Source organism: Parvibaculum sp., from assembly GCF_030694575.1.
Lineage (GTDB): Bacteria > Pseudomonadota > Alphaproteobacteria > Parvibaculales > Parvibaculaceae > Parvibaculum.
The window spans coordinates 1-56,555 of sequence record NZ_JAUYUS010000013.1; the positions used below are offsets into that span (position 1 = coordinate 1).

Annotated in this window: 48 protein-coding genes and 1 riboswitch; of the genes, 27 read left to right on the top strand and 21 right to left on the bottom strand. The window is 64.5% G+C overall.

Annotation, left to right across the window (positions count from 1 at the left end; genetic code table 11):
• Window positions 1–140: 140 nt before the first annotated feature.
• Complete coding sequence (locus Q8S60_RS02000; RefSeq protein WP_305278535.1) at window positions 141–1,568, top strand: aldehyde dehydrogenase family protein; 1,428 nt, start codon at window positions 141–143, stop codon at window positions 1,566–1,568.
• A 1,551-nt stretch (window positions 1,569–3,119) separates the two neighbouring features.
• A complete protein-coding gene (locus tag Q8S60_RS02005; protein WP_305278534.1) occupies window positions 3,120–3,419 on the top strand; it encodes a DUF2834 domain-containing protein in 300 nt (99 codons plus the stop codon).
• 4 nt (window positions 3,420–3,423) lie between these two features.
• Here the strand turns inward: Q8S60_RS02005 and Q8S60_RS02010 are convergent, their stop codons facing one another.
• From Q8S60_RS02010 to ppk2, 5 genes are all read right to left on the bottom strand, one after another.
• A complete protein-coding gene (locus tag Q8S60_RS02010; RefSeq protein ID WP_305278533.1) occupies window positions 3,424–4,083 on the bottom strand; it encodes a hypothetical protein in 660 nt (219 codons plus the stop codon).
• 86 nt (window positions 4,084–4,169) lie between these two features.
• Window positions 4,170–5,492, bottom strand: a complete 1,323-nt coding sequence (locus Q8S60_RS02015) for an MFS transporter (RefSeq protein ID WP_305278532.1) — start codon at window positions 5,490–5,492, stop codon at window positions 4,170–4,172.
• A 237-nt stretch (window positions 5,493–5,729) separates the two neighbouring features.
• Window positions 5,730–6,569, bottom strand: a complete 840-nt coding sequence (locus tag Q8S60_RS02020; protein ID WP_305278531.1) for a 23S rRNA (adenine(2030)-N(6))-methyltransferase RlmJ — start codon at window positions 6,567–6,569, stop codon at window positions 5,730–5,732.
• On the bottom strand, window positions 6,566–7,897 hold the full coding sequence (locus Q8S60_RS02025) for a DUF4010 domain-containing protein (RefSeq protein ID WP_305278529.1): 1,332 nt from the start codon (window positions 7,895–7,897) through the stop codon (window positions 6,566–6,568). Before Q8S60_RS02025 ends, Q8S60_RS02020 begins: the two co-directional genes overlap by 4 nt.
• Before the next feature lie 7 nt (window positions 7,898–7,904).
• Window positions 7,905–8,699 carry a polyphosphate kinase 2 gene (gene ppk2 / locus Q8S60_RS02030; RefSeq protein WP_305278528.1) on the bottom strand — a complete coding sequence of 265 codons (795 nt, stop codon included), beginning with the start codon at window positions 8,697–8,699 and terminating at the stop codon, window positions 7,905–7,907.
• 159 nt (window positions 8,700–8,858) lie between these two features.
• Here ppk2 and Q8S60_RS02035 point away from each other — a divergent pair, with 159 nt between their 5' ends.
• Window positions 8,859–10,934, top strand: coding sequence for a TonB-dependent receptor (locus tag Q8S60_RS02035; RefSeq protein WP_305278527.1), 2,076 nt, complete (start codon window positions 8,859–8,861; stop codon window positions 10,932–10,934).
• Between the two features lie 84 nt (window positions 10,935–11,018).
• Here Q8S60_RS02035 and Q8S60_RS02040 read toward each other — a convergent pair whose 3' ends face one another.
• Window positions 11,019–11,699 (bottom strand): ChrR family anti-sigma-E factor, encoded by a 681-nt coding sequence (locus tag Q8S60_RS02040; RefSeq protein WP_305278525.1) that lies wholly within the window; start codon window positions 11,697–11,699, stop codon window positions 11,019–11,021.
• The gene (locus Q8S60_RS02045) at window positions 11,696–12,280 is read right to left on the bottom strand and encodes a sigma-70 family RNA polymerase sigma factor (RefSeq protein WP_305325770.1); all 585 of its coding nucleotides are present in this window, start codon (window positions 12,278–12,280) and stop codon (window positions 11,696–11,698) included. The genes Q8S60_RS02040 and Q8S60_RS02045 overlap by 4 nt, the downstream gene beginning before the upstream one ends.
• 266 nt (window positions 12,281–12,546) lie before the next feature.
• On the opposite strand from Q8S60_RS02045, the gene Q8S60_RS02050 reads away from it, so the two are divergent.
• The 7 genes from Q8S60_RS02050 to Q8S60_RS02080 all read left to right on the top strand — a co-directional run bounded on the left by Q8S60_RS02050 (window position 12,547) and on the right by Q8S60_RS02080 (window position 21,198).
• Complete coding sequence (locus Q8S60_RS02050) at window positions 12,547–13,959, top strand: NAD(P)/FAD-dependent oxidoreductase (RefSeq protein WP_305278522.1); 1,413 nt, start codon at window positions 12,547–12,549, stop codon at window positions 13,957–13,959.
• Window positions 13,956–14,768 (top strand): DUF1365 domain-containing protein, encoded by an 813-nt coding sequence (locus Q8S60_RS02055; RefSeq protein WP_305278519.1) that lies wholly within the window; start codon window positions 13,956–13,958, stop codon window positions 14,766–14,768. The genes Q8S60_RS02050 and Q8S60_RS02055 overlap by 4 nt, the downstream gene beginning before the upstream one ends.
• 91 nt (window positions 14,769–14,859) lie before the next feature.
• Complete coding sequence (locus Q8S60_RS02060; protein WP_305278580.1) at window positions 14,860–17,100, top strand: bifunctional diguanylate cyclase/phosphodiesterase; 2,241 nt, start codon at window positions 14,860–14,862, stop codon at window positions 17,098–17,100.
• A 148-nt stretch (window positions 17,101–17,248) separates the two neighbouring features.
• Window positions 17,249–18,442, top strand: a complete 1,194-nt coding sequence (locus Q8S60_RS02065) for an acyl-CoA dehydrogenase family protein (protein WP_305278517.1) — start codon at window positions 17,249–17,251, stop codon at window positions 18,440–18,442.
• An 11-nt stretch (window positions 18,443–18,453) separates the two neighbouring features.
• Entirely contained in the window at window positions 18,454–19,548 is a 1,095-nt protein-coding gene (locus Q8S60_RS02070; RefSeq protein WP_305278515.1) for an acyl-CoA dehydrogenase family protein, read from the top strand.
• 181 nt (window positions 19,549–19,729) lie between these two features.
• Window positions 19,730–20,020: a SemiSWEET family sugar transporter gene (locus Q8S60_RS02075; RefSeq protein WP_305278514.1), complete on the top strand. Its 291-nt coding sequence runs from the start codon at window positions 19,730–19,732 to the stop codon at window positions 20,018–20,020.
• Window positions 20,021–20,103: 83 nt separating this feature from the next.
• Window positions 20,104–21,198: a zinc-binding dehydrogenase gene (locus Q8S60_RS02080; protein ID WP_305278513.1), complete on the top strand. Its 1,095-nt coding sequence runs from the start codon at window positions 20,104–20,106 to the stop codon at window positions 21,196–21,198.
• A gap of 56 nt (window positions 21,199–21,254) precedes the next feature.
• Here Q8S60_RS02080 and Q8S60_RS02085 read toward each other — a convergent pair whose 3' ends face one another.
• From Q8S60_RS02085 to Q8S60_RS02110, 6 genes are all read right to left on the bottom strand, one after another.
• A complete protein-coding gene (locus Q8S60_RS02085; RefSeq protein WP_305668288.1) occupies window positions 21,255–21,857 on the bottom strand; it encodes a glutathione S-transferase N-terminal domain-containing protein in 603 nt (200 codons plus the stop codon).
• Window positions 21,858–21,870: 13 nt separating this feature from the next.
• The gene (locus Q8S60_RS02090) at window positions 21,871–22,350 is read right to left on the bottom strand and encodes a hypothetical protein (protein WP_305278510.1); all 480 of its coding nucleotides are present in this window, start codon (window positions 22,348–22,350) and stop codon (window positions 21,871–21,873) included.
• A gap of 3 nt (window positions 22,351–22,353) precedes the next feature.
• Complete coding sequence (locus tag Q8S60_RS02095) at window positions 22,354–22,854, bottom strand: phage holin family protein (RefSeq protein WP_305668289.1); 501 nt, start codon at window positions 22,852–22,854, stop codon at window positions 22,354–22,356.
• Between the two features lie 9 nt (window positions 22,855–22,863).
• A complete protein-coding gene (locus Q8S60_RS02100; RefSeq protein ID WP_305278507.1) occupies window positions 22,864–23,136 on the bottom strand; it encodes a hypothetical protein in 273 nt (90 codons plus the stop codon).
• Window positions 23,137–23,251: 115 nt separating this feature from the next.
• Window positions 23,252–24,700, bottom strand: a complete 1,449-nt coding sequence (locus tag Q8S60_RS02105) for a phospholipase D-like domain-containing protein (RefSeq protein WP_305278506.1) — start codon at window positions 24,698–24,700, stop codon at window positions 23,252–23,254.
• A gap of 43 nt (window positions 24,701–24,743) precedes the next feature.
• Complete coding sequence (locus Q8S60_RS02110) at window positions 24,744–26,834, bottom strand: TonB-dependent receptor (protein ID WP_305278505.1); 2,091 nt, start codon at window positions 26,832–26,834, stop codon at window positions 24,744–24,746.
• A gap of 208 nt (window positions 26,835–27,042) precedes the next feature.
• On the opposite strand from Q8S60_RS02110, the gene Q8S60_RS02115 reads away from it, so the two are divergent.
• A complete protein-coding gene (locus tag Q8S60_RS02115; RefSeq protein ID WP_305278503.1) occupies window positions 27,043–27,693 on the top strand; it encodes a cytochrome c oxidase assembly protein in 651 nt (216 codons plus the stop codon).
• 80 nt (window positions 27,694–27,773) lie between these two features.
• Window positions 27,774–28,517 carry a rhomboid family intramembrane serine protease gene (locus Q8S60_RS02120; RefSeq protein ID WP_305278501.1) on the top strand — a complete coding sequence of 248 codons (744 nt, stop codon included), beginning with the start codon at window positions 27,774–27,776 and terminating at the stop codon, window positions 28,515–28,517.
• Here Q8S60_RS02120 and Q8S60_RS02125 read toward each other — a convergent pair.
• Window positions 28,514–29,404: an aldose 1-epimerase gene (locus Q8S60_RS02125; RefSeq protein WP_305278500.1), complete on the bottom strand. Its 891-nt coding sequence runs from the start codon at window positions 29,402–29,404 to the stop codon at window positions 28,514–28,516. The genes Q8S60_RS02120 and Q8S60_RS02125 overlap by 4 nt on opposite strands.
• A gap of 148 nt (window positions 29,405–29,552) precedes the next feature.
• Window positions 29,553–29,676: riboswitch (guanidine-I (ykkC/yxkD leader) on the top strand.
• Window positions 29,677–29,768: 92 nt separating this feature from the next.
• Between Q8S60_RS02125 and Q8S60_RS02130 the strand changes: the two genes are divergently transcribed.
• From Q8S60_RS02130 to atzF, 7 genes are all read left to right on the top strand, one after another.
• The gene (locus tag Q8S60_RS02130) at window positions 29,769–30,851 is read left to right on the top strand and encodes a putative urea ABC transporter substrate-binding protein (RefSeq protein WP_305278499.1); all 1,083 of its coding nucleotides are present in this window, start codon (window positions 29,769–29,771) and stop codon (window positions 30,849–30,851) included.
• Between the two features lie 29 nt (window positions 30,852–30,880).
• Complete coding sequence (locus Q8S60_RS02135) at window positions 30,881–31,702, top strand: ABC transporter permease (protein ID WP_305278498.1); 822 nt, start codon at window positions 30,881–30,883, stop codon at window positions 31,700–31,702.
• The gene (locus tag Q8S60_RS02140; protein ID WP_305278497.1) at window positions 31,699–32,472 is read left to right on the top strand and encodes an ABC transporter ATP-binding protein; all 774 of its coding nucleotides are present in this window, start codon (window positions 31,699–31,701) and stop codon (window positions 32,470–32,472) included. The genes Q8S60_RS02135 and Q8S60_RS02140 overlap by 4 nt, the downstream gene beginning before the upstream one ends.
• Before the next feature lie 95 nt (window positions 32,473–32,567).
• Complete coding sequence (locus Q8S60_RS02145) at window positions 32,568–33,407, top strand: urea amidolyase associated protein UAAP1 (protein WP_305278495.1); 840 nt, start codon at window positions 32,568–32,570, stop codon at window positions 33,405–33,407.
• The gene (locus tag Q8S60_RS02150) at window positions 33,404–34,039 is read left to right on the top strand and encodes an urea amidolyase associated protein UAAP2 (RefSeq protein WP_305278493.1); all 636 of its coding nucleotides are present in this window, start codon (window positions 33,404–33,406) and stop codon (window positions 34,037–34,039) included. The genes Q8S60_RS02145 and Q8S60_RS02150 overlap by 4 nt, the downstream gene beginning before the upstream one ends.
• A gap of 79 nt (window positions 34,040–34,118) precedes the next feature.
• Window positions 34,119–37,739 (top strand): urea carboxylase, encoded by a 3,621-nt coding sequence (uca, locus tag Q8S60_RS02155; protein ID WP_305278491.1) that lies wholly within the window; start codon window positions 34,119–34,121, stop codon window positions 37,737–37,739.
• The gene (gene atzF / locus Q8S60_RS02160) at window positions 37,736–39,526 is read left to right on the top strand and encodes an allophanate hydrolase (protein ID WP_305278490.1); all 1,791 of its coding nucleotides are present in this window, start codon (window positions 37,736–37,738) and stop codon (window positions 39,524–39,526) included. Before uca ends, atzF begins: the two co-directional genes overlap by 4 nt.
• Here atzF and Q8S60_RS02165 read toward each other — a convergent pair.
• Window positions 39,523–40,152, bottom strand: a complete 630-nt coding sequence (locus tag Q8S60_RS02165) for an HAD-IIIA family hydrolase (RefSeq protein ID WP_305278488.1) — start codon at window positions 40,150–40,152, stop codon at window positions 39,523–39,525. The two genes, atzF and Q8S60_RS02165, sit on opposite strands and share 4 nt — an antisense overlap.
• A gap of 101 nt (window positions 40,153–40,253) precedes the next feature.
• On the opposite strand from Q8S60_RS02165, the gene rfaE1 reads away from it, so the two are divergent.
• Both rfaE1 and Q8S60_RS02175 read left to right on the top strand, forming a co-directional pair.
• Window positions 40,254–41,720 (top strand): D-glycero-beta-D-manno-heptose-7-phosphate kinase, encoded by a 1,467-nt coding sequence (gene rfaE1, locus Q8S60_RS02170; RefSeq protein ID WP_305278487.1) that lies wholly within the window; start codon window positions 40,254–40,256, stop codon window positions 41,718–41,720.
• Window positions 41,721–41,730: 10 nt separating this feature from the next.
• Window positions 41,731–42,564: a CPBP family intramembrane glutamic endopeptidase gene (locus Q8S60_RS02175; RefSeq protein WP_305278486.1), complete on the top strand. Its 834-nt coding sequence runs from the start codon at window positions 41,731–41,733 to the stop codon at window positions 42,562–42,564.
• On the opposite strand, the gene Q8S60_RS02180 is transcribed toward Q8S60_RS02175, so the two are convergent.
• The 5 genes from Q8S60_RS02180 to Q8S60_RS02200 all read right to left on the bottom strand — a co-directional run bounded on the left by Q8S60_RS02180 (window position 42,555) and on the right by Q8S60_RS02200 (window position 48,239).
• Window positions 42,555–43,133: a D-sedoheptulose 7-phosphate isomerase gene (locus Q8S60_RS02180; protein ID WP_305278484.1), complete on the bottom strand. Its 579-nt coding sequence runs from the start codon at window positions 43,131–43,133 to the stop codon at window positions 42,555–42,557. The genes Q8S60_RS02175 and Q8S60_RS02180 overlap by 10 nt on opposite strands.
• Before the next feature lie 44 nt (window positions 43,134–43,177).
• The gene (locus Q8S60_RS02185) at window positions 43,178–44,335 is read right to left on the bottom strand and encodes a site-2 protease family protein (protein ID WP_305278483.1); all 1,158 of its coding nucleotides are present in this window, start codon (window positions 44,333–44,335) and stop codon (window positions 43,178–43,180) included.
• Between the two features lie 178 nt (window positions 44,336–44,513).
• Complete coding sequence (locus Q8S60_RS02190) at window positions 44,514–45,701, bottom strand: DUF1501 domain-containing protein (protein WP_305278482.1); 1,188 nt, start codon at window positions 45,699–45,701, stop codon at window positions 44,514–44,516.
• Window positions 45,702–45,705: 4 nt separating this feature from the next.
• Window positions 45,706–47,112 carry a DUF1800 family protein gene (locus Q8S60_RS02195; RefSeq protein WP_305278480.1) on the bottom strand — a complete coding sequence of 469 codons (1,407 nt, stop codon included), beginning with the start codon at window positions 47,110–47,112 and terminating at the stop codon, window positions 45,706–45,708.
• Window positions 47,113–47,228: 116 nt separating this feature from the next.
• A complete protein-coding gene (locus Q8S60_RS02200) occupies window positions 47,229–48,239 on the bottom strand; it encodes an SIS domain-containing protein (RefSeq protein ID WP_370867311.1) in 1,011 nt (336 codons plus the stop codon).
• 236 nt (window positions 48,240–48,475) lie between these two features.
• Here Q8S60_RS02200 and Q8S60_RS02205 point away from each other — a divergent pair, with 236 nt between their 5' ends.
• From Q8S60_RS02205 to Q8S60_RS02230, 6 genes are all read left to right on the top strand, one after another.
• Window positions 48,476–49,279: a metallophosphoesterase family protein gene (locus Q8S60_RS02205; protein WP_305278478.1), complete on the top strand. Its 804-nt coding sequence runs from the start codon at window positions 48,476–48,478 to the stop codon at window positions 49,277–49,279.
• Between the two features lie 184 nt (window positions 49,280–49,463).
• The gene (locus Q8S60_RS02210; protein ID WP_305278477.1) at window positions 49,464–50,108 is read left to right on the top strand and encodes a polysaccharide biosynthesis/export family protein; all 645 of its coding nucleotides are present in this window, start codon (window positions 49,464–49,466) and stop codon (window positions 50,106–50,108) included.
• Window positions 50,109–50,422: 314 nt separating this feature from the next.
• Complete coding sequence (locus Q8S60_RS02215; RefSeq protein ID WP_305278476.1) at window positions 50,423–50,959, top strand: hypothetical protein; 537 nt, start codon at window positions 50,423–50,425, stop codon at window positions 50,957–50,959.
• A 94-nt stretch (window positions 50,960–51,053) separates the two neighbouring features.
• Window positions 51,054–52,325 carry an outer membrane beta-barrel protein gene (locus Q8S60_RS02220; protein ID WP_305278475.1) on the top strand — a complete coding sequence of 424 codons (1,272 nt, stop codon included), beginning with the start codon at window positions 51,054–51,056 and terminating at the stop codon, window positions 52,323–52,325.
• 160 nt (window positions 52,326–52,485) lie between these two features.
• Window positions 52,486–54,741, top strand: a complete 2,256-nt coding sequence (locus Q8S60_RS02225; protein WP_305278473.1) for a polysaccharide biosynthesis tyrosine autokinase — start codon at window positions 52,486–52,488, stop codon at window positions 54,739–54,741.
• Window positions 54,731–55,495, top strand: a complete 765-nt coding sequence (locus tag Q8S60_RS02230; RefSeq protein ID WP_305278471.1) for a hypothetical protein — start codon at window positions 54,731–54,733, stop codon at window positions 55,493–55,495. The genes Q8S60_RS02225 and Q8S60_RS02230 overlap by 11 nt, the downstream gene beginning before the upstream one ends.
• 43 nt (window positions 55,496–55,538) lie before the next feature.
• Here Q8S60_RS02230 and Q8S60_RS02235 read toward each other — a convergent pair.
• On the bottom strand, window positions 55,539–56,555 hold a 1,017-nt coding region (locus Q8S60_RS02235; RefSeq protein WP_305668290.1), incomplete at its 5' end, for an O-antigen ligase.

Genomic DNA, 56,555 nt, shown 5'->3' on the forward strand with positions numbered 1-56,555 from the left:
GTGCGAGGTTTCATCCCAACAAGAACACCCCTTACGGCAACGGCGCCGCGACCGGGGCCCGCCCGGAAAAGGGCCGGGTCCCCGCCTCGCGGAAGACGGCCCCGAGCCCGGCAAGGGACGGCATCACATGGAGGACGATCATGAAAGAATATCTGAAATTCTACATCAACGGCCAGTGGGTGGACCCCGTCGAGAAGAAGACGCTGGAGGTCATCAACCCGGCCAATGAAGAGCCCTTCGCGCTCATCAGCATGGGTTCGGCCAAGGACGTGGACAAGGCGGTGGCCGCCGCGAAGGCCGCCTTCCCGAAATTCTCCACGACGACCAAGCAGGAGCGCATCGAGCTTCTCCAGTCGATCATGGCGGTCTACCAGAAGCGCTATGCGGACATCGCCGCCGCGATCACCGAGGAAATGGGCGCGCCGCAGAAGCTTGCCCAGCATGCGCAGGCGGCCATGGGCATCGCGCATCTCAACACCAACCTCGAAATCCTGAAGAAATACGAATTCGAGGAAGACAAGGGCCCGACGCGCATCGTGCGCGAGCCGATCGGCGTCTGCGCGTTCATCACGCCCTGGAACTGGCCGATCAACCAGATCGCCTGCAAGGTGGCGCCCGCGCTCGCCGTCGGCTGCACCATGGTGCTGAAGCCTTCGGAGGTGGCGCCGATCAACGCCTATATCTTCGCCGAAGTGCTGCATGAAGCGGGCGTGCCGGCCGGTGTGTTCAACCTCGTCAATGGCGACGGGCCGGGCGTCGGCTCGCCGCTTTCGTCGCACCCCGATGTCGACATGGTGTCGTTCACGGGCTCGACGCGGGCGGGCATCCTCGTCTCCAAGGCGGCGGCGGACACCGTGAAGCGCGTCGCGCTCGAACTCGGCGGCAAGTCGGCCAACATCGTTCTGGAAGACGCCGACCTCAACAAGGCGGTGACGGGCTCGGTCTTCGGCATGATGTCGAACTCCGGCCAGAGCTGCAACGCGCCGTCGCGCATGCTGGTGCCCGCGTCCAAGCAGGACGAGGTCATCAAGATCGCGAAGGCGGCCGCCGAGGCCGTGAAGGCGGGCGACCCGAACGCGGAAGGCACGACCATCGGCCCCGTGGTTTCGGAAGTGCAGTTCAACAAGATCCAGGCGCTCATCCAGAAGGGCATCGAGGAAGGCGCGACGCTCGTCGCCGGCGGCCCGGGCCGCCCGGAAGGCGTCAACAAGGGCTATTACGTGCGCCCGACGATCTTCGCGAACGTCACCAACGACATGACCATCGCGCGCGAGGAAATCTTCGGGCCGGTGATGGCGATCCTGCCCTACAAGAACGAGGAAGAGGCGATCCAGATCGCCAACGACACGGTCTACGGGCTTTCGGGCTATGTGCAGGGCGAACCGGCACATGCGAAGAAGGTGGCGTCGCGGATGCGCACGGGCAACGTGCACCTCAACCTCGCCGGGCCCGACCTCAACGCACCGTTCGGCGGCTACAAGCAGTCGGGCAACGGCCGCGAATGGGGCGAGTTCGGCTTCGAGGAGTTCCTCGAGGTGAAGGCTGTGCTGGGGTATAACGCGGCTTGATGGCTGGCGTTATGCGCTGACGATATTCCCGGGTTTGTCCGGGTACGGAAAAGCCGGTCTCGGAAGGGGCCGGCTTTTTTTTGTTTTGATGCGCCATAACTCTTCGACCGCGCTGAGCGGCGAATCTACTAGCAGCGAATCCGCGAATTCATCGAAAGAAACCAATTGAGGATGTGCAGAATCATATTAGGTTTTCAAACAGGTTTTGGGCACCCTCGACCTCTCACCGAGTCAAACGCCCTCAATTCGGAAAACTGACGCTCCTTTCTTTTTCATGGGCGCGGAGTAATCGGTGGGCTGCGTTCAGAAAAGGAAGTCGAGCATGTTCTCACTTGCTATTCCTCTATCTGTGGAAGCAGTTAAAAGTATCAAGGCGTCGCTAACACGCTCAATGTCTGAAGTGAAGTCATCGCACCGTTGCGAGGCTATGGCTCGAGGGTTGGGTTTTAGGACGCATGCGTCTCTACGTGCTGGAGTGAAGAACGGTGTCTGCCCCCAAGCAATTGTCGATGGGGAAGCATTTGTTGCTTATTTGCGAGAACGCCGATTTTCAGATGCTACGGCGCCGAGCTTCTATATCGCCTGCGCTCAAGTGGCAGTTAGCTTCGCACTCGAGAAAGAGCCGATGCTCTGTTGGCATGGTATTGGCTTTGGAGAGTATCAGCGCAGGAGCGATGGCTCTTTAGAAAATATGAACGAGCGTCATGAGCGGTTCTACGGAGATCGAGCCAAGCTTTGCAGTCCCCACTACGTGCAACAATTTCTTCGTGCGCTCGTGGTTTTGACGAATGTAGAACGGTGCAAGAATATTACGAGCGTCTATGGAAGTTACAGGCTCAAGCATGTTGCGGAACGAGCGGTCAGCAACTACCCAACTGGTGAGAAGCTAGGACCCGATTACGTTTCAAACGGTGCATTCATTGCCGCTGCGATCCACGTCGGATTCAAGTGGCGGACTTCGACAAAGCCGAATGGCGAATATTACCCAAACGTGGGATTCAATATGTCAACACGGTCTCTGCGGTACTTGGAGAGTGGGAGCGGGATGAGGCGATGAAATTTGTTTGATCAAGTCGCCTAAGAAGAAGCCGGTCCTGAAAGGGACCGGCTTTTTTGTTTGGAAGTTTCAAAACCAAACCGTCATTGCCGGGCTTGACCCGGCAATCCAGAAGGCGCGCAGCGCGCGCCGTCTCTCTTCACAAGAATTTCTTGCGCAGCGGGACGCCGCCTGCGGCGGCTACTGGATGCCCCGGGTTGCCCTTCGCATGGCTCAGGGCGTTCGGGTCTCGAAAAGGTCCACCGGACCTTTTCGTTTGCTTGCGCAAACCGCCCCTCACCCCGGGCATGACGAGTTTGGGGGAAGGGTGCGCGCTGTCTTGATTGCTGTGGCAAGAGGCGCTGCGAGTGGGTCCCGGCTTTCGCCGGGATGACACTGAGGGGGAGGTGGGGTTTTTCGTGAAACCGCTGTCTTTCTTTCCTTACCTCCGACGTAATTGTCGCGCTGACCGGGGGGTGTGACGCTTCTTCTGAGACAACAGGAGGAGCTTTTTCATGCCGGGACGGTTGGTGGGGCTTGTGGCGGTCATTCTTGCCTTTGGGGCGCTGAGTTTCATGGCGTTGATGGAGGCGGGGTATCTCGGTGTTTTCCTCGGGCCGCTGCAGAGCTGGGCGGGGACGCAGGTGCTGGTCGATCTGGTGATCGTCTGTGTGCTGGCGATTATCTGGATGGCGCGCGACGCGAAGACGAGCGGGGTCAATCCCTGGCCGTTTGTGGCGGTGACGCTGGCGGCGGGGTCGTTCGGGATTTTGTTCTATCTCGTGGCGCGCGAAGTGAAGGCTCGGGCGGCGTGAAGACTCAGCGCAGCGTGGCGGGGTCGCAGGCCGCGACGAGGCCGCGTCCGTAGAAGGCGTCGCCGCCGCGGCCCTCGGCGGCGGCGCGCGATGCCATCAGCTCATGGGCGAGGCGGCATTGCGCGGCGGCGTCGGCGGCGAGGTCGGGCGGGAGCTGGTTCGATGCGACCGCATCGGCGAAGTCGATATAGCGAAGTGCGGTCGCCTTGAGCGCGCCGGAACCCGGATGGCCGGAAAACGCGCTCGCGGCAAGCGCCTGGCAGAGTTCGCCGTCCGCCGCGCAGACCCGGTCATAGGCGACCGCGTTCCAGTAGAGCGCCTCGCCCGTCTGGCGCATGGGCGGCAGCGTGCCCGCGCTGTAGGCCCTTGCGATGGCGCCGAAGACGAAGCCCGCGAACATCGGCTCGCTGTCGAGAAAGCGGTGGCCGAGTTCGAGGCCGGTGTCGAGATCCTCGAGGCCGGCGGTGCCGCCCGCCAGCGCCTTTTCCAGCCGGTTGAACCGATAGAGGTCGTTGACGCCGATGCGGCGGAACATCGCGTCCGAACGCGCGCCGATCACGCTGCCCGCCGCCTCGTCGATGAAGGTGGCCGAAGCGGGAGCGGACGCTGCGGCGAGCGCCCATGCACCGAGGATGGCAGCGGCGAGGAAAGGCAATCGGAGCATGACACGGTCTCGCGTGAGGCACCCGCCCGGAGCGGCGGCGCGGGCGATTATGAGCCGCGAAAGCTGAACAAAAGCTTGTCCGGGGCTCAGCCCTTGAGGCGGCGCTTGCGCGGTTCGTCGACGAAGACCATCAGGATGACGGCGCCGGTGAGGACGGCGATGGAGGTGACGAAGAGGGCGCTGAAGGAAAGATTGTGGGCGATGAGGCCGCCGAGGAGGGGGCCGGCCGCCTGCATCAGCGAGGTCGCCGTGTTGAGGACGGCGATGCGCATGGGGAGGTCGTCGCGGGCGCCGAATTCCACGATGATGTTCTGATTGCTGTTCTGGAAGCCGCCCTGGCCCGCGCCGAGGCCGGCGAAGACGAGGGCGAGGCCGAGGAGGTCGTGGGTGAAGAGGAGCGCGAGCGTCGACGCCGCCCAGAGGCCGACCGACGACATGAAGACGAGGCGGTTGCCGAAGCGGTCGGCGAGCGTGCCCCAGGCGAGATTCGCGCCCGTCTGCGCGAGCAGGAAGGCGGTGGAGAGCACCGCGAGATTGGTGCCGGAAAGGCCGATGCGCTCGCCCGAATAGAGAATGTAGAAGGGCACCGCCATGGTGCCGAGCGCGGCGAGGCCAGCGGCGAGGTAGAAGCGCGTCAGCGCCTTGTCGGCGCGGAGCATGGCCGGGATTTCACGGAGGCGGCCGCCGAGCGTGGCGCGGGCGCGGATGGTCGGCGGTTCGGGCTCGCGGACCAGCATCAGGAGCGAGAGGCCGATCGACGTCAGGATGAAGGCGACGAGGAAGGTCGTCGAATAGCCGTTGCCGAAGGCGTTGCCCTCGACGAGATATTTGCCGCCGAGATAGGAGACGCCCGCCGCCGTGAGGCCCGCCGTGAAATTGCGGAAGCCGGTGAGGCGGCCGCGGAGCCGCAGCGGGATCACCTTCGCCATGAGGGTGTTGAAGATCACCGCCTGCATGCCGTTGAAGAGGCCGAAGAGGCAGAGGAAGGCGATGGCCGTTATCAGCGCGAGGTTGTCCGGCAGGAAGAAGCCGCCAAGCGCGAGGCCGAGGACGCCGGCGCGCATGCCCCAGCCGATCAGGAGGCCCATCGGGAGGACGCGCTTCCTGTGCTCGATCAGCGTGGCGCCGAAAATGGAGGAGGCCGACGCGCCGATCCATTGCGCGGCGAGCGCGAGGCCGACGGCGAATTCGGAGCCGGACAGCAGGAAGATATAGGCGGGGACGAAGGTCGGCGCGTTGACGAGGCGGAAGCCGGTCTGGCCGAGCAGGCCGTGGGCGAGGTTGGCGACGTAGTTGCGGGGGAGGTTCCGCTCGATCTCGGCCTCGTAGGCGATTTCGGCGTCGGCGGCGCGGCGCGCGAGCTCGTCTTCGGTCAGCCGGTCGTCGGTTGGGGGTGTCTCCCGGTCCAAGCGCCTTGTCCCTGTTGTTATCTGACTGTTTGTCAGGCGTGGCGTCGGCGCCTTTATAGACTCGTTCGGCGGTTCGGGTCAGTGGGGATGTCGTCAAAGTTTCAAGGAGGGGTGTTCGGGGGTGAACCGGGCGCGCTTTCGGTTATGCGCCGAGATCCCTCGCTTACCCCTCCCCGAAAAATCCAGGATTTTTCGACCCTCCCACAGGGGGAGGGTGGGAAGGAAGGGCTGGAGGTTTTATTCCCGCAGCCATTCCTCGCGGGCGCGGGCGCCGGGGGCCTGGGCGAGGGTTTGGGCCAGCCAGTCCATCAGGGAGCGGGCGGTGGATTTGTCGCCGGGGGCCTTTTCGGTGAGGGCGAAGGGCGGGTTGACGATGACGAGGCCGCAGCCGGTCATGCGCGTGGGATCGGCGGCCCTGATGTGGAGTTCGAGGCAGAGGGTTTTCGCCGGGCCCTCTCCGGCGAGGCGTTCGAGGAAGGCGCCGGAGACGGAGGGGTCCTTCACGGGATACCAGATCATGAAGGTGCCGGTGGCGAAGCGCGATGCCGCCTCGTTGAGGGCGCCGACGAGGCGGTCGTATTCGTCGCGTTGCTCGAAGGGCGGGTCGATCAGCACGATGCCGCGGCGCTCCTTCGGCGGGAGCATGGATTTGAGGGCGGTGTAGCCGTCGATCATGTGCGTCTTCACGCGGGCGTCGCGGCGGAAGCGGGCGGCGAGGGCGGCGGCGTCTTCCGGGTGGAGTTCGCAGAAGGCGAGGCGGTCCTGCGGGCGTGTGAGCTTCGCGGCGAGGGCGGGCGAGCCCGGATAGATGCCGAGCGGCGAGGGCAGCGCGGCGAGGTAAGGCGCGAGGGCGGGATGGGGATCGGGCGCGGCGAGCACGCGGGCGATGCCTTCGCGGAACTCGCCGGTCTTCTGCGCCTCGATGCCGGTGAGGTCGGTTTCGCCGGTGCCGGCATGGGTGTCGAGCACGAAGAAGGGTTTGTCCTTCCGTTTCATGTAGTCGAGCACGAGGGCGAAGACGGCGTGTTTCATCACATCGGCGAAATTGCCGGCGTGATAGGCGTGACGGTAGTTCATAGGAGACCGAGCGTCAGGAGGATGGCAATGCCGCCGCCGGCGGCGAGGAGGAAGAGCGCGAGCGCGGGAACGAGCCCGGCGGCGCGGCCCGCGAAGACGATCATGTAGACGCCCTTCAGGATGTTGTTCGACGCGGCGGCGATGAGGATGGCGGCGACGCTTGCCTGAAGCGCGCCGGAGGACTGGGCGACGGAAAGGACCAGCGGATCGACATCGGTGACGCCGGCAAGCGCGGCGAGGACGAAGAGGCTTTCCTCGCCGAATTCGACGCGCGCCCAGCCGACGGCGAGCGAGAGCGCGATGAAGAGCAGCGCGAAGACGAGGGCGGTCTGGATTTCGAGCGGGTTCGAGGGCGGCAGGCTGTCGCCCTTGCCGGCGGCGGCGCCTTCACGGCCGCGCCAGAGAAGGATGGCGGCCATGACGAGGCCGAGCGCGAAGAGGGCGACGAGCGGGAGCATGAGCGCAAGCGCGAGATCGCGGTTGAAGATCGCGACGACGACGAGGATGCGCAGGAACATGACGGCGGTGGTGAGGACCAGGGCCGCATGGATGCGCGCCTGCGGGCCGGCGGCGCGGGCCTGGCGCGAGAGGACGACCGTGGTGGCGGTGGAGGAATAGAGGCCGCCAAGCCCGGCGGAATAAAGGAGGCCGCGGCGCGGCGCGAGATAGCGCTGCACCAGATAGCTCGCATAGGAGAGGGAACTGACGACGACGACGGCGAGCCAGACCTGATAGGGCGTGATTTCGGTGAGGTCCGTCATCGGCTCGTTCGGCACGAGGGGCAGGACGATGCCGATGACGATGAGAAATTTCGCCAGCGTGGCGAACTCGCTCGTGTCCAGGGTTTCGGCGAAGGCATGGAGCTTTTCGCGCGCGCCGGCGAGAAGCACGGCGGCGACGGCAATGGCGACGGACACCCAGAGAGGCTCCACGAGCGCGAGGGGACCGAGAAGGAAGGCGACGAGATTGCCGACCGGTGCCACGATGCTGCCGTCGAGGCGGACGCCCGGCTCTGCCGGCATGCGCGGCTCGGCGCGCTGCTGCTCCAGCACCTGCCAGTACCAGATCGCGAGCCAGAGGCCGAGAATGGCGAGGCCGCCCAGGAAGAGAAGCGCGCTTTCGGGCGCGAGCGCATAAAGCAGCGCGCCGGTGAGCGCGAGCAGCGGGAAGGTGCGCACGCCGCCCGGCGGCTTCATGCGTTCGTCGCCGAAATATTCCTCGAAGGCGAGCCCGAGAAAGAAGGAAAGGCCGAGCAGCGCGAGAAGACGCTCCGGCGCGAGCAGCGCGTCGGGCAAGGCGGCAAAAAGCTCGTCGGCGGTTTCCGGCATGTGCGTCTCAGGGTGCGAGAATATCCGCCTGAAGCAGGGCGGGCTCGAAGGGAATGACGACGCGGCTGTCCGGCGCGGGCTTTTCGGCGGGCTGGCCGCGATAGTCGACGCGGGCGAGCAGGTCGCGGATGAGATGAATGCGAGCGAGGCGCTTGTCGTCGGCGCGGACGACATTCCAGGGCGCGACGGAGGTGTGGGTGCGGAGAAGCATGGCGTCGCGGGCGCGGCTGTAGCCGGTCCAGTGTTTCACGGCGACGTTGTCGATGGGCGAAATCTTCCACTGTTTCAGCGGATCCGTGCGGCGGTCGGCGAGGCGCTTCTTCTGTTCGGGTTTCGAGATGTCGAGATAATATTTCAGGAGGACGGTTCCCGAGCCGACCAGCATGTCTTCGTATTGCGGCACGGAGACCATGAAGCGCTCATATTGCTCGTCGTCGCAGAAGCCCATCACCCGCTCGACGCCGGCGCGGTTGTACCAGCTCCGGTTGAAGATCACGAGTTCGCGCGCGGCGGGAAGATGCGCAGTGAAGCGCTGGAAATACCATTCGCTCCGTTCGCGGTCGGAGGGCGTGCCCAGCGCGACGACGCGCGTCTCGCGGGGACTGAGATGCTGGACGATGCGCTTGACGACGCCGTCCTTGCCGGCGGCGTCGCGGCCTTCGAGGATCACCAGCAGTTTGCGGTCGCGCGCGATGATGTCGCGCTGGAGTTTCACCAGTTCGACCTGAAGCTCGTAGAGCTCCTTCTTGTAGCGCTTGTCCGACAGCGCGGGCGGGTCTGCCGGTCTTTTGGTGCCGCTCATCTGACTGTTTTCCGAAAGGGACGATCGAGGGAGCCTAGACCCACGCTCCCGGCCCCGGAAGACCCTGTGTCGCCGCAGGCGCGCCAAAGGGGCTTGATCCCGGCGCGGGGAGCGGCTAGTGATATGTTATAATATATCATTTCAGTCAGGGGGCTCTTCATGTCATACCGGTCTTTCCGTGCGCCGGCTTTCGTCCGGCGGGGCATTTTCATCGGCGTGTCGCTGAGCGCACTTTGCGCCGCGCTGCCGGCAGGCGCCGAAGAGGCGGCGGACGAGAAGGAAGCGGTGCAACTGGTGCCGCTCTTCGTGACGGCATCGCCGCTGGCCGCGCCGCTCGACGAACTCGCCGTGCCGGTGACGGTCGTGACGCAGGACGAGGTGCTGACGTCGTCCGCCTCGACCATCGGCGCGCTGCTGAAGGACAAGCCCGGCATCACCGAAAGCTCTTTCGCGGCGGGCGCGAGCCGGCCGATCATTCGCGGCCTCGACAATACGCGCGTGCGCGTGCAGGAGAACGGCATCGGCGCGGGCGACGTGTCGGCGGTGAGCGAGGATCATGGCGTGCCGATCGATCCCCTGACGGCGAAGCGCGTGGAAGTGGTGCGCGGGCCGGCGACGCTGCGCTATGGCAGCGAGGCGATCGGCGGCGTGGTGAACGTGCTCAACGACCGCATTCCGACGATGCTGCCGGAAGGCGGCTTCGAGGGCGAGGCGTCGGTTTCCTACGACACGGTGAATGACGGGCGGCGCATCTATGGCGAGATGAATGCGGGCGAGGGGAATGTCGCTTTCCATCTCGACAGTTTCGCGCGCAAGACGGACGACTACCGTATTCCGGGGCCGGTGGACCGGCAGGTGAATACGTGGACGGAGACATCCGGCATCGCGGGCGGCGCCTCCGTCATTATCGACGAGGATGCGGTCAGCGGCTATGCGGGCGCGGCGGTCAGCTATTACGACAGCAATTACGGCATCCCGGCGGGCGATCCGCTTGACCCGATCCATATCGACATGCGGCAGACGAAAGTGCAGGCCGCGAGCGAACTCGAATTCAACGACGGGCCGTTCAGCAAGCTCGGGCTGACCGGCGGCTACAGCGACTATTCGCATGGCGAGATCGATAGCGTGGGGGATACGGGCTCGCGCTTCGACAACAAGGAATGGGAAGCGCGGGGCGAGTTGTCGCATCGCGCGGTGGGACCGCTCACGGGCGCCATCGGCATCCATGCGCGCGGGCGCAAGCTCGAAGCCGCAGGCGAGGGCGGCGAACTGATCGCGCCTTCGGATACGGACGCCATTGCCGGTTTCATTTTCGAGGAAATGCCGCTCGCGGGCGAGTGGCTGAAGCTGCAGGGATCGGGCCGGGCGGAACATGTGAACGTGACGGGCACCGCGCTCGATACGGTGAGTGCGCTCGAATTCGACAGCGAGCGGAGCTTCACGCCGCTCAGCTTCGCGGCGGGGCTCGTGGCGAATGCGGGCAATGGCTGGGTGTTCGGCTTCAACGCACAGCGCGTGGAGCGGGCGCCGGACGCGCTGGAGCTTTATTCCAAGGGACCGCACGAGGCGACGGAGACGTTCGAGATCGGCGATCCGACGCTCGGCAAGGAAACCGCGCGGACGCTGGAACTGACCGCGAAGCGCACAGGCGACGATTATTCGTTCGAGGCGGCGGTGTTCCATACCGAGTTCAGCGACTTCATCTACAAGCAGCTGACAGGCATCACCTGCGACGACGATTTCGCTTCCTGCGGCGCCGGAACGGAGCTCGACCAGGTGCTGTTCACGCAGGAGGACGCGACTTTCCGCGGGTTCGAAGCGGCGGGCCGCGTGACGCTCATGCGCTGGGGAACGGCGAAGGCCGGCCTCAGCGGACAATTCGACATGGTGCGCGCCGAACTCGACGCGGGCGGCAACGTGCCCCGCATTCCGCCGATGCGGGCGGGCGCGGGCGTCTTCTACGCGGATGAGCAATTGTCGGGCGAGTTCGGTTTCCTGCATGCCTTCGAGCAGGACCGGCTGTCGGCGAACGAGACGGAGACGGGAAGCTATACGAACCTCAAGGGCGAGGTGCGCTACCTGATGCCGTCGGCCTCGGGGAGCACGTCGCTCGAGCTTGCGCTGGTGGGCGAGAACTTGCTCGACGAGGACATCCGCAACCATGTTTCGTTCAAGAAGAACGATGTGCTGCAGCCGGGACGCAATGTCCGGGTGGTGCTGACGGCACGCTTCTGAAGCGCCGGCGGCGCTCGCTTCGGCGGGCGCCGCGGCTTGCCACATGAGGGGCGGTGCGTTGCGCGTTTTTCCTGCTTAGCCTACCTACAGGCCGATGAAGGGCTGGAGGGCGCGGGCGATCCAGCCGTCGAAGCGGGTCGGGCCTTCGGTGACGGCGAGGCAGATGCATTCTTCCTCCGTGCCGATCTGGAGGCTGTGCATCTCGGTGTCGTCGCTCTCCTCGACATCGCCGGCGGCGAAACGGCCATGTGGATCCTCGAAGCTGCCTTTCAGCACCAGCACGAGTTCGGTGCCGCTGTGGCCGTGCTTCGGGATTTTCACGCCGGGGCGGGCGCGGAGCATCCAGAGGCGCTGGTCGTTGGGGCCGCCGCGCCAGAGCTTCACCTTCTTCATGCCGGGGCCGAGGAAGCTCCAGTTCAGATCGTCGACGCCACGGCCGAGCCAGGCGCGCAAGGGCGGCGGAAGCGGGTCGGCGGATTTGCTTTCGACGCGAGGACGCGCGGCGATTTCCGCCTGCGCTTCATCGAGGAGGGCGAGCGTGCGCGCGAGCGCTTCGGGCGCCATGCGCTCCGGCGCGAGCGTGTCGAGGAGCGCGCCGCCGGCGGCTTCCGCCACGGCGAGGCGCGGCGCGGCATCGTCGAGAAAACTCAGGTGGCAAGCGACGAGCAGCGACTGGCCTTCGCTCAAGCTGCCAGCGGCGTAGGCCATCAGCCATTCCTCGCCGAGACGGTGGGTGACGGGGCCGTATGTAAAGGGGGCGCTCATTTCAGATCCTCCAGCGCCGGACGCAAACGCGCGAACGCCAGTCTCAAACGCGATTTCACTGTGCCGAGCGGTATTCCGAGCCGCTCGGCAATAGCGGAATGGGGCAGGCCTTCGAGGAAGGAAAGCTCGACGGCTTCGGCCTGATCGGGGGGCAGGCCGACAAGCGCCTCGCGGACGCGGAGGCCTATTTCGGCACCGGCCATCTCCTCGTCGGCGGGACGGGGCGCCTCGGGAAGCAGCATCGGGTCAGAGGGATCGAAATCCGGACGGCGCTCGCGGCGCACCGTGTCGATGAAACGATTGCGCGCGATGGTGAAGATCCAGGTGCCTGGGGAGGCCTTGGTTCCGTCGAACTGGGCCGCCTTGCGCCAGACGGTCAGCATCACCTCCTGCGCGAGATCCTCGGCAAGGCGCTCGTCGACGCGGAGGCGCCGCAGATAGGATTTCACCCTCGGCGCGTAATGGCCGAAGAGCCGCGCGAAGGCGGTGCGATCGGCATGAAGCGCGATGGCCGCGATCAGCCGTGCCATCTCTTCCGGGCTTCCCGCCGGCGCCTCTCCGGGCGCCTTGTCTTCATTCATCAGGCCCAGCTTCCTCAGGTTCGGCTGCCAGTCATGGCAGCCGGCTCGAGCCGGTCCGATCCGCAGTGCGTGTTTCGTGCGCATGATGCAGATACGGGGTCCGTCCCGCCATGGATCACCCACGGCGTAGCGCCTGCGGGAGAGTCTAGGGAAAAGCGGGCGGGCGCGATAGCAGGGCATGTGGACGCACGCGTTTGTGATCCGGCAGGGCGGCGGCCGCGTAGGGATGAGGACAATCCGCTCAGTCTTTCCGCCAGAGGAATTTCATGTCTCCCTTCGACGACCGCGTTTTCCCATCCGATCCGGCGTCCGGAATGGATGGTTCCGGCGGCCCCCGGCGGCTGCGCATCGCGGTGGCGGGCACGGGCATTTCCGGGCTTTCGGCGGCGTGGCTGCTGTCGTCGCGGCACGATGTGACGGTTTACGAGAAGGACGCGCGGCCGGGCGGGCATTCGAACACCGTGGTCGCGGAGTGCGCGGAGGGGCCGGTCGCGGTCGATACCGGCTTCATCGTCTACAATGAACTCAACTATCCGAACCTGACGGCGCTGTTCAGACATCTCGGCGTCGAGACGATGGCGAGCGACATGTCGTTCGCGGCTTCGCTCGAAACGGGAACGGCGCGGCGTTTCGAATATTCGGGCTCGGGGCTGAACGGGATTTTCGCCGACCGGCGCAACATCGCGAGCCCGCGCATGTGGCGGATGATCGGCGACATCGTGAAGCTTTACCGCGCGGCGCCGGACCTCATCTCGATGACGGGGCTCGACGAGAAGCCGCTCGGGCAGTTTTTGCGCGAACAGGGCTATTCGGCGTCGCTGCGCGACGATCACCTGCTGCCGATGTGCGCGGCGATATGGTCGCTGCCGCTCGAAAGCGTGGAGCGGTTTCCGGCGCTGGCGTTTCTGCGCTTCTTCGACAATCACGGATTGATGCGGCTGAAGGGCCGGCCGGCATGGCGGACGGTGAAGGGCGGCTCGCGCGAATATGTGGCGAAGCTGGCGGCGGCGCTCGACGGGCGGATCAGGTTCGGCACGGGCGTGACGCGGGTCGTGCGCGACGGCGAGGGCGCGACGGTGCATGACAGCCGGGGCGGCGTGGCGCGCTACGACCATGTGGTGATCGCGGCGCATAGCGACGAGGCGCTGGCGATGCTCGGCGATGCGGATGAGCGCGAGCGCAGGCTGCTGGGCGCGATGCCCTACCGGCACAATGTGGCGTGGCTGCATTCGGACGCGTCGTTCATGCCGGTGCAGAAGCGCGTCTGGGCGAGCTGGAATTATATGGGCGGCGGCGCGGGCGCGCCGGTCTGCGTCAGCTACTGGATGAACAAGCTGCAGGCGCTGCCGACGGAGCGGCAGCTTTTCGTGACGCTCAACCCGTCGCACGAGCCGGCACCCGGGAGCGTGGTGACGCGGATCGACTACGATCATCCGGTGTTCGACGCCGGCGCCTTCGCGGCGCAGAAACAGCTCTGGCAGATACAGGGGCGGCGGCGGACATGGTTTTGCGGCGCCTATTTCGGTTCGGGTTTTCACGAGGACGGATTGCAGGCGGGGCTTGCGGTGGCGGAGGAACTGGGCGGCACGATGCGGCCCTGGACCGTCGCCGATCCGTCGGGCCGGATCAGCCTGCCGCCGCGGGCGGAGCGGAGCGCGAGAGAGGAGGCAGCCGCATGACGGAGATGCCGCAATCGCGGCTTTATCCGGGGCGGGTGTTTCACCGGCGGCTGCGGCCGCGCGTGCACGAGCTGAGTTACCGCGTCTTCTACATGCTGCTCGACCTCGACGAACTGCCGGCGCTGCACCGGTGCTCGCTGCTTTTTTCCTATAACGGATCTTCGCTGTTCGGATTTCACGACAGCGATCACGGCGACGGATCGGGACGGCCCTTGCGGGGCTGGATCGAGGCGCAGCTTGCGCGGGCGGGGATCGATACCGGCGGAGGCCGCATCCTGGCGCTGACGTTTCCACGCGTGCTCGGCTATGTGTTCAATCCGCTGACGGTTTACTTCTGCCAGCGCGAGGATGGCACGCTTGCCGCGATGCTCTATGAGGTGAACAACACGTTCGGCGACCGGCACAGCTATCTGATTCCGGTCGCGGACGGTGGCGCGGAGGCGGTGACGCAGGAATGCGAGAAGGCGTTCTATGTGTCGCCGTTCATCCCGGTTGCTGGGCGCTATCGCTTCAAGCTGTTGCGGCCCGGCGCGCGCATGGCGCTCACCATCCGCGAGAGCGACGAGGCGGGGGCGCTTCTCACCGCATCCTTCGCGGGCGAGGCGCGGGCCTTTTCAGACGGCCAGCTTGCGCTGGCGTTCCTGCGGCATCCGCTGATGACGCTGAAGGTGGTGGGCGGCATTCATATCGAGGCGTTCAGGCTCTGGCTGAAGGGCATGCGCCCGGCGGCGCGGCCGGCGGCGCCCGCAAGCCCGGTGACGATCGTCCCGTTTCGGGACGAAGCGGCATTTTCGGGCCCCCGTGTGTAACGCAATCTTAGTTCCCCTCTCTCTATAAAAGCACGAGTTTCCGCCAGAACCGCCTGCTTCCGCGCAGGCGAGCCGGAAGGTACGAGTGCCGATGAAGGACGAGGGCAAGGGCGAGGCGGCGGAGCCGCACGACCCCGATGGCGAGGCCATGACGGCGGCGATGTCTCCGCAGGAGCGGATGCGCGCGTTCGCCGAGATGTTGCGCCTGCGCATGGCCGGCCATTTCGTTTCCGTGCGCTCGAAAGTGGTTTTCCTGCTGACGATGGTCGGCGCCATTCTCGTCATCCTGAGCGGCGCCTTCACACTTTACGATTTCAATCATGCGCTCCGGACGCAGGTCGAGATTCGCGTTTCGGGCGCGGCCGACGTGCTGACGATCGCCGCGCGGCGGGCGAACAGTTTCGCCGAGATGGAGCCGGTGCTCGCGGCGATGACGGGCGCCGCTTCCGTCAAGGACGTGGCGGTGGCGGGCGCGGACGGACGGGTCGTGACGACGTCGAATTCGGGCTGGCTCGGCAAGCGCGTGGATATGGCGGCGCTGGCGGGAGACGGCGCGGGCCATACCGTCGAGCTCGGCAGGCTCGAGCATCTTTCGGGATACGGAACATATCCCGGCGACTATGCGATCCGGCTCGAGCTTCCGCGTCTCGGGACAGAAGCCGTCGCCATCCTGCGGATGGATACGGATTATCTCGCCGGGCAACTCGCCATGCAGGCGTGGAACACGATGATGTGGCTCACCATCACGGTGATCCTCGCGACCCTGACGATCTCGCTGCTGGTCCATCGCGTGATCGTGGCGCCCATCGAGGCGCTGCGGGATTATGCGGAGACGGGCGGCGAAACGGAAGCGCTGCCGGCGGGGCCGGACGACGAGATCGGTATTGTGGCGCGCGCGCTTTCGGATTCGTTTCGCGCGAACCGGGATGTCGAGGCGCGGCTGACGAGCCTTGCCGCTACCGACGGGCTGACGGCGCTGGGTAACCGCACATTCTTCAAGTCGCGTCTCTCCGAGGAAATCTCGCGGGCCGAAAGGCATGGCGGCCTTGTCGGCGTGATGATCCTCAACCTCGACAATTTCAAGGACGTCAACGATACGCTGGGCCACGACGCGGGCGACCTCGTGCTGCGGCGGACGGCGGACATTCTGAAAGGATGCCGCCGCGGCGGCGATGTGGTGGCGCGTATCGGCGGCGACGAGTTCGGCGTCATCGTGACCGACATCAAGAGCGCGGACGATGCGCTGCAGCTTGCGAGCCGGCTGGTGCGCGCGGTGAGCGTGCCTTTCCGGCTCGGGACGCAGGAACTGACGCAAGGCGCCTGTGTCGGCCTGACGCTTTATCCGCAGGACGGACGCGACGCCGACGTGCTGGTGAAGAACGCCGACCTCGCGCTGTCGCGTTCGAAGCATGAGGGATCGGGCGCCTGCGTGCTTTACCGGCACGAACTGCATCTGCGCGCGATCGAACGCAACACGATCGAGCGCGACCTGCGCGTCGCGGTCGCGCGGAACCAGCTCACGCTTTTCTATCAGCCGAAGGTGGACATGGCGTCGGGCCGCGTCACCGGCGCGGAGGCGCTGATCCGCTGGCGGCACGAGGAGCGCGGTTTCATTTCGCCGGCGCAGTTCATTCCGGTCGCGGAGCGAAGCGGGCTGATCGTGCCGCTGACGAAATGGGTGCTCGACGAGGCATGCCGGCAGAACCGCGAATGGCAGGAGCTGGGATTGCCGAAGATCGGCGTGGCGGTGAACGTCTCGGCGATCGACCTGAAGCGGACGGACCTGACCGACACGATCGCGAACACGCTGATCCGGCGCGGGCTTTCGCCGCAATATCTCGAGCTCGAAGTCACCGAGAGCATGGTGATGCAGGATGTCGACGTCGTGATCGGCACGCTGCGCCGGCTGCGCAGTCTCGGCATCGGCATCGGCATCGACGATTTCGGCACGGGTTATTCCTCGCTTGCCTACCTGAAACGCTTCCCGGTGAAGCGGCTGAAGATCGACCGTACTTTCGTCAACGACATCGCCGACGGGCGCGACGGGCATGTGATCCCGAAGGTCATCATCGATCTCGCCCATGCGCTTGGCGTGAGCGTGGTGGCGGAGGGCGTGGAGAATGCCGACCAGTACGACATTCTGAACGAGCTGGGCTGCGACGAAGTGCAGGGCTATTTCGCCGGGCGGCCGATGCCGGCGGCGGAGTTCGAGGTCTTCCTGCGCAATTCGCCGGCGGGCCTGCGCGCGGGCGCGGCGCAGATCGAGGCCTCGGCCGAAAAACCTGTAGCGCGTCCGGCGGGGGGCGCGGCCTCGCGCGGCTCGGCGGCCTGATCCTTTCATTCCCGGCATCGCCGGATTGACGCAGCGTGCGCCTTGAGGTGCGCGTGGCGCTTTACGCGCCCACCGCGTGGGCTAAACTCCCGCCAGCAAACATAATGAGCGAGGGCCGAGAGCCCGCGCCGATACCGGGAGACGCCAGATGGATCTCGCTTACGGGCCCCAATACGAGGCCTTTCGCGCGGAGGTGCGCGACTTCATCGCGAAGCACAAGGACAAGGCACCGAAACGCTTCGGCGTGTCGCGGCCTTCCGAGGAGTCGCTCGCGTGGCAGAGGCTGCTGCTGGAGCACGGGCTTACCGCGCGGACGGTGCCGAAGGAATATGGCGGCTATGGCGCCGAGCCCGACATTCTGAAGTCCCGCATCATCGCGGAGGAGTTCACCAAGGCGAGCCTGCCGATGGGGCTGGCGAGCCAGGGGATTTCGATGCTGGTCCCGACGCTGCTGGAGCTCGGCACCGAAGAGCAGAAGAAGAAGTGGATCGAGCCGACGCTCCGGGGCGACGTGATCTGGTGCCAGGGCTATTCGGAGCCGGGCTCGGGCTCGGACCTTGCCTCGCTGCAGACCAAGGCGACGGAAGACGGCGACGACTTCGTCATCAACGGGCAGAAGATATGGACCTCGACGGCGCATGCGGCGGACATGATCTTCTGTCTCGTGCGCACCGAGCCCGACAAGCCGAAGCATGAGGGGATTTCCTACCTGATCTTCTCCATGAAGACGCCGGGCATCGAGGTGCGCCCGCTGAAGACGATGACGGGACATGCGGAATTCAACGAGGTGTTCTTCACCGATGTGCGCGTGCCGCAGAAGGACATCGTGGCGGGACGCGGACAGGGCTGGTTCGTCGCGAATGCCACGCTGAAGCATGAGCGCGGGATGCTGGGAGATCCGAACCAGGCGGGGACGCGGCTGAAGGAGATCGTCGACCTCATGCATGAGGAGACGGTGGGCGGCCAGCGGCTGATCGACAATCCGCTTTACCGCGACCGGCTGGTGCAACTGCAAAGCCGGGTGCTGGCGATGCAGTTTCACGGGCTGAGGCTGCTGACGGCCTCCACGAAGAAGGAAGACCCCGGCATCGCGCGGCTGATCGTGAAACTGCAGGGCTGCGAGATCAATCACCAGCTGGCGGCGCTCGCCATCGACGCGCTGGGCGAACTCGGCGTGCTTTACGAGGACAGTCCGCATTTGCGTGCGCGAGGGAGCTGGCAGCATCGCTACATGTTCGACCTCGGCCTCATCATCGGCGGCGGTACGGCGCAGATCCAGAAGAACATCATTTCGGAACGCGGCCTCGGTATGCCGCGCGAACCGAAACTCGTGAAAGCGTAAGGAGCGGACCCATGGAATTCGGATTGTCGGAAGACCAGAAACTGCTCCAGGAAAGTGTCGGGCGGACGCTGGAACGGGTGTCGCCGCTGGACCGCGTGCGGAAGGCGGCGGAGACGCGCGAGGATTACGCGGCCGATGTGTGGGCGGCGCTGAGGGATCTCGGCGTGCCGGGCATGATGGTGCCGGAGGATTTCGGCGGCATGGGCATGAAGCTGCTCGATGCGGTGCTGGTGGCGGAGATGCTGGGACGCCATGTGGCGCCGGTACCGTTCGTGGGCACGGCGGTGATGGCGCCCATCGCACTGACGGGTGCGGGAAGCGCGGCGCAGCAGGAAGCATGGCTGCCGAAGCTTGCGAGCGGCGAGGCGATTGCGGGCGTGGCGGTTTCCGAACGCGCGGCGGGTGCGCGGGACGGCGCGGGCGTGACGGCGGCGGCGGGCAAGCTCAACGGCAGCGCGCTGTTCGCGCTCGACGCGGCGGGTGCCGACATCCTGATCGTCGCGGACAAGGCGGGCGGGCTTCATCTCGTGAAGGGCGATGCGAAGGGGCTGACGAAAGTCGCGCTCACCAGCATCGATCTCACGCGGGGGCTGACCGAGCTGCAGTTCGATAATGTGGAGGCGGAAGCGCTGGCGTCGGGCGATGCGGCGGCGACGCTCGGCCGCATGATCGATGCAGGCCGCGTGATGCTGGCGGCGGACACGCTGGGCGCGGGCTGGGCGATGATCGACAAGGCGGTGGCCTATGCGGCGGAGCGCAAGCAGTTCGGCCGGGTCATCGGTTCGTTCCAGGCGGTGAAGCATATGTGCGCGGAGATGGCTTCCGAGCTTGAGCCGTGCCGTTCGCTCATCTGGTATGCCGGTCATGCCTTCGACGAGGTGCCCGCAGAGGCGAGCCTGATGGCGGCGCATGCGAAATCGCTGACGGCGGAGGTGGGGCGCTTCGTTGCCCGCACCGCGACGGAGGTGCATGGCGGCATGGGCTTCACCGATCTCGTGGGGCTCCACTACTGGTTCAAGCGGATCGGTCTCGACCGGCAGTTGCTGGGGAGCCCGGAACGGGTGCGCGGCGAGGCGGCGAAGATGCAGGGCTGGGCGGCGGATTAAAGCTCGAGAGATTGTGCGGGCGAGGTGAGTTCAGTAACCCCTCCCCAAACGGCTTGCAGCCGTTTGACCCTCCCGCAGGGGGAGGGTGGAGAAAGAGAAATGCCAAGGGATGGCCACCCTCTTGCCAACCGCCGGGGCCGGGCGTCATATGCGCGGCATTGGTTTCCCTTGCCGGTGCATCATGGACAATCTCGGTTATCTCGCGGCGTTCCTCACGACGTTTGCCTTCATTCCGCAGGCGATAAAGACGATCCGCACGCGCGACACGTCGGGGCTGTCGCTGGCCATGTATGCCTGCCTGACGGTCGGCATCTTTTTCTGGCTGCTGCACGGGATCAACAAGCAGGACTATGCGCTGATCGGCGCGAACGGGGTGACGCTGCTGCTGGCGTTTCCGATTTTCCTCATCATTCTGACGAATGAGCGGGCGGCCCGGCGGGCGCTCAAGGGGAAGCTCGCGGCGGATAAATAGACCAAGGTCTATTTATCGCTTGCACGGCGCGGCGCCGCCTGCTTGCATGTCGGCAATCAACAATTCCAAGGGAGGATACCCCCATGCGCGCGGCCGTGTTCCGTCAGGGCGATCTCGTCGCCGATACCGTTCCCGATCCCGAACCCCAGGCGGGGCAGGTGCTGGTCAAGACGCTGGCCTGCGGGATTTGCGGCTCGGATCTGCATGCGTTTCATCACGCCGACAAGATGGTGGAGGCGGCGCAACGCTCCGGCTCGAGCTTCACGATGGACCTGACGAGGGACATCGTGTTCGGACATGAGTTCTGCGCGGAAGTGCTGGACCACGGGCCGGGGACGCAGAAGACGCTGAAGCCGGGGACGCGCGTCTGTTCCATGCCGCTCGCGATCACCATGAACGGGAGCTCGGCGAATGTGCAGCCGGTCGGCTATTCGAATTCGATGCCGGGCGGTTTCGCCGAGCGGATGGTGCTGAACGAGCTGATGCTGCTTGAAGTGCCGAACGGGCTGCCGACCGAGCAGGCGGCGCTGACGGAGCCGATGGCCGTCGGCTGGCACGCGGTCGAGAAGGCGAACACGACGGCGGACGATATTCCGCTGGTGATCGGCTGCGGGCCGGTGGGGCTTGCGGTGATTGCCGCGCTCAAGATCAAGGGCATCCACCCGATCATCGCGGCGGATTTCAGCCCGGCGCGGCGCAAGCTCGCCGAGCAGATGGGCGCCGATATCGTGCTCGACCCGAAGGTCGACGCGCCTTATGCGCGCTGGGCGAAGGAAGCGACGCCGGAGGGCTACGACCCGACCAACATCATGACGCTGCTCGGCATGGGCCCGAAGCTGCGGCCGGGCGTCATTTTCGAATGCGTCGGTGTGCCCGGCGTCATCCAGCAGATTTTCGAGGGCGCGCCGAAGAATGCGCGGATCGTCGTGGTCGGCGTCTGCATGGAGCAGGATCGCATCGAGCCGTTCTTCGGCATCAACAAGGAACTGAACGTGCAATTCGTGCTCGGCTATACGCCGGAGGAATTCGCGCTGACGCTGACGCATCTCGCCGAAGGGAAGATCGACGGCTCGCCGCTCGTCACGGGCAAGGTGGGCGTCGAGGGCGTGAAGGAGGCGTTCAGCGAGCTGGGCAATCCGGAGAAGCACGCGAAGATTCTCGTGGAGCCGTGGAGGTAATATCCACGCATCCTTTCACCCTCCTCCCGGGGGAGGGTGGTAGATTTTTTTGGTGCTTAGGCGGGGGGCGCCGTTTCCGCGAGGGACGGGCGCTTCGAGAAGTCTTTCCACCAGCCGGCGAGTTCGGGGGCTTTGGATTGCCAGCCGAGCCCGGCATGGCGGAAGTCGAGATAGCCGAGGGCGGCGCCGATGGCGATGTTGCCCATGTCGACGGCGCCGTCGAAGGAGGTCACTTCGTCCTCCAGCACGGCGATGCTGCGCTCGATGGCGCGGCGCCAGCGGCCCATCCACATTTCGGAACGCTGTTCCTCCGGCCGGTTGCGCTCGAAGGTGAGCGAGACGGCGGCGTCCATGATGCCGTCGGCAAGCGCGTGGAGGCGCTGCACGCGCCAGCGTTCGACATTCGCTGCGGGGATGAAGGAAGGGCCTTCCAGCGCCACGTCGAGATATTCGCAGATGAGCGGACTGTCGAAGAAGGACGTGCCGTCATTCATGACCAGCGCCGGGATCTTGCCGAGCGGGTTCGCGGCGTGGAGCGCGGCCGGGTCTTCCATCGCGGAAATCAATTCCTCGGTCACGCGGCCGAGCGCGTCCTTTTCGCGAATGAGGATGCGCACCTTGCGCGCGAAGGGCGAGGTCGGCGAGTGATAGAGCTTCATGAAAGGTCTTTCGCTAGAGACAGGCGATGCCGGAGGTGTGGCCGTTCATGCCGCGAAGCGTGCGCCACTCGACGAATTCGCGGCAGCGGCGGCCGCGCTCGTCGGTGAATTCGCGGGTGGGTGTGATCTTGCCGCTGGCCTTTTGGGAGGCGGTGAACCATGTCACCTGTTCGCGGAGCGGCACCGTCATCATTTTCGCGACGGCTTCGTTGCGGGCCTGGACGGGGAGGCCGGTGAGCGAGGGGCCCTCCGAACCGCCGACCATGTAGCCTGCGGCGACGCCGGCCGCGACCGCCCATTCCGTGCCGCCGCCGGTGCCGATCGCCATGCCGAGCATGGCGCCGCCGGCGGGACCGACGAGGCGGGTGCCGCGATCGTCGACCGGCGCATCGATCAAGCCTTGCGGCTGCCTCATGGTGACTTCGGGCTGCGGCAGGCTTTGTTGCGCGCAGGCGGCGAGAAGGACGACGGTTGCGAGCGCTATGCGGCGCATGGCTCAGTCCTTCCGCAGAAACGGCATGAGAAACCGGCGGAGCGCGGGGCTCAACGCCGCGAGAGCGCCGATCACGATGGTGATGAGGGGCAGGCTGCCGCTCCCCCCCTTTACGAGTCCGAGAAGGCCCATCGTCATGTCGTTCAGCGTGCGCTCGACCAGGTCGAAGTCGCGCTTCACCTCGGCGCGGGCTTCCGCGATGCTGCGGTTCGCGAGTTCGAGTTCGAGCTTGTCGGCGCGGCCGGGCGCCTTGGCGGCGAAGAGGAGCGCAATGAAGGCCAGCGCCACGAGCGCGCCGCCGGTGATGAGCGCGCCGAGCGGGTAGCCGTAGATTTCCGAGAGCGCGAGGAAGCCCGCGATCACCAGCATGATGAGGGCGAAGAGGGCGATGAAGACGGCGATGCCGACGAGGGAGAGGCGGCGCGCGAGGCGGCGGGCTTCAAGCTCCGCCCGGTAAAGCTCCGCCTCGGCGAGTTTGCGGACGTGTGGCGTGGGATCGATCAAGTTGATCTCCTATCGCGTGAGCAGGCGGCCGATGAGGAAGCCGAGACCGAAGGCGAGAAGCGCGCTCGGGACGGGATGGGCGTCGATCTGCTTCTGCACGTCGTCCAGCCCTTCCTGCATCCGTTCGCGGATCATTTCGGCGCTTGCGAGCCCTTCCTCCAGCGTTCCGGCCGCTCCTGCCGCCGCGGCGGCGGCCTGTGCTTCTTCCAGCGCCAGTTTCAACGCCTCGATCTGAGCCTGAAGCTCTTCGACTGAAGCGTCCTGAGATTTCTTTTCGGCCATTTCGGCGTCTCCTGGGCTATGCGGTTTGCAGATGTCCGGCAACCCGCCCCTTTGGATAAGCATAGCTCACGATGCGGGCCAGACAAGGCATGCCGAATCGACGCAGACGCCGGGACTAGAGATAGGGGGAGGCGAGGCGGAAGGCGGCGTCGCGGAGGCGGACGGGGAGCGGGCGGGCGGCGATTTCCTGGTGGGTAAGGGGGTGCGCCGTCGAAATCTTCCGTTCGATCAGGCTGTCGAGCTCGCCCGCGAAGGTCGTGCCGTAGCATTCGAGGTTGAACTCGAAGTTGAGGCGGAGGCTGCGGTCGTCCCAGTTTGCGGAGCCGACCATCGCCCACATGCCGTCCACCGTCATCATTTTGGAATGGTCGAAGGGGCCGTTGGTTTTCCAGATGCGGCAGCCGGCGCGGGCCAGCCCTTCGAGTTGCGGCATCGCCGCCCAGTCGCAGAAGGGCAGGTTGTTGGTCGCCGGCAGGACGATGTCGACGATGACACCGCGCATGGCGGCGAGCGAAATATTGGTGCGGAGCGTGGCATCGGGGATGAAGTAGGGCGTGACGATGCGGACGTTGTGGCGCGCTTCGGCGAGCGCGCCGAGCAGCGTCCAGCGGATCGGGTTGAGGCCCATGTCGGGACCGGCGGGAAGGCCGCGCGCCACGACATCGCCGGCCTGTTCGATTTCGGGAAACCAGTCCGGGCCTTCGAGGAGTTCGCCGGTCGTGAAGTTCCATTCATAGGCGAAGGTGTGCATGAGCTGCGCGACGACCGGACCTTCGACACGAAAATGACAATCGTGGATGGGTTTGCGCGGGTCTTCCGCGATGACGTTGCCCTCGGCGATGTTCATGCCGCCGGTGAAGGCATGGCGGCCGTCGACGACGAAGATTTTCTGGTGATTGCGCATGTTGAGGTATGGCATCCGCCAGGGCATGAACGAATGCAGGAAGCGGGCATAGTCGATGCCGCGCTCTTCCAGCAGCGGTATCAGGGAGGGGCGCGAATACCACGAGCCGACGCCGTCGATCAGCAAGCGGACCCGGACGCCGCGGTCCATCGCGCGGGAGAGTGCGTCGACGAAGAGGCGGCCGACGGGATCGTTGTTGAAGATGTAGGTAGAGATCGCGATCGAGCGTTCGGCGCGGTCGATGGCGGCGATCATGGCGGGGTAGGCTTCATCGCCGTTGAGGAGCACGCCGACGGCGTTGCCGGGCTCGAAACTCTCGGGAAGAATCTTCTGGCCGAAGCGGGCGAGGCCTTCCAGCTCGCGCAGCTTGACCACGCCTTCGGTGGCGCGCAGTTCCGAGCGGGCGGGAAGCGGCGAGATGAGCAGCATGTCGTGCTGCTGGCCGCGCAGCTCGCGGGCGCGGCGCTGGATGCGGTTGACGCCGAACAGGAGATAGATGATCCAGCCGGCAAAGGGCACGAGAACGACGAAGCCGACCCAGCCGGCGGCGGCGCGCTCGTCCGTCTTGGTCAGCATCACGTGAATGGCGGCTCCGGCCATGCCGCCGAATTGTATGACGGCGAGAAGAAACGGCCAGAAATCCCAAAATCCGGTTTCCATCGGGCTCCAGAGTAACCTATGCGGGCGCGCCGGTCGCGCGCGATCAGAAGCGCAAACTGGCGCCAAGTATCAGGGCGCGGTCCTCGCCGGGGAAGTAGCGTTCGGTGCCGGTGCCGAAATCCGAATAGTCGGCGCGATCGGCATAGCGGCGGTCGAGGATGTTGGTCAGTTTGCCGAACAATGTAACGGTTTCCGTGACGGCATAGTCGAGGCGGAGATTGAAGATGTCGTGGCCGTCATACTGGGCGGTATTGCCCGCGTTCATCCAGTATGAACCCATATGCACCCATTCGAGTTCGGCCCTTCCCAGGCCTTCGTTGAAGACATAACCGAGGCGGACATTCGCTATGGTGCGCGGCGCGGTGTCGACATCGTCGCCGTCGCGGATGACTTCAGTGGCGGTGACATTGTCGAAGGCATAGGTGTGACGCGCATAGGTGGCGGAGCCGGCGATGTCGAAGCCGTGGCCCAGCGGGGCGGCAAGCTCCAGCTCGATGCCGGCGTGGTTCGTCTTGCCGTCCGTGACGTTGAAGCCGCCAGCGTCGCGGAAATAATAGTTTCTCTTCTTCATGTAGAAGAGATTGGTTTCGTAGCTCACGCCCAGCCAGTCGCCGCGCGCGCCCACCTCGATGCTGTCGAGCTCTTCCGATTTCGCTTCGTCCGGCACCTGCAGGCGCTGCAGACGGTAAAGATCGGTCGTCTGGGGTGCGCGGGTGCCGCGCGCAACGTTCACATAGCCGGTGACATTGTCGTTGAATACATGCAGGAGGCCGATCTTCGGCGTGACGTCTCCGAATTCGTCGACGCGGCTCGGAATGCGCAGATAGCGCCCGAAGGTGCCGACCGGCGCGTGGTTGGTGTAGTCGTAGCGCGTATATTCGAAGCGGAGCCCCGCAGTGAAAACCGTCGCCGGAGCGAGGCGCCATTCGCTGTGGATATAGGGCGCGAGTACGAGAGCCTGCACGTCGTAGTCGTAGTGAAGTCCCTGGGGCGACAGGTTGGGCGGAAAGCCAGCCGTGGGGCCTTCCTGGAATTCGGTGAGCGAGCCGTCGGTATATTCGCTGTCGAAGCCGAAGATGATCCTGTGGCCGCCATCGAGATCGGCGACGAGGCTCGACAGAAGGCCGCCGCTCCAGTGGCTGTTTTCCTCGACCGGCGTACCCGGCAGGAAATGCATGAGAAAGTTCATCTCGTTCTTGCGGGCGTAGGGCGTCAGCACCAGCATGAGATCGTCGGCGAGGTCTCGCTCGATACGAACCGCCGCGCGTACGGCCCATGCGTCGCGATAGGCTTCCGGGTTCGGGTTGGTCTTGTAGAGCGCGGGGTTCTTGTAGGCATCCGGCCCCTCGACGAAGCCGGCCGTTTCCTGATTGACGTTCACCGCCGTGAGCGTCGCCTGAAGGCGCGTTTCCGGCGTTTCGAAGTCGTAGCGCATCCGCGCCTTCTGCTGGTCGAGGCCGGAAGAGGCGCGGAAGCCGCCATCATGCAAAGTGGAGAAGCTGCCGCGGAAGCCATGTGTCGCGACACCTTCGCCGCGCAGCGTCGTGCTTGCTGTGCCGGTAATCTTGAAGAGATCGTGGGGGCCTGCCCAGGCGGACAATTCGGCGTCGCCGTCGGGTGCGGGCGGGCGGCTCAGAAAATTGATGAGCCCGTGCTCGGCATTCGAGCCATAGCGCGCGCCGCCGGGACCGCGCACCACTTCGATGCCGCCCGAGATCTCCTCCATTGCCTCCATCAGCGCGTTCACATTGGCGAAGCCCGCCGCGCGCATCGGCACGCCGTCTTCCAGATAGAGAAAGGAACCCGCACCGGCGCCGCCCGACAGTACCGGCGAACGGATGGCGGTGAGATGTTCGGCACCGCTGCCCTGCTGGATGCCGACGCCGGGCAGGCGGTTCAGCGCTTCGGCGGGCTGGATGGGCGCGATGAAATCGACATCGTCGCCGGAGATTTTGGAAATGTTGCCGGTATGGGTCGCGCGGGACGTGCCGAGGCCGGTGGTGGTGACGGTGATCTGGTCGAGCGCCCAGACGCGGGAGGCCGGCTCTTCGGAGGGTTCCTGCGCGGTGGCGGGGCCGACCGCCGCCACGAAAGACATGGCCAGCAATCCAGCCGCGAACCGAAGATCAATCACGCCAAACTCCCCTGGGGCCGGGCCCCTTTTGCTCCACCCGCACGGCACTGATCCGGCCGCTTGGCCCCATTGTTAACATGCCGGGCGGAGAGGTCGACTCCCTTGGTCCTGGCCCGGTTCGGGCGGCAAAACGTGGCAATCCGCCACGGACGGGTGCCGCCGGGGCAGCCTTGCCCCAACGGCCTACCCGGCCTAAAGTTCGCCCGTCATGAAAATATTCGGTACTTCCATTCCGCCAGTGGCCCTGTCGGTGGCGATCCTCGCCGTTGCGACGACGGCCGTCGTCTATTCGCCGACGCTCTACCGCATGTTCTGCGAGGCGACCGGCTATGGCGGCACGGTGAGCGTGAACCGCTCGCTGAAAGCGGAAGACAATGCCATCGGCCCCGCCGTCAAGGTGCGGTTCGACGCCAATGTCTCGCCGGGGCTCGACTGGAACTTCCGGCCGGCGCAGCGCGAGGTGACGACCCATATCGGCGTGCCGACGACGGTTTTCTATCATGCGACGAACAACAGCGACGAAACGCTGGTGGGGCGCGCGACATATAATGTGACGCCGGATACGGCGGGCTATTATTTCAACAAGACCGAGTGCTTCTGTTTCGTCGAGCAGAAGCTGGCGCCGGGCGAGAGCGCGGAAATGCCGATCGTCTTCTTCCTCGATCCCGAGATGATGGAAGACGCGGACGCGAAATACATCCGCACGATCACGCTCTCCTATACGTTCTTCAAGCAGGCTTCCGACGAGGAGGCGATTGCCGCCGCGCGGCCGCTGCGCGAGGGGTCGGAGGCGCAGACGAAGGCGCTTTCGAGCGCGGAAACGGCGGAATTCACCAATCGGGTCCCGCACCGCCAGTAAAGTAGTGAGATTCCGGGACTGGCCGCGGCCGGAACAATCCCTGTAGGCTTGCGTCGAACCGCAGCCAGAATGCAGGGCCCATGTTTCCCATCTCCGACGACAATTCCGAACCCGGCACACCCATCGTCACATGGGCGATCATCGCGGCGTGCGTTGCCGTGTTTTTCTGGCAGTATTCGCTGCCGCCCGGCGCGGCGGAGCTTGCCGTCTATCAATTCGGGCTCATTCCGGGCGTGCTTTTCGGCACCACGGAGATGGCGGATGCGCCGGTGCCCGCCTGGGCGACGGTCATCACCTCGATGTTCATGCATGGCGGGCTCGCGCATCTCGGCGGCAACATGCTCTATCTCTGGATATTCGGCGACAATATCGAGCTGGCGATGGGGCGGCTCCGCTTCATCGTGTTCTATGTCGTGTGCGGCATCGCGGCGGCGCTGACGCATGCGCTGATGGTGCCTGCGTCCACCGTGCCGCTGGTCGGCGCGAGCGGTGCGATCTCCGGCGTGCTCGGGGCCTATCTGCTGCTCTATCCGCGCGGGCGGGTGCGCGTTCTCTTCCTGCCGCTTCCGATCATCATCGTGCGAACATTTTATGTCCCCGCGATCGTCGTGCTCGGGCTCTGGTTCGTCATTCAGGTGGTGAGCGGGCTTGCCAGTCCGGTCGAGGAGGCGGGCGTCGCCTTCTGGGCGCATGTCGGCGGTTTCGTGGCGGGGATGGTGCTGGTGCCGCTTTTCAAGCGGCGCGACGTGCCGCTGTTTCACAAGGCGGCGCCGAAAGTGTTCGATGCGCGCACGGTGGACCGGCGCCGGGGGCCTTGGGGCTAAGCATCCTCCACGAGGAAGCGGCAGAGGAGTTCCATCGTTTCGCCCGGGGCGAGGGTGCGCAGGCCGGTGACGCTTTCGCGCTCGGGGCGGTTCACGGCGTCGGGGGCGTGGCTGACGGGTTCGGCGCAGAAGAAGTCCTCGCCCGGCGGTGCATAGACGATGGCATGGGGTGCGCCTTCCGCCTCGATGCGGAGCGCGCGGGGGCGGTCCGCCCATGCGATGCGAAAGCGGCCGTCGCTTTCCGAGAAGCAGTGATCGACCTCCACATCCTTCATCTCGCGCCCGCCGTCGAAACGCCATTTCTCCGGCGTGGGGGCGAGGCCGGTCGGCACGCCGTCCGCACCGCTTTCCCAGACCTTGGGAAGCCGCGCCTGCAGGCGGGCGGTGGCCCGGCCGCCGAAGAAGGGATGGAGGCCGAGGCCGCCGGGCATCGGATCGGCGGAAAGGTTCTTCAGACGCATGAGGACAATGAGGCCTTGCGGTCCGAGCGCGAAATGCTGCTCGGCCTCGAAGCTCCACGGCCATGTCCAGCGGTTGTTCTCGGCATTGTGGGCGAAGCGGAGGCGCGCGGCGTTGCCGCCTGCTTCCAGCACCTCCCAGGGCGATTGCCAGCCGCGGCCATGGATCGCATGCGGCACGCAGATGACGTCGGGCGGCAGTTGCACCTCATGCGCGCCGAAGCGGAAGCGGCCATTGGTGATGCGGCCGGAAAAGGGAACCAGCGGATAACAGGCCATGTCGAGGGGGCCGGGCGCGGCGCAATCGCGCGGGAGGGGCCGCAGCAATTGCTGCACGCCGCCTTCATGGCGGCAGGAGAAGCGCGCGATGCAGCCGCCCGTTTCCGGCGCGATGACGGTTTCGAGACTGTCGTGGACGAGGGTCAGCATGAAATTCGCATCCGATAGCGGCAGGTGCCCAAACAAAAGGCAGGCCGCGTTGCGGTCTGCTTATTTCCGAGCCTGCACTGCCTCGCCGCCGCCGCCAAGCCCCCGATTTGCCGCCGTTCGCTTCTGGCACGGGGCTTGCGAAGCATGGATTGGCAGCGGCTAGGGTTCCGGCTTCGCGTTTGCGTTCGAGTTTTGCGAAGTGCTGGTCCGAGAGCCGCACCCTGTCCGGTGAACAGCGGGCAGGTACACGGCGGGATAAAAGCCCGGGAGACGGATGTAATGCGGGGATTGGCATTGCAATACCGCCGTGACGCCGATCCTCCGATTTTTGAAACGCGATCACCTGATCCGGAGGACTGGCTATATGACTTCTTTCAAGCTCTCTTCACTCAGATTGTTTACGGCGGCTTTCGCCGCGCTGGCGCTCGTTCTCGTCTCCTTGTCTCCTGCCTACGCAGCGCCGAAAAAGGATTTCAAGGTCGGCTGGTCGATCTATGTCGGCTGGATGCCCTGGGGCTACGCGCAGGATAACGGCATCGTCAAGAAGTGGGCCGACAAGTACGGCATCAATATCGAGCTGGTGCAGTTCAACGACTACATCGAAGGCATCAACCAGTACACGGCCGGCGCCTATGACGGCATCATGTCGACCAACATGGACGCGCTCGCCATTCCGTCCGCCGGCGGCGTCGACTCGACCATCCTCATCATCTGCGACTATTCGAACGGCAACGACGTCATCATCCTGAAGGGCAAGGACAAGCTCGCGGACATCAAGGGGCAGAAGGTCAATCTGGTGGAGCTTTCCGTGTCGCATTACACGCTGGCGCGCGGGCTCGAATCCATCGGCATGAGCGAGAAGGACGTGACGGTGGTGAACACGTCGGATGCCGACATGATCGCCGCATGGGGCACGAAGGACGTGACCGCGATGGTGACATGGAACCCGATGGCGGCGGAAATTCTCGCCGACAAGAGCGCATATAATGTCTTCGACTCGACGAAGCTTCCCGGCGAAATCCAGGACTCGCTGGTCGTCAACACGCAGACGCTGAAGGACAATCCCGACTTCGCCAAGGCGATGACGGGCATCTGGTACGAGACGATGGCGCTGATGTCGGCCGGCGACGAGGCCGCCACCGCCGCCAAGACGGCGATGGGCACGGCGTCGGGCACCGATCTCGCGGGCTATGAAGCGCAGCTCGCGGCGACGGCAATGTTCTACACGCCGCAGGACTATATCTCGTTCACCGAAACGGAACTCGAAAAGACCACGCATTTCGTGAACAAGTTCCTGTTCGATCACGGGCTGCTGGGTCAGGACGCGACGTCGCCGGGCTATATCGGCATCGAGCTCGCGGACGGAACGATCGTCGGCGAAGCGGGCAATGTGCTGCTCCGCTACAACACCGAGTACGCGAAGCTTGCCGCCGAAGGCAAGCTCTAGAGGCCGGCGGTCACGAGGTCAGTAACGCCATGCGTAGATTCATCAACCGGCGGCCGGATGCCGTGACGCAGCTCGCGCTCATGCTCCTGCCGTTCGTAATCGTCGTCATCTGCTACATGGTCGCCTCCGAGGCGCGGCTGTCGGTCAACCCGAACGACAAGCTGCTTCCCGGATGGTCGACCATCGCAGCGGCGGTCGAGCGCATGGCGTTTCTGCCCGACCCGCGAACGGGCAACTACCTGCTCTGGAGCGACACCGTGTCGAGCCTCACAAGGCTCGGCATCGGTGTCGCCATCGCCACGCTGATCGGCGGGGTCTTCGGCATCCTGCAGGGGCTCATTCCCTATTTCAGAGCCACCTTCAACGCCTTTACGGGCGTGCTGTCGATGATCCCGCCGCTCGCGGTGCTGCCAATTCTCTTCATCATCTTCGGGCTGGGCGAACTCGCGAAAGTGGTACTGGTGGTGGTGGGTATCGTGCCTTTCATCATCCGCGACCTTGCGCTCCGCACCGCCGAGATTCCACACGAGGAAATCATCAAGGCGCAGACGCTCGGTGCTTCGACATGGCAGATCATCCTGCGGGTCGTCGTGCCGCAGATGCTGCCGCGCCTCATCGACGGCGTGCGGCTTTCGCTCGGCGCGGCCTGGCTCTTTCTCATCGCCGCCGAGGCCATCGCCTCCGACAGCGGGCTCGGCTACCGCATCTTCCTGATGCGCCGCTATCTCGCGATGGATGTCATCCTTCCTTATGTCGCGTGGATCACCATCCTTGCCTTCTCGCTCGATCTCGCGCTGCGGCTGTTCCAGCGGATCGCCTTCCGCTGGATGTATCGGGGGAACGGGCAATGACGCGCGTGACGGTTGAAAACCTCTGGAAGTCCTATGGCGACCAGACCGTGCTCGAGAACGTCAGCTTCGAGACGGAGCCGGGCTCCTTCATTTCGCTGGTCGGGCCGTCGGGCTGCGGCAAGTCCACTTTCCTTCGCATGATGCTGGGCGACGAGGCGCCCTCCAAGGGCCGCATCCTGATCGACGGCGTTGCGCTCGAGGCGGAGCCGTCGCCGGACAGGGGCGTGGTGTTCCAGAAATATTCCGTCTTTCCGCATCTCACCGCCTTGCAGAACGTGATGCTCGGCCTTGAGTTCGCGGCGAGCCCCGTGGCGGCGCGGCTTTTCGGTCGCGCGCGGCGGCGTGCGCGGGCGGCGTCGCTCGACATGCTCAAATGCGTGGGGCTGGAGCAATCCGCGCACAAATACCCGTCCGAACTTTCAGGCGGCATGCAGCAGCGGCTCGCGATCGCACAGGCGCTCATCAAGAAGCCGAAGATATTGCTGCTCGACGAGCCCTTCGGCGCGCTGGACCCTGGTATCCGCGCGGAAGTTCACGAGATCATGCTGCGGCTCTGGCGGGACGAGGGCATGACCATCTTCATGGTGACGCACGATCTGTCCGAGGCCTTCAAGCTCGGCACGCGCGTCATCGCCTTCGACCGGCGGCGGACGCGGCCGGAAGAGCTGAAAGCCTATGGCGCGACCGTCACCTTCGATCTCAAGGTCGACGGCAAGACGGTGCCGCCGCGGCCGGAAGCACCCGCCCCGCTCGCGGCGGCGGCGAAATGAAAGCACGCGGGACGGCCCGCGGCGCTTGAACCACCTGCCTGGACGGCCAGGTTTATGCCGGGAGCGCACTCCCGGCACGCTAGAGGAGACGCGCGATGGCAGAGGCATCATCCCGCACCGAAACCGCAAACCCCTATGCGGCGAACAAGGCGCGCTACGAAGCGCTCTACAGCGGCGCGAAAGCGAAGCGCCGCGATTTCAGCGAGGCGACCGGCAATCCCGCCATGCTCGACCCGGCGCTCGTTACCTTCCGGGAAACGGTGCCGGCGGGCTGGGGCTGGTCCGGGCTCGTGCGGCGCGGCGATACGATGCGCGTCGTCAACACGGGCGGAACGGCGGGCGTGTCGCTGCTGCTTTACAATGCCGACGACCCGACCGAGCGTTTCAACGCAGGCGACACGGTGAAAATCCAGTGGACGGCGCGGCTCTCGCGCGGCCGTGTGCTCTTCTCCGACATGGGGCGCGTGCTTGCCTCCATCACCGACGACAGTTTCGGCTTCAACGACGCGCTGGCCGGCGGCTCCACCGCCCGCACCAACGAAGCGAAATACGGCAACGCGGCTTTGCGCAACACGCGCGACAATTTCATTCTGCTTGCCGCGAAGCACGGGTTGAGCAAGCGCGACCTGCCGCCCTGCGTGACGCTGTTCGCACCGGTGGGTGTCGACGCATCCGGCACTCTCGCATGGCAGGGCAAGGGTGCGGCGGCGGGCGACTATGTCGATCTGCGCGCCGAACTCGATCTTCTCGTGTTCGTGTCGAACGCGCCCCATCCGCTCGCGCCCGGCGATTATGCGCCGAAGGATATCGAGCTGGTCGTGTGGTCCTCGCCGCCGCCCGGCCCGCAGGATTTCTGCCGGACGGCGACGGAGGAGGCGCAACGCGGCTTCGAGAACAACGAATATTACCTCGCGCAGGGGAGGAACGCCCGATGACCCTCACGACATCGCCGCGCGATCCCGCCGCCGCCGTCTACGATTTCACCGTGCCCGCCAACAGGCCCTGGTCCCATGTCGTGAAGAAGGGGCAGGTGCTGCGCATCGTCGATCTCGACGGGCCGCAGGCTGTGGACACGCTTTTCTACAATGCGCACGACCCGGAGGAGCGCTATTGCGCGCAGGAGACCGTGCGCGCGCAAGGCTCGCCCTATCTCACCACGGGTTCGCGCCTCTTCACGAACGAGGGCAATGCGATGGCCGTCGTCGTCGCCGACACGGTGGGTGGCCACGACACGTCGGCGGGTGCCTGTTCGTCGGAAGCGAATACGGTGCGCTTCGGCCACGAGACGAAATACATGCACAGCTGCCGCGACAATTTCGTGATGGCGCTCTCGCAACATGGCATGACGAAGCGCGATCTCGTGTCGAACATCAATTTTTTCATGAATGTGCCGGTGGAGCCGGACGGGACGCTCGCCATCGTCGATGGTGTGTCGAAGCCGGGCGACTATGTGGAGATAAAGGCGGAGATGGACATTCTCTGCGTCATCTCCAATTGCCCGCAGGTGAACAATCCCTGCAACGGCTTCAATCCCACACCGATCCGCACATTGATCTGGGACGCATGACGTCCCGTCCGCCCGCCGTTTCGCATCTGCCTTGGCGGGGATGCGGGGCCGGCGGGCTGGCACCCCATTCGGAGGCCAGATGTTCGCCAGGGTTCTGATCGCCAATCGCGGCGAGATTGCAGTTCGCGTCATCGAGACGCTGCGGCGCATGGGTATTTCGCCGGTCGCGATCTATTCCGAAGCCGATCGTTTTGCGCCGCATGTGCGCCTCGCCGACGAGGCGGTATGCGTCGGCCCGGCGCCGGTCGCGGAAAGCTATCTCGATGTCGATGCCATTCTCGATGCCGTGCGCGCCACGGGCGCCGAGGCCGTGCATCCGGGTTACGGGTTTCTGAGCGAGAACCCGGAATTCGCGAGCGCGCTGGCGCGCGAGGGCGTCGCCTTTATCGGGCCCCGGCCGGAACATATGCGCGCCTTCGCGCTGAAGCATACGGCGCGCGAACTGGCGGAGAAGAGCGGCGTGCCGCTGCTGCCGGGATCGGGCCTCATCGTCGATCTCGACGATGCGCTGACGCAGGCGAACGAGATCGGTTATCCGGTGATGCTGAAAAGCACGGCTGGGGGCGGCGGCATCGGTTTGCAGCTTTGCCATTCGGCGGCGGACATGCCGCGCCTCTACGACACGGTGCGGCGTCTCGCGCTGGCGAATTTCAAGGACAGCGGCCTCTTCATCGAGAAATATGTCGCCGCCGCGCGGCACATCGAGGTGCAGATTTTCGGCGATGGCGCGGGAAATGTCATCGCGCTCGGCGAACGCGATTGCTCGGCGCAGCGCCGCAACCAGAAGGTCATCGAGGAGACGCCGGCGCCGAACCTCACGGCGGAGAACCGCGCGGCGCTGCACGAAGCGGCGGTGCGGCTTGGCGAAAGCGTTTCCTATGCGTCGGCCGGAACGGTCGAGTTCATCTATGACGAGACGGAAAAGAAATTCTATTTCCTCGAAGTGAATACGCGGCTGCAGGTCGAACATCCCGTGACGGAAGAGGTGACGGGGCTCGATCTTGTCGAAATGATGGTGCGTCAGGCGGCCGGAGACATCGGCGATCTCGCGGCGTATCAGCGCGAGCCCGCGGGACATGCCATCGAGGTCCGGCTTTATGCGGAAGATCCCGGCCGCAATTTCCAGCCGTCGTCCGGTCTTCTCACCGAGGTTTCCTTTCCCGCTGATGCGCGCATCGACGGATGGATCGCCACGGGAACGGAGGTGACGCCGTTCTACGATCCGATGCTCGCCAAGATCATCGTGAAAGGCGGAACGCGCGCGGAGGCCGTTGCGAAGCTTGCCGGCGTGCTCGATGCGTCCCGCGTCTACGGCATCGAGACCAATCTCGACTATTTGCGGGTTCTCGCGCGGGCACCGGAATTTCTCGACGGCCGCATGCTCACTTCGACGCTCGCCGGGTACGATTATGAAAGCGCCGGCATCGACGTTCTCGCGCCCGGCGCACAGTCGAGCCTGCAGGATTATCCGGGCCGCGTGGGGCTGTGGAATGTCGGTGTGCCGCCGTCCGGGCCGATGGACCCGCTGTCGCACCGGCTGGCGAACCGCCTCGTCGGCAATCCCCAGGATGCGGCAACGCTGGAAATGACGCTGAACGGGCCGACGCTGCGTTTTCGCGGCGACGCGACCATCGCGCTTGGCGGCGCGGAAATGAAGGCGACGCTCGACGGCGCGGCCGTGCCGTTCTGGCAGGCGGTCGATGTGAAGCGCGGGCAGGTGCTGGCGCTCGGCGCGGTCGAGGGTGCGGGGCAGCGCGCCTATCTCGCCGTGCGCCACGGTTTCGACGCGCCGGTCTATCTCGGCTCGCGCTCCGCCTTCACGCTGGGGCGGTTCGGCGGCCATGCACCGGGCGCGCTGAAGACGGGCGATGTGCTGCGCGTCAATCGGGAGGGCGCAGTTGCGCCCGCGGCTTCGGGGCCGCTGCCTCTCTCCGCGCGGCCCGCGCTGACGCGCGAATGGGAAATCGCGGCGCTATACGGGCCGCATGGCGCGCCGGACTTCTTCCTCGACGAGGACATAGAGGCGCTGTTCGGCACGGCCTACGAGGTTCACTACAATTCAGCGCGCACGGGCGTGCGGCTGATGGGACCGAAGCCCGGCTGGGCGCGCAAGGATGGCGGCGAGGCGGGGCTTCACCCGTCGAACATTCACGACAACGCCTATGCCGTCGGCACGATCGACTTTACCGGCGACATGCCGATCATTCTCGGGCCGGACGGGCCGAGCCTTGGCGGCTTCGTCTGCCCGGCGACGCTCGCCAAGGCGGAGCTCTGGAAGCTCGGGCAGTTGAGGCCGGGCGACAAGGTGCGCTTCCGGAGGATCGGCGAGGACGAGGCGGCGGAACTGCGCCGGGCCGAGGAAGGCCGGATCGAGACGCTTCTGCGCCCCGCCGCGCCCGTCATCGCAGCCGCCCCGCATGAAGATGCGATCCTCGCGCGGCTCACCGACCTCGAAACGGAAGTCACCTATCGCCGCGCGGGCGACGATTATCTGTTGATCGAATACGGGCCCATCGTTCTCGACTTCGCATTGCGCTTCCGCGCCCACGCGATGATGACGGCGCTGGAGGCACGCGCGCTTGCCGGCATCCTCGAAATGACGCCGGGCATCCGCTCGCTGCAGATCCATTTCGATCCCGATATTCTTCCTGCACGGAAACTTCTCGCCCTGCTTGAGGAGATGGAGCGCGCGCTTCCCGCGAGCGCCGACATCGAAGTGCCGAGCCGCATCGTGCATCTGCCCTTGTCGTGGGACGACGAGGCGGCGCGGGAGGCGGTGCGCAAATACGGCACGCTGGTCCGGCCCGATGCGCCCTGGGTGCCGAGCAATATCGAATTCATCCGCCGGATCAACGGCCTCTCCCATATCGAGGATGTGCGCCGCATCGTCTATGACGCGGACTACATGGTGCTGGGTCTCGGCGATGTCTATCTCGGCGCGCCGGTCGCGACGCCGCTCGATCCGCGTCATCGGCTCGTCACGACGAAATACAATCCCGCGCGGACATGGACGCCGGAAAACGCGGTCGGCATCGGCGGCGCCTATCTCTGCGTCTATGGCATGGAGGGGCCGGGCGGCTACCAGCTTGTCGGCCGCACGGTGCAGATGTGGAACAGCTGGCGCCGGACGGAAAATTTCGGAAAGCCGTGGCTCTTGCGTTTCTTCGACCGCTTGCGCTTCTTCCCGGTCTCGGCGGAGGAGCTTCTCGATGCGCGGGAGGCGTTTCTGCACGGCGAGTATGAAGTGCGCATCGAGGAGGGGAGCTTCCGCCTCAGCGATTATTTCTCCTATCTCGACGAGAACGCCGCCGCCATCGCCGATTTCCGCGTGTCGCAGCGCCATGCCTTCGAGGAGGAGCGCCGCCGCTGGGAAGAGCAGGGCCTCGCGATGGCGTCGATGGAGCCCGAGGCAGAGACAATCGAGGAAATTTCCGAATTGCCGGAAGGCGGGCAGCTTGTGGAAGCGGGCGTTCCCGGCAATGTCTGGTCGATCGGCGTCGTGCCGGGCGACGAGGTTGCCGCCGACGATACGCTGGTGATCATGGAGTCGATGAAGATGGAAATCGAAGTGCGCGCGCCCTTCGCGGCGCGGGTGCATGAAGTGCATTGCGCGCCGGGCAAGATGGTTCAGGCGGGGCAGGCGCTTGTGACGCTGGTGCCGCTCGACGAGGTGCAACCGAGGCTGGAGGCTGTGTCGTGAAGGGTTTTTCTTTTTCTTTCGCCTCGCTGCGGGCGGCCTTCGCGGCCGGTGTCCGTGCGGAAGACGTTGCGGCGGAGGCGCTTTCGCGCGCCGATGCCTGTGGCGATCCCGCCGTCTGGATTTCGCGCGTGCCGCATGAGGATGCGATCGCGCGGGCAAAATCGCTCGATGCCTTGCCGCGCGAGCAGCGGGCGCGCATGCCGCTGTTCGGCATTCCCTTTGCGGTGAAGGACAATATCGACCTTGCCGGATTGCCGACCACGGCGGGCTGTCCCGCCTTCGCCTATGAGCCGAAGGAGAGCGCGCCCGTCGTCGCGCGGCTGATCGCGGCGGGCGCCGTCCCCATCGGCAAGACCAACCTCGACCAGTTCGCGACCGGGCTTGTCGGCACGCGCTCGCCGCATGGGAGCCCGCGCTCCGTCTTCAATGCCGATTATATTTCCGGCGGCTCTTCCTCCGGTTCCGCCGTCGCCGTGGCCGCGGGGCTTGTCGGCTTCGCGCTCGGCACCGACACGGCGGGATCGGGCCGCGTGCCCGCCGCCTTCAACAACATCGTCGGGTTGAAGCCGACGCGCGGCATGCTTTCCACGCGCGGCGTCGTGCCTGCCTGCCGGTCGCTCGATTGCGTCTCGATCTTCGCGCTGACGGCGGAGGATGCGCAGGCGGTGTTCGAGGAAGCGGCAATCTTCGACCCGCTGGACATTTATGCCCGCGCCCGGATGCCGGAAGTGCCGCCGCTGCCGGGCACTGGCTTCACTTTCGCGGTGCCGCGCGCGTCCGACCTGCAATTCTTCGGCGACGACGAGGCGGCGCGGTTGTTCGGCGAGGCGGCGGAGCGGCTGGAAGAACTGGGCGGGCGGGCGCGCCGGATCGATTTCTCGATGTTCGCGGAGGCGGCGGCGCTGCTCTACGAGGGCCCCTGGGTGGCGGAGCGGACGGCGGCGGTCGGCGCCTTCATCGAGGCGCATGAGAAGGATACCGATCCGACGGTCAGGGGCATCGTTCTCGGCGGAAAGTCCAGAAGCGCGGTCGAGGTCTTCGAGGCGATGTACAAGCTCGAAGCGCTGAAGCGCCGGGCGGCGGCGCTGTTCGCCGATATCGATGTTCTGGTGGTGCCGACCGCGCCCACGACCTACACGGTGGAACAGGTTGCGGCGGAGCCTTTGAAGCTCAACAGCCGTCTCGGCACCTATACGAATTTCATGAACTTGCTCGACATGGCGGGCATCGCCATTCCGGCGGGCATCGGTATCAAGGGATTGCCGTTCGGCATCACGCTTGCCGCGCCCGCCTTTTCCGAGACGAAGCTCGTCGCGCTCGCATCCGCCTTCGCGGCGGCGCAGGGGCTCGCGCCCGGCGCGCCGGGGCAGCGTTTCGAGGATGAAGGCTTCATCGAACTCGCGGTGGTCGGCGCGCATATGTTCGGCCTGCCGCTCAATCATGAACTGACCTCGCGCGGGGCCATGTTCGTCGAGCGGACGCGCACCATGCCGGGTTACCGTTTCTATGCGCTGGCGGACGGGCCGCCGTTCCGGCCGGGCCTCGTGCGCGTCGCGTCCGGCGGCGCCTCGATCGAGCTTGAAGTCTGGCGGCTGCCGCGCGCGGCCTTCGGAAGTTTCATCGCCGGCGTGCCGCAGCCCCTGTGCATCGGTACGCTCGACCTTGCCAGCGGGCGCAAGGTGAAAGGTTTTCTCTGCGAGGAAAGCGGGCTCGAGGGCGCGGAAGAAATCACCGCGCTCGGCGGCTGGCGCGCCTATATGGCGCGGAAGATGGAGAAGGCGGGCTAGAACGCCCGCTCGAGAAACAGGCGTGCCTCGAAAAGATCGGCGACGGCGGTGACCTCGAAGCCGGGCGCCGCAAGCGCCAGCGCCGCGTCGCGCTCCGCCATGCCATAACCCGTCAGCACAAGGACGGCGCCTTTGAGGCCCGCGCCTCTGGCGGCGGCGATGTCGCCCGTCCTGTCGCCGACGAGCCAGCTTCTTTTCAGGTCGAGGCCCATCAGCGCGCCGGCATGTTCGATCATGCGGCAGCCGGGCTTGCGCCAGCCAGCATGGCCGTTGCCATAGCCCGGCGTGAAATCGGGGTGGAAGGGGCAGGCGATGGTGAGGTCGAGCGCGACTCCCTGCGCCGCGAGCTGGCGGGTGATCTCGGCCTCGACATCGAGGAAGGCCGGCCATGAAATGAGGCCCCGGGCGATGCCGGACTGGTTGGTGACGCAGACGGTGCCGAGGTCCTTGTGCCGGCCCCAGGCGACAAGCTCTGCCGCGCCCGCTTCCAGCGCCACATCTTCCTTGTTTTTCAGGTAGTTGACCTCCTTGACCAGAACGCCGTCCCGGTCGAGAAAGAGGCCCGCCCGGCCTTGCCTGCGGGGCGGCGTCGCGGTCGAAAGCCAGATTTCGTCGGGAACGGGCATGAGGCAGGGTCTCGAAGGGGGCGGAACATGTCGACGTTTTTACGCTATCTTGAGCGCCGCTTCGCCATGATTGCGCCCGCGAGATCATCAGAGACCGTTTTATGACCGAAAAAGCCCCGGATATTCAATCGCTTGTGGAAGGGCTGGGCCGTGCGCGGGTGGCGCTTGCGGGCGACGTCATGCTCGACCGCTTCGTCTACGGCCATGTCGAGCGCATTTCGCCCGAGGCGCCGATTCCCGTCCTCCGGGTCGATGACGAGCGGGTCATGCCGGGCGGCGCGGGCAATGTGGCGCGCAACCTCGCCGCCCTCGGGGCGGATGTCGCCTTCCTGTCTGCCGTCGGTGGCGACGAGGCGGGGACGGAACTGAAGGCGGCGCTCGGCGCGGAAGCGGGCATCGAGGCCATGCTCACCGTCGTTCCCGGCCGCGCCACCACGGTCAAGACGCGCTTCGTCGCCATGAGCCAGCAGATCCTCCGCGCCGACCGGGAGACGACGCAGCCGCTCGACAAGGCTTCGGCGGAAGCGTTGCTCGCCGCCCTCACCGCCGCCCTGAAGGGCCGGCAGGTGCTGATCCTTTCCGACTACGGCAAGGGCGTGCTGACGCCCGGCTTCGCGCGCGGCGCCATCGCCGCCGCAAGGGCGGCCGGTATCCCCGTGATCGTCGATCCGAAGGGGCGCGACTATTCCCTTTACGCGGGCGCGAGCGTCGTCACGCCGAACCGCAAGGAACTCGGCGAGGCGAGCGGTGCCGCGGTCGATACGGATGAGGAGATCGTCGTCGCCGCGCGGGGGCTGATGGCCGCGCATGGCATCGGCGCCGTCGTCGTCACGCGGGCGCAGGCGGGCATGAGCGTCGTCGCCGCGTCGGGCGAGGTCACGCATCTGAAGGCGGAGGCGCGCGAGGTGTTCGATGTGTCGGGCGCGGGCGATACGGTCGTCTCGACGCTCGCCGCCGCGCTTGCCGTGGGACTGCCGCTCGCGGAGGCGGCGAGCCTTGCGAACTCGGCGGCCGGCATCGTCGTCGGCAAGGTCGGCACCGCCGTGGTTCATCGCGACGAACTGGCGGCCAAATTGCGCGAGCGCGAATTCTCGGCACTCGAAGCAAAGGTGGCGGGCCTCAAGAGCGCGCAGGATATCGTCGCGGGCTGGCGCGCGCGCGGGCTCAGGGTCGGCTTCACCAATGGCTGCTTCGACCTGCTGCATCCCGGCCATGTCACGCTGCTCGAACGGTCGCGGGCGCTGTGCGACCGTCTGGTGGTCGGTCTCAACAGCGATGCCTCCGTCACGCGGCTCAAGGGCGAGGGCCGCCCCGTGCAGCCCGACATCGCGCGCGCGACAGTGCTTGCGGCGCTTACCTCCGTCGATCTCGTTGTGATCTTCGAGGAGGATACGCCGTACGCGCTCATCCGGGCGCTCAGACCCGATCTTCTGGTGAAGGGCGGCGACTACACGATCGACAGGATCGTCGGCGCGGATTTCGTGCTCGCCAATGGCGGCCGGGTGGAGATCGTCGATGTCGTGCCCGGCTTCAGCACCACCAACACGCTTGCGCGCCTGAAGGGTTGAGGGAAAACATATGCCGGGTTGGGGAGAGAAGCCGGCGCCGTCCGCCGAACCGGACGAAGCCGCTGACGCGACGCCGCTCGTGACCTTTCGTCCCGCGCATCGCTGGTGGGACATCGCCGCCGTGCCGCTGCTGGCCGTCGCGGCCACGTTGCTGCTCGGCGCCGCTGTCGCACTTGTTTATGCCCTCCTGCACGGTCTTTCTTTCCCGGAACTTCGCGCGGCATTCGACCGCGTGAGGGATGCGACCTATGTCGTCTACGGAAGCCAGATCGTTCTCTATTTCGCCCTCGCCGCTGCGATAGCGGCCCTGCTGGCGTTGCGCGGATACGGATTGAGAGAGACGCATTTTCAGCCGGTTCGCGGCCGCGTCGTCTTCGCGGCTCTCGTCATGGGTGTCGTGCTTGCCGTTCTCGCCATGCTTCTGCTTTCGGTGCTGCCGGAGGAGACGCAGCGCCAGATGATCGAGCAGAGCGATCTGCTGATGCCTGAAACGGTCGGCGAGGCGGCCCTGCTGCTCGTCATCGCCGTGCTGCTCGCGCCGCTGGTGGAAGAGCTTTATTTCCGGGGCATCGTGCTCAGGGTGCTTGGCGCCCGGCTTCCCTTTGCCGGCGCGGCGGCGTTCACGGCCGTTTTCTTCTCGCTGATGCACGGGCATCTTTTCACCATGCCGGATGTCGCCGGATGGGTGCTCAGCGGCGTCATCTTCGTTCTGGGAATGGTGCTGGCCTGGCTGACGCGGTGGAGCGGTTCGCTTCGCCCCGCCATCGCGATGCATGCGGCCTATAATTTCGTGCTCTTCATGCCGAGCATCGGCGCCATGCTTGCCGCCGGCGTTCAGACATAGCCGAGCTGCTGCTCCAGCGCGCCGCAGAGCATGTGGCCGAGCACGATGTGCATCTCCTGGATGCGGGCGGTCGTCTTCGACGGCACGCAGAGAATGTGATCGGCAAGACCTTCCATGAGGTTTGCATCCGCCCCCGCGAAGGCGGCGGTCACGAGCCCCTGGCGCCGCGCCGCTTCGAGCGCGAGAACGACGTTGCGGCTCTTGCCGGATGTCGAGATGCCGATGGCGAGATCGCCGCGCCGTCCCAGCGCCTCGACCTGGCGTTCGAAGACGTGCTCATAGCCCATGTCGTTCGCCGCCGCCGTCAGCACCGACGTATCGGTCGTGAGCGCGATGGCGGCGATGGCCGGCCGGTCCTTGATGAAGCGCACGGAAAGTTCGGCGGCGATGTGCTGCGCGTCCGCCGCGCTGCCGCCATTGCCGAAGAAGAGCAGCTTGCCGCCGCCCGCCACCGCTTCGGAGCAGGCCGCGACCAGACCGGCGAAGTCCTGTTCGAGCTTCTTCGCCGTCTCCTGCGCCACTTTCATGTGCTCGTCGAAAGCGGCGTGAAAAATATCGTGTGCACCCAAGGGGACTTCCTCGCAGTTCCGGTTCGCTGTTCCGGTTTCTCTGTTTATAGGCTGCTGCGGGGTGCCGGGCCAGCGCTCTCGCCGAGCTCTTCCCGGAGCCGGACCAGCCGCATGATGTCGCGCAGCGCCACGATACCGTTGAGCCGGCCGCCGCTCACCACCATCAGGCGCGAATTTCCGCCCTCGCGCATGAGGCGCAATGCTTCCTCGGCGGTGGCGCCGGGTGCGATGGCGTTCAGGCGGGAGAGGGGGTGCATGGTATCGCGCACCGAGCGCCGTTCCCATTCCGCGCGGTCGATGGCGCGGAGATCAGCCACCCCGATGCAGCCGACGAGAGTGCCGTTCTCCATCACCGGAAAGGTTTCGTGAAACGAGCCGTAGATATGCTCGTCCACCAGCCGCCGCAGCGAGATGTCGGCGGGAACCGTCAGCGGGTCGCGCGTCATCACCCGCGACACGGGCTCCGATTGCAGGAGCTGCTGCATCTGCAATTGCGCATAAGAACCGCGCGAGGCCGAATAGAGGAAGAGGCCGATCAGGCCCCACCAGATGCCGGCGACGAGGTTGCCCGAAAAAAGGTTCATGACGCCGAGCGCGATGAGGACGAGGCCGAAACCCTGTCCGACCTTCGAGGCGCGTTGCGTCGCCGCGACGATGTCGCCGGAGCGGCCCCAGAGCCAGGCGCGGTAGACGCGGCCGCCATCGAGAGGAAAGGCGGGAACCATGTTGAAGATCGCGACGATCAGGTTGATGAGCGCGAGATAGCCCGCGACCGCCGCCGCCGTCGCGCCTGCCTCGGTCGCGGCCAGCGCGCTCGCCACCACATAGAAGAAGACCGCGAGCCCAAGGCTCGCGATCGGGCCCGCAATCGCCATCAGCAGTTCCGAGCGCGGCGTCGGCGGTTCCTTCTCCATATGCGCGACACCACCGAAGATGAAGAGCGTGATGCCGCTGATCGGAATGTCGTAGCGCCGCGCCACCACCGAATGGGCCAACTCGTGCAGGACGATGGAAAGGAAGAGCCCGGCCGCACCGACAATGCCCATCGACCAGTAGGCGAGAGGCGTCAGGCCCGGCGAGTAGGCGGGAAAATATCCAGTCGCCAGTGTCCATGAGATCAGGAGGGCGATGAATATCCAGCTCACGTCGAGATTCACGTCGAATCCCATCAGGCGGAAAAGTCGGATCTGGGCACCGAACATGCTGAGGTCTCGCTCCTTGTGGGCTCCGGGCAGTCTATATGCATGCCGGGGTCCGTGTTTCGTGTTCCTGGCGGCAATTCCGCGCAGGGACGCCCGGTCGCTCGACGGGCAAAAGCCGGGCAAGGCGCCCGGCTTTATGACAGTTCGGTGACAGTTCGATGACAGCCGGTGCCGAATTTCACGCGCGGATGAGATCGGGCAGGGGCTTTGCGGGTTGGCTATCGGGAAAGACGTCGCGTTCGAGCGCCTTCCGGTTCACCTTCATATGGTCGTGCAGCACCGCCTTGAACACCGAGCGAAGGTCGATCGAGGGATACAAGTCCCTGTTTTCATAGAGGTTCTTGTCGTCGAGCCCGCGCCAATCGTTCACCACGCGTCCGCCCTGCACGGCGCCGCCGAGCAGCAATGCCGTGCCGCCCGTGCCGTGATCCGTGCCGCCCGTGCCGTTCATCCGGACGGTCCGGCCGAATTCGCTCACCACAAGCACGGCCGTCCGGCGCCAGCGCTCCTCGCCAATTCCAACAGCCAAGCGCTCAAGCCCGCTATCCAGAACGGTAAACTGCCTGGCAAGCCGCCCGTTTTCGGCGCCCTGGCCTGCATGCGTATCCCAGCCGGACAGTTCAAGCGACACGACCCGTGGCCCGGCTTCGCCGCTCATCATCTCCGCTGCAATTCCGCAAGCCTGCTCGAACGAATTCTCGTTCCGGCCACCGGAAGCGGTTTGCCGGAAATTCCTGTCGCGGCTTTGCTGCCAGACTTTGCCAAGCAGAGGGTCCGTTGCATAAAGCCGGTCCATCAAGGCGAGGAAATTCTCGTCCGGTTCCTCCGTGACCGGCGGAATCCATGAGGAAACCGGTGCCTTGCCGCGAAGGAGAAGAGGCACAAGCGATCCGACCGCCAGCGCTCCGTTCCCTGGATTGGTGAAGGGCAGAGCCCTGTTCAGCCAGCCGCTCCGGCCCTTCGGTTCCGCGGTTCCGTTTGCAAGTACGTCCTGGGCGTCGAAATGCGATCGCTCCCGGTAGGGTGAGGCCGCGCCGATCACGGCAAGCATTTCGCCCTTCGCATGACATTGGCCGCAGAAACCCAGCGCCGGATGCAGACCGAAAAAGCCATCGAGGTCGGTAATGCCCTTGTCTTGTCCAGGTGCGGCAAGCGCCAGTCCGCGCCTCGTTCCCGCGTAGTTCGGATCGCCATAGGGCACGACGGTGGCAAGCCCGTCCATGCCGCCCCTGAGATTGACGATGACGAGGGCGGGTCCCTCCGGCGCTTCCGCGGCGAAGGCGAATTTCGTTTCCGCGAGGGAGGCAAGGGCAGTGCCGCACGAAAGGGCCAGAAATTGCCGCCGTCCGATCTGTGCTTTCGCCATGCTTTTATCTCCGCTGGAAGAGAGGCGAGGCAATGAGTATCGCGGCGGCCTCCTGTCTGGTCGATGCGCGTTCGATAGCAAGGCGGTTGTCGCGGTCCACGAGTGAGCCGAAATTTCGCTCCATGGCCGCGCGTGCATTGGTGCTGTCGCTGGTCTGCGCGGCGAGCGCTACGCCCCAATCCACTCTCCTTGAGAGCGAACCGGGATCGCTCCAGTCCTGGGCGGTGTCGTACCAGCCTTGCGGTCCGGGCGGGCGAAGAAGGGGCTGGCCCATTGCCGCCTGATGCCGGGCCGCGAGCTTCGCGAGCTGAGGCGTCATTTCCATATCGAGTGCGCGGAGGGAAGACACCACCAGATCGCCCGGCTGTTTCAGCTTGGAAAAGAGCGAAGCGCGGGCCTCGTCGAGCGTGACAAGGGTGCGCGAGACCTCGCCGAGATCGCCTTGCGTTTCAAGCCAGCGGCGCTCCAGCTTGTCGACCGCAGACTCCGGCGGGTCGTCATCGATAAAATGCCGGGCGAGTTTTGTTGCAATGTGGCGGGCGGTCGAGGGATGGCGCGCAAGGTCGCGCAGAATGTGTTCGGCGGTGGCTTCGCCCTTGTCGGGATAGGTCTTGCTGAGCAGGGTTGCGCCGCCGGGTTCGTGCCGGGCAGGCTGAAAGATGAAACGCCATGCCGTTTCCTCATCCTTGGGCTTGCCGCTGGTCCATCCGGTCAGTGCCGCGGCGAGTTCTATTACATCCTCCTGTGAATAGCCGCCGCCCACACCTAATGTATGGAGTTCCAGGATCTCACGCGCCAGGTTCTCGTTGAGGCCCAGCCCTCTCTTGAGGCCAACCTTGGAGTTCGGGCCGGTCGAGCGACCGCTGTCGAGATAGATCTGCATCGCCGGGTGGCGGCATACCGAGAGGAGCATCTCCTCGAAGGGGGCGGCAACGAATGGAGATATTGCCGTTCCTGCGAAGTAGGGGAGTGCGATTTTCGCAAGCCAGTTCTTGGGCTGGACCGAGAAATGATTGCTCCAGAACCGGATAAGCCTTTCGCGGAACGGATGCTGAGTTTCGACTGCCGTCGACAGGGTGTCGAGCGTCGCTTCGGAAAGGATGTCACGCAACCGGAGCAGAGACTGCTGGGAGGAAAGGCGCGCATTTTCGGCGTCAGGCCCGTCAGAAACCGAGCGCTCGTACTCCCGGAGACGGTAGTAAGTTTCGGCCTCCTGGCCGGCGCTCGGCGGCACCGCCGACGAGGGGACAGGAATCGAAGTCTCGATCTGGTCAGCCAGCCAGCCGCGAGGGTCGGCGCCCATTGCTTCCCGGTCGGCTGCATTCGTGCCCAGCCCGAACCGGACACTCGCAGTCAGACGTTCGATTTCCCTACTGTAAGTCACGGCTGCCCGTTCCGCCTTGCCGGCCATAAAGGCCTATTCGCTCCGCCGCAGGTTCGCGAAAACTAGCAGCACTTTCCGGCGGAAACGGGGCGGCAGGGGTGTGTCCGGTCAAATATTTCCGGGCCGGAGGCAGGTGGTCCCCTCTAAACGACGCCGGCCTTGAGGAAATCATGAATATGAACAAGGCCCAAAGGTCTCTCGCTCTCGACGACGAAAAGGCTCGTGATCTTCTTCTCATTGAGGATTTTCACCGCCTCCGAGGCAAGCATGTCCGGGGCGACGGTCTTGGGCGAGCGATTCATGATGTCGCTCGCCGTCCGGTCGAGCAGGTTGCTGCCCGAATTGCGGCGGATGTCGCCATCGGTAATGACGCCTATGAGTTTGCCGTCCTTGTCCACGATGCCCGCGCAGCCGAGGCTCTTTTGCGACATGACGAGCAGCACCTCGGACATCCGGCTTTCGGGCGCGGTCAGGGGCAATTCGTCGCCGGTATGCATGACTTCCGAAACGTGGCGCAGCATGGCCCCAAGCTTGCCGCCGGGATGGAAGATGCTGAAGTCCTTGGCTGAAAAGCCTTTTTTCTCCAGAAGGGCGATCGCGAGGGCGTCGCCCAGCGCGAGCTGCATGGTGGTCGAGGTGGTCGGCGCGAGCTTGTTGGGGCACGCTTCCTCGGCACGCGGGAGAATGAGGGCGACGTCGGCTGCTGTCCCGAGTGCACTTTTCGCCTCCGAGGTCATGCCGATTAGTGGAATGGCAAACCGTTTTGCGTGCGAAATGATGCTGGAGAGTTCGGCGGTCTCGCCCGACCAGGACAGCGCCAGAATGACGTCGCCGTTGGCGATCATGCCGAGGTCGCCATGGCTTGCTTCGCCGGGGTGAACATATTGGGCAGGCGTTCCGGTCGAGGCCATCGTCGCGGCGATCTTGCGCGCGATATGGCCGGACTTGCCCATGCCGGTCACGATCACCCGGCCGGCGCTGCGGCCGAGTTCGTCCACGGCCCTGGTAAAGGGACCGTCCAGCGACGCGGCGAGCTGCTTCAGTCCTTCGATTTCAAGCAAGAGCGTCCGCCTGGCGGAGGCGAGATGCGAGGTGCCGGCCTCGGTGGCCACGACCCGGTCGGATCCGTCGTTTTCAATGCGGGGCAAGTACATCTCCCATGCGCGGCGTCGCGAAATCGCGCTGCATGCCGTCTTTATATATCGGTTGCGTTGCCACTTTATATATCACGGGGACGGGATGATGGCAGCAGGCGTGACTTAACTGCCGCAGTTGGGTATCTCAAAATCCATAACGGCGGTGCATATTCTTGTTTGTAGCGGTGAAATCTCTACTGTCTCCCGCAAGGGGGAAACAGACGGACCGGCAACGGGACCGGAAGAGGATGCTTGTGTTTGGCGGATTGGTCAGCCGGTTGCGGGGCGCTCTTGGCGCCGGAAGTGTTCCTGCGCATGCGCCGGAAGACACGCGTCTTTACGCGATCGGCGATATCCACGGCCGGGACGACCTGCTGGCTCAGCTTCTCGATTTGATCGCGGCCGATGCGAAGGGCTGCGCTGCGAAGCGCAACATACTGATTTTCCTGGGCGATTATGTAGACCGCGGACTCCAGTCCTGTGAGGTGCTCGACCGGCTGACCGGCGATCTCATCCCCGGTTTCGAGCGGGTTTTTCTGAAGGGTAATCACGAACAGGCGCTGCTGCAGTTTCTGGGGGACGCCGCTTTTGGCCGGACGTGGAAATATTACGGCGGTCTCGAGACGCTCCATTCCTATGGCATCAAAGAGCTGACTCTCTCCGACGATCCGAAGGACTTCGAACGAGCGCGCGAGCGTTTCAATGAGGTTCTGCCGAAGAGCCATCGGCGCTTCCTGGAAATGCTGCCGCTCTCGGTGGAGTTCGGAGACTATTTTTTCACCCATGCGGGCGTCCGGCCGGGAATTGCACTGCACCGTCAGATCGAGGAAGACCTGCTCTGGATTCGCGACGACTTTCTTGAATCGGGTAGCTCCTTCGGCAAAGTCGTTGTGCATGGTCATACCCCCAAAGAAGAGGTTGTCTTTCGTTCTAATCGGATCGGTGTAGATACTGGGGCCTATATGACTGGGGTGTTAACCGCGCTTGTGCTCGAGGGCTCTGCGCGACGCTTGGTACAGACGGGCGGCGGCAGCGTGCCCCTTGCCAGGGCGAGTTAGACTGCAGCGAAGCCTGCGATCATTTGCCTTTATTTGCACTCATTCTTGAACGGAAATAGCGGATATGGTCAAAGACTGCGCTCCGGCATTTTTTGCAGCGGGTGGAGCCGGTATTCGTTTTGTGTAAGGGCAACCGGCTTCGCCGCGATGCGGGACCATGTTGCGATCGTCCAAGGGGCTAATCATGATGCAGTCGGCCGCAAGCTTTTTCCGTCTCGACAAACCCGGGAGCGCGATGCGCCGTCTCGGCGCCGCGCTCGCTGCCGTTCTCCTTTTCGGCTCGCTTGCCGCCTGCGATGGTCCCCGGACGAACGCTCCTTCTCCTGTCCAGCAGTCTTCTTCCGAGAGCATGCCGCTTCCGCCCGATGCCGACATCGATTACCGGCTCGGTTCCGGCGACAGGCTTCGTGTGATCGTATTCGGGGAAGGCGATCTTTCCGGCGAGTTCGATGTCAGCGGGTCCGGCAAGGTCGCCCTGCCGCTGATAGGCCAGGTTCATGCCGAAGGCCTGACGCTCAGCGACTTCGAAAGCGCAGTCGAGGCCAAGTTGCAGGAAGGCTACCTGACAAGTCCCAAGGTAAGTGTCGAGGTCCTGAATTACAGGCCCTTCTATATCTATGGTGAAGTCGGAAACCCCGGTCAGTATCCCTATCGAAGCGGCATGACGGCGCTGAACGCCATCGCGGTGGCTGGCGGCTATACATACCGGGCCAATCAGGACCGCCTTTACATTACGCGGGGCAAAGGGAACGAGGTCGAATACCCGGCCAGTCAGGCAGTCAAGGTGCTGCCGGGCGATGTGGTGCGGGTGCCCGAACGTTTCTTCTGACCGTGAATTTTTTGTGATGAGGAACGTGTGTCGACTTGAGACGTTTCCGTTAATGCAGGTCACACATAGGAAGAATCCGGATTCCAAAGAGAGGCATTTTCGCAACGGCCAATGAAAACTTAGGTCAAAAGCGACTGGTTTTCTTTCTGTTCCGGCTTCGCATATCGGACTCGCGTCATGCTTGTGGTAATGTTTTGTTAGTAAAAAGTGGCTGAGGACTTGTTTCGTCTTTTGCCGCTTCAACTTTAGTTTTGCGGACTGCGGGTGGCCCGGTATGCCGGGCGGGTCGTGCAGGGTCTGACAGGGGAGTAGCCATGCTTAAGAATCTTTTTGCGGCGGCGTTGTTCGCGGTGGGGCTTGCGCTTGCGCCGGTCACTCTCGCCGTTGCACCAGCTGCAGCGCAGGGTACGGCATCGGTGGCTGACCTGCAGGCTGAGGTCGAAGCGCTGATCCTTCAATACGGCGAAGACGAAGCCGCGCTCGAGGCCGGAATCGAAGCCTATATCACCGGCTCCGCCAATCCCGAACTCGCCACGCAGGCCGTCATCAACGCGCTGACGAATCCCATGAATCCCGAGGTTCGGCGGTTGCTGACCGAGAATGGCGGGATCAAGCTTGCCGTAGGTCGCGGCCTCGGTGCGGCGATCGCCGTCATCGCGCTGACCAATCCCGATCTCGCGGCCACGCTGCTCGCGATGGTGGAAGCCTCGGGCGATGCGACGCTGATCGCAGCCGTCGCCGAGGGGCAGGAGCTCAGAACGGCTGCCATCCTGCAGGGCAGCGGCGATACAGGTGAAGGCGTCCTTGAGGGCGAAGACTCGACGTCCGAGGCGCCGGCCAGCGCCAATTAAATAGAGGTTTTTCGGTGCTGCCGCTCGCCAGCGTTATGAACGGTGGGCGGGACGGGGGTGCGGGATAGTGACTAGCTTTAGCGGGAGAATATCCATGACACGTGGCGGAACACGCGTTGCATCCTTGACGGTGGGAATTTTATTGGCTTCGGCACTCGGTGCGATGGCACAGGAGGCCGACACGGATTTGCGTGATGTGCGCGGTCAAAGTGTCATGGAGCGGGCACGGCCTGGCTACGACGCAGCGGGCATTCGCGCCGGCGGCTTCATGGTTTATCCGAGCGCGTCGATCACCGGCGCTTACAACGACAACATCTACGCGACCCCGAACAACGAGACTGATGATTTCATCACCACTCTCGCTGCGCGGGTGAACGTGAACTCAACCTGGAGCCGTCACGCGCTCAGCCTGCGCGGCGGTGTCTCCCAGGATATCTACGCCGACAACAGCGACGAAAACCGGTTCGACTGGGACGTCGGTGCTGGCGGGCAGATCGACATCACCTCCAGTACGGCGCTGTCGGGTTCTCTTGGTTATGCCGAGCTTCACGAAGATCGCGGCGATCCGAACTCCCCCGCGGCCGCTTCCGAGCCTGTCGAGTACAGCCTGTTCACGGCTGCGGCGGACTTGCGGCAGAAATTCAACCGGGTCTCGGTGGGCATCGGCGGTGAATACCGCGAATACGATTATGACGATCTTACGTCGGTCGGCGGCGTCCCCATCGATCAGGATTTCCGTGACCGTCAGGAATACTACGAGCGCGCGCGTGTCGGTTACGATGTCTCGCCGGACACGAACATCTATATCGAGGGGCAGCTCGACCAGCGCAAATACGACCAGCAGCCCCCGATTGTCGCTGTAAACCGCGATTCGGATGGCCGGCAGATCGTGGTCGGGTCGGATTTCCGCCTGACCAATCTCGCCCAGGGCGGTGTCTATATCGGTTATCAGGAGCGCGAATACGACTCGGCAGCTTTCGGCGATACAGATGGCCTTGCCTATGGCGCCAACATCAACTGGTTCGTCACGCCGCTCACCACCGTGGCGTTCAAGGCGGACAGCAGCGTTGAAGAAACATCGGTTCTGGGCGCATCGGGATATGACAGGCAACGCTTCGCGGTCGATGTCGACCACGAACTGCTCGTCAACCTCATCCTCCGGGGCGGTGCTTCCTACGAAAATGACGACTTCAATGACAGCACTCGCGAAGACGATATCATCGGTGCGAAGGCCGGTGTCGTCTACCTGCTCAACCGTAATCTCGATCTCGAGCTGGGGTACCGGTTCACCGACCGGGACTCCAACAACCCCGCTTTCGATTACACGCGGAATATGGTGGGCTTGACGCTTACGGGTAAGCTCTGACCATTTCAATGGGTCGAGTACGAAATTAGGGGCAGGCAGGGCAGAAGCCTTTGCCTGCCCTACTTCGTTTCCGGGGACGACAGCAATTCAGTGAACTGTGGCGATCCCCGCGGTTGTGTATAGTGCGCCACGTGAGGCACGCACGGATGGGATATCGACGATGAATGCTCCGATAAAGGGTTCAACTTCTGCGCCGAAGGGGTCTCCCTATGGTTCGGTCGAGACGCCGGAGGAATCTTTTCTTGAACTCGACCTTCGTGCCATTTACCGGGCCATGCGAAAGCGTTTGGGGGTAATCGTCGGAATTGCCTTCGGAGTAACCGCGCTCGTTATGGTGGTGGTTTTCCAGATGACGCCCCTCTATACGGGCGAGGCATTGGTTCTGCTCGATCGCCAGAAGACCCAGGTCGTCGATATGAGGGCCGTCATGTCGGGGCTGTCGCCGGACTCCGCGGCCGTGGACAGCGAAGTCGAAATACTTCGCTCACGCGCCTTGGCAGCTCGCGTCATCGAGAAGCTCAATCTCACCCAGGATCCGGAGTTCAACCCGGCGCTTCGGACGGAATCTGTCCTTCGCTGGATAGATCCGAGGGTCTGGATCAAGTTTGCCCTTGAAGATCCGGCTCCCCAGTCGGAAGAAATGCGGCAGCGGTCCGAACTCAACGCAGTCATCAGTGCCTTTCAGGCGCGTACATCGATCAGCCGGCGCGGTTTGACCTTTGTCATCATGATCGGGTTCGATTCCGCGAACCCGGAGAAGGCAGCCCTGATCGCAAATGCGATTGCCGATACTTACATCCTCGATCAGCTTGAGGCGAAGTTCGATGCCACCCGGCAGGCAAACGAATGGCTGTCACGCCGGCTCACGGAATTGCGCGAACAGGTACGCGATTCCGAAAGAGCTGTGGAAATCTATCGCTCGGAAAACGGGCTTGAATCTGCATCCGGCATGACGGTTAGCGAGCAGCAGCTTTCGGAACTGAACGCACAGCTTATTCTGGCGCGTGCCGATTTGGCGGAGGCCCGCGCGAAATACGCCCGAGCCCAGCAAATGAGGAGCACCGGCGGGAGCATCGAGAGCGTGACCGCTGTTCTTCAGTCCCAGACGATCTCACAGCTTCGCCAGAAGCAGGCCGAACTGGCCCGGGAGCTTGCCAACCTTTCTACAAAGTACGGCCCGCGCCACCCCGAAATCGTCAATGCGGAAGCGCAGCGCCGGGATATCGCGCTTCAGATCGACGCCGAAGTAGGCCGCATCATGGGGAGCATCCAGAACGATGTTTCGGTGGCGGAGACACGTGTGGAAGCACTTGAGCACAGTCTTGCCGAGATAAGAGGTGAGACAGGTATTGGAGGGCAGGCCGAGGTGCAACTTCGGGAACTGGAGCGCGAGGCCTCTGCCAACCGCGCCGTTTATGAGAGCTTTCTGAACCGGTTCAAGGAAACCTCGCAGCAGGAAGACCTGCAGACTCCGGATAGTCGCGTGATTTCGGCCGCCACCGTGCCGCTCGTTCCGTCCTATCCGAGGAAAGCCTTTATTGGCGCCGTCACCGCCGTGCTGGCCTTGATGCTGGGAGCGGGCATTGCACTTCTTCTGGAGCAGCTCGATAACGGCATTCAAACTGCTCGCGATGTCGAGCAGGAGCTCGGCTTGCCGCATCTTGTATCGCTTCCAATGGCTCCTTCGGAAAAAGGAGCCGATGGGAAGGTAATGCCGCCGCAAGAGTATTTGCTGGCAAAGCCGCTTTCCGCGTTCTCGGAGTCATTGAGAAGCCTGCGTAGCGCCCTCCAGCTTTCGAATGTCGACAATCCTCCAAAAGTGATCCTGTTCACTTCCGCTCTGCCCAGCGAAGGCAAGACGACGACATCGGTAAGTTTTGCACGCGCGGCGGCTGCATCCGGCCTCAAGGTGGTTCTGGTCGATTGCGATCTGCGCCATCCATCTGTCCACAGGGTTTTCGGTATCGCGCGCCCCGAAGCGGGGTTGGTCGAACTGCTGGCGGAGCGCCTTGAGCTGGGTTCAGTTCTGATAAAAGATCCCAAGTCCGAGCTTGATGTCGTCCCGATTGCTTCCGGCACAGCAAATCCGCCGGACGTGCTTGGATCCGCGCAGATGAAGCTCTTCCTGAGCCGGCTGAAAGATGCCTACGATCTGGTCGTACTCGACAGTGCGCCAATCATGCCGGTTTCGGATTCCAGGGTTTTGTCCAAGCTTGCGGACGAGACGGTCTTCGTCGTTCGGTGGAACGAGACGCCACGCGACGCAGCCATCAGTGCGATCAAGGAATTGAGATTGTACGATGCCAGCATCGCAGGTGTCGTACTCTCGGTCGTGAATACCGCGAAGCAGGCGAAGTACGGCTACGGCGACGGCGGGTACTACTACGGGAAATACAGCCGGTACTATGTCAACTGACTATCGGCGCACCGGGCTGCATCAATGGCATGTCCGGGGCATATTGCTTTTGTGCTGTTTATTGGCCGTAGCGCTGCTGACGCTCACGTTTCCGCGCATGGTTTCATATGCGGCGATCGCACCTGCCGCAAAGGTCGCGGCAGCGCTTGATCTCGGGTTTCCCGTCGCTCGTGAGGATATCGTTGCGGCGGAAAACGCATATACAGAAGCGCTGGCCTGGTCGCCTCGTGACGCGCGAATTTTGTACGGCCATGCGCGCATTGCCCGGCGGCTCGCGTATTACGCCGAAAGGCAGCCGGAGGGGGCCGGGCAGGCCTCCTTGGGGAGTGCTGATTTTTACCGGCAAAAGGCTATTCAAAGTCTGCGCGATGCGGCTGCGGCCGCCCCCGCCAACGGTACTGTGTGGGCACTGCTGGCTCGCACCGAGCTTGACCGGGGCGCCGTGCCTCGGGACGTCACGGGACTGCTGAATGTCGCTCGGCTAACCGCCCCCAGCAGGGCGTCGGCGCTCCTGCTTCAGCATGGCATTTCCATGCGGCACTGGCGCGAGATACCTGACGAAACAAGAAACCATGCGTTAGCCAATACTCATTTGCTATGGGCGAAACCCGATCTGAGGCCCGTACTTATCGAATCCTATCTCGCCGGCGGACTTGAGGCGCGCAGCGCGTTTCGCTCCGACATGAAACTGAGACCGGGCGGCCTCGAGCAGTTCGACAGGCAGTTGTCGACATCTCTGAGAAGGCGCAGGTAGCTTTCCTGGATGGCGGCGAGTGACGTGGCTATTTCGAATAACCCTATTCCGGGCCAGTACTTTTCTTCCGTGTCGGCCGGCTCGTATAGGCCGCACCGTCATTCTCCGGCCGTCCACGGACGGACTGGGCGACAGCCACTCCCATGATGAATGCATAGAAAATGGCGACTGCGGGAATCTGCAGACTGAAGTCGACGAGTGCATGCACGCCGACAAGGATGGTTGCCGCGACACCTAACGCCGGATAGGCGCGGCTGCGGCGGCGTCTTTGCACGCCTCCGAAACAGATCAAGGCAAGACCAAGAACCGACAACGTGAGGGCTGCGGCGCCGGGGAGGCCAAGTTCGAGAGCATTCTCGAGGTATGTGTTATGCGCCTTCTGCCAAAGGGTGAAGATATCGGGGTCACCGCCTCTGTAAGCTTCGATCGCATCGCTATAGGTCCCATATCCGGTACCGACTAGAGGCGCCGTTTTTATGGCTTCGATCGTCGTTACAAAAATGGACGACCGCAGATTATTCTCGATCGAAAGACCCTGACGATCGACCCGTTCCAGAAAATTTCCGCCGCCCAAAACGAGTGCTATGCCGACGGGCAGTAGAATGAGCAGGGGAATATATCGATAGGCCGCGCCTCGTTTTGCAGCCGACCGTGTCTGAAGAAACGCCAGTGCCGCTAGCGCGACGAGAGAGGCGGCGATGCCGCCCCGGGAAGTTGTGAGGAAAAGTGCAAGAGAAGCCGTCACGAAAGCGGCCGACACCCAACGCGCATGCAGGGTGACCATTTCAATGACCAATACAATTTTTTGACCGAAGGGCCGGCTTATCGTGAAGATATGCTGTACGCGGTCGAGAAAGACAGAAGCGCTGCATAGCAGGGCAAGGCCTGCAAATGTCGCGAAGGAGTTGCGGTTTACGAAAGTCGATGTAAGCGAGTCCGCTCGCCGGGTGAGAAAGTAGGTGGATATCCACGCCCCATCGATGAAAAAGCCGACAAGGCCGTACAGGCAGTAGGCGCCACCGATGGCAATCGCCGCGTAGCGGGCCAGACGCGCGCGGGC

Coding starts and splice junctions, on each gene's coding strand:
- Q8S60_RS02000 (WP_305278535.1), top strand. CDS start 141: ATGAAAGAATATCTGAAATTCTACATCAACGGCCAGTGGGTGGACCCC.
- Q8S60_RS02005 (WP_305278534.1), top strand. CDS start 3,120: ATGCCGGGACGGTTGGTGGGGCTTGTGGCGGTCATTCTTGCCTTTGGG.
- Q8S60_RS02010 (WP_305278533.1), bottom strand. CDS start 4,083: ATGCTCCGATTGCCTTTCCTCGCCGCTGCCATCCTCGGTGCATGGGCG.
- Q8S60_RS02020 (WP_305278531.1), bottom strand. CDS start 6,569: ATGAACTACCGTCACGCCTATCACGCCGGCAATTTCGCCGATGTGATG.
- Q8S60_RS02025 (WP_305278529.1), bottom strand. CDS start 7,897: ATGCCGGAAACCGCCGACGAGCTTTTTGCCGCCTTGCCCGACGCGCTG.
- ppk2 (WP_305278528.1), bottom strand. CDS start 8,699: ATGAGCGGCACCAAAAGACCGGCAGACCCGCCCGCGCTGTCGGACAAG.
- Q8S60_RS02035 (WP_305278527.1), top strand. CDS start 8,859: ATGTCATACCGGTCTTTCCGTGCGCCGGCTTTCGTCCGGCGGGGCATT.
- Q8S60_RS02040 (WP_305278525.1), bottom strand. CDS start 11,699: ATGAGCGCCCCCTTTACATACGGCCCCGTCACCCACCGTCTCGGCGAG.
- Q8S60_RS02045 (WP_305325770.1), bottom strand. CDS start 12,280: ATGAATGAAGACAAGGCGCCCGGAGAGGCGCCGGCGGGAAGCCCGGAA.
- Q8S60_RS02050 (WP_305278522.1), top strand. CDS start 12,547: ATGTCTCCCTTCGACGACCGCGTTTTCCCATCCGATCCGGCGTCCGGA.
- Q8S60_RS02055 (WP_305278519.1), top strand. CDS start 13,956: ATGACGGAGATGCCGCAATCGCGGCTTTATCCGGGGCGGGTGTTTCAC.
- Q8S60_RS02060 (WP_305278580.1), top strand. CDS start 14,860: ATGAAGGACGAGGGCAAGGGCGAGGCGGCGGAGCCGCACGACCCCGAT.
- Q8S60_RS02065 (WP_305278517.1), top strand. CDS start 17,249: ATGGATCTCGCTTACGGGCCCCAATACGAGGCCTTTCGCGCGGAGGTG.
- Q8S60_RS02070 (WP_305278515.1), top strand. CDS start 18,454: ATGGAATTCGGATTGTCGGAAGACCAGAAACTGCTCCAGGAAAGTGTC.
- Q8S60_RS02075 (WP_305278514.1), top strand. CDS start 19,730: ATGGACAATCTCGGTTATCTCGCGGCGTTCCTCACGACGTTTGCCTTC.
- Q8S60_RS02080 (WP_305278513.1), top strand. CDS start 20,104: ATGCGCGCGGCCGTGTTCCGTCAGGGCGATCTCGTCGCCGATACCGTT.
- Q8S60_RS02085 (WP_305668288.1), bottom strand. CDS start 21,857: ATGAAGCTCTATCACTCGCCGACCTCGCCCTTCGCGCGCAAGGTGCGC.
- Q8S60_RS02090 (WP_305278510.1), bottom strand. CDS start 22,350: ATGCGCCGCATAGCGCTCGCAACCGTCGTCCTTCTCGCCGCCTGCGCG.
- Q8S60_RS02100 (WP_305278507.1), bottom strand. CDS start 23,136: ATGGCCGAAAAGAAATCTCAGGACGCTTCAGTCGAAGAGCTTCAGGCT.
- Q8S60_RS02105 (WP_305278506.1), bottom strand. CDS start 24,700: ATGGAAACCGGATTTTGGGATTTCTGGCCGTTTCTTCTCGCCGTCATA.
- Q8S60_RS02115 (WP_305278503.1), top strand. CDS start 27,043: ATGAAAATATTCGGTACTTCCATTCCGCCAGTGGCCCTGTCGGTGGCG.
- Q8S60_RS02120 (WP_305278501.1), top strand. CDS start 27,774: ATGTTTCCCATCTCCGACGACAATTCCGAACCCGGCACACCCATCGTC.
- Q8S60_RS02125 (WP_305278500.1), bottom strand. CDS start 29,404: ATGCTGACCCTCGTCCACGACAGTCTCGAAACCGTCATCGCGCCGGAA.
- Q8S60_RS02130 (WP_305278499.1), top strand. CDS start 29,769: ATGACTTCTTTCAAGCTCTCTTCACTCAGATTGTTTACGGCGGCTTTC.
- Q8S60_RS02135 (WP_305278498.1), top strand. CDS start 30,881: ATGCGTAGATTCATCAACCGGCGGCCGGATGCCGTGACGCAGCTCGCG.
- Q8S60_RS02140 (WP_305278497.1), top strand. CDS start 31,699: ATGACGCGCGTGACGGTTGAAAACCTCTGGAAGTCCTATGGCGACCAG.
- Q8S60_RS02145 (WP_305278495.1), top strand. CDS start 32,568: ATGGCAGAGGCATCATCCCGCACCGAAACCGCAAACCCCTATGCGGCG.
- Q8S60_RS02150 (WP_305278493.1), top strand. CDS start 33,404: ATGACCCTCACGACATCGCCGCGCGATCCCGCCGCCGCCGTCTACGAT.
- uca (WP_305278491.1), top strand. CDS start 34,119: ATGTTCGCCAGGGTTCTGATCGCCAATCGCGGCGAGATTGCAGTTCGC.
- Q8S60_RS02165 (WP_305278488.1), bottom strand. CDS start 40,152: ATGCCCGTTCCCGACGAAATCTGGCTTTCGACCGCGACGCCGCCCCGC.
- rfaE1 (WP_305278487.1), top strand. CDS start 40,254: ATGACCGAAAAAGCCCCGGATATTCAATCGCTTGTGGAAGGGCTGGGC.
- Q8S60_RS02175 (WP_305278486.1), top strand. CDS start 41,731: ATGCCGGGTTGGGGAGAGAAGCCGGCGCCGTCCGCCGAACCGGACGAA.
- Q8S60_RS02185 (WP_305278483.1), bottom strand. CDS start 44,335: ATGTTCGGTGCCCAGATCCGACTTTTCCGCCTGATGGGATTCGACGTG.
- Q8S60_RS02190 (WP_305278482.1), bottom strand. CDS start 45,701: ATGGCGAAAGCACAGATCGGACGGCGGCAATTTCTGGCCCTTTCGTGC.
- Q8S60_RS02195 (WP_305278480.1), bottom strand. CDS start 47,112: ATGGCCGGCAAGGCGGAACGGGCAGCCGTGACTTACAGTAGGGAAATC.
- Q8S60_RS02200 (WP_370867311.1), bottom strand. CDS start 48,239: ATGTACTTGCCCCGCATTGAAAACGACGGATCCGACCGGGTCGTGGCC.
- Q8S60_RS02210 (WP_305278477.1), top strand. CDS start 49,464: ATGATGCAGTCGGCCGCAAGCTTTTTCCGTCTCGACAAACCCGGGAGC.
- Q8S60_RS02215 (WP_305278476.1), top strand. CDS start 50,423: ATGCTTAAGAATCTTTTTGCGGCGGCGTTGTTCGCGGTGGGGCTTGCG.
- Q8S60_RS02220 (WP_305278475.1), top strand. CDS start 51,054: ATGACACGTGGCGGAACACGCGTTGCATCCTTGACGGTGGGAATTTTA.
- Q8S60_RS02225 (WP_305278473.1), top strand. CDS start 52,486: ATGAATGCTCCGATAAAGGGTTCAACTTCTGCGCCGAAGGGGTCTCCC.
- Q8S60_RS02230 (WP_305278471.1), top strand. CDS start 54,731: ATGTCAACTGACTATCGGCGCACCGGGCTGCATCAATGGCATGTCCGG.